The sequence below is a fragment of the Acinetobacter sp. 102 genome (genome assembly GCF_037028485.1).
GTDB classification, from domain to species: Bacteria; Pseudomonadota; Gammaproteobacteria; order Pseudomonadales; family Moraxellaceae; genus Acinetobacter; species Acinetobacter higginsii.
Genome location: NZ_JAZEZK010000020.1, coordinates 1 through 57,456 on the forward strand (window position 1 = coordinate 1; position 57,456 = coordinate 57,456).

Sequence of the window (57,456 nt, forward strand, 5' to 3'; positions counted from 1 at the left end):
TTCTTAGAGAAGCAATCTCTGATCAAATTATAAATCAATCTACTGAATCTAAGATTGAGCAAGAAATAGTTAGTTTTAAGACGACAATTATTGAGTTCGAAGATAGTAAAGAAATAGAAAAGGAACAAAATTTAATACAGGAGGTTGATAGTCACTTAGTAGATTTTGATTTTGAATTAGATGAAGATTTATCTTTTGATGCGGGATGGGCTTTAGATACGTCTGATCACTGGTGTAGTGATGAAGAAATCGAGGTTCCTGAGAATGACTTAGCTTGCTTGGTGGAAGCTGAAACAATTTATAATAAAATAGTTAATCATCAAATTCTTGATATAGATACGATTGATTGGTCAGATATTGAAATTGATCTACCTGTTAGTCAACAAAGAATAATAAATATAAAAGACGAATTTTCTCATTTATATTATTTGTTAATTCAAAGTACCATTAAAGGAATGGTTTCATATAGCCAAGTATTACAAGCTATTAAGATTGATATTGGTGAGACATATATAGATACAGTACTGCCTGTCATTCTAAATTTGTTTGGTGATTTGGGTGTTTTGATAGAAGACTTTAAGCCGTTCGAAGCTAATTATGAAGATGATGGTATTAATCCATCAGAAAGCCTTATTGAAGATAGTTTAATTAACTTGAATTATGAACTGGAAGGCGATCTTTTCTCATTAAATATTTATTTTTCACAAATCCAAAAATTTGAATTAATTGATCGAGATGAGGAGGAAAGAATTGGCTTGCAAATGAATATTGCTTTGTTGGTCCTTGCCAAAAATATTGCTAATTTACCTACTCATTATTGGTCAATAGTAGTTGATATATTTGAGAATTACTCTACTAAAGGAGAAAATCAACTGTTTGTTGAAGAAAGTGAAGTTGATGAGGAAACAAGTGTTAGTGATGAAATTAAAAATAATGAAATATGTGAAATTGATAACGGAAATAGTTTAGAAATAAGAGAAAATAATGAGAATTTAAACTTCTGGGATATTGTAATTCAGCTAAGAATTAATAATAAATTTTATGAAAGTAATCAATATATTCCACGTCCTAAAATTAAAGATTTAGACAAATTATTAAAAATTGCAGAAAAAGATTTTATTGATATCGATGCTAAAGAAATTATTCATCCTATTACCAAGTATAAAAAAGCTCGTGAAAAACTAATTAAGGCAAATTTCAGGTTAGTAAACTATTTTGCAAAAAAATATGTGTTATCAGGTGTGCCATTAGAGGACCTTATTCAGGAAGGTAATATAGGGCTATTAACAGCAGTTGATCGTTATGATTATCAATTTGGTTATAAATTTTCAACTTATGCAACTTGGTGGATAAAACAATCAATTACTAGAGCGATAGCTAATACTAATCGCTTGATTCGATTACCTGTACATATGTATGAATTAGTTAGTTCTATTGAAATCGCAAGGAAGTCTCTGGAAGACGAAGGTATACCAGTTACTATTTCATCACTGGCACATAAAGCCGGATGCTCAGAGCTGAATGTTAGAAAGGCAATAAGTGCTAATAATTCAGTAGTATTTTTTGATGATGTCTCATATTTAGAGAATGAAATAATTAGCCCATTTTCGGGTCCTGAAGAGGTGATCTTGGCAGCTGACTTAAGAAGAGCAATTTATAGACAGTTGGCTGAATTAGATGAGCGGCCAGCAAAAATTTTGGAACTCAGATTTGGTCTTAAAGATGATAATGATCTTACTCTCGAAGAGGTGGGTAGCCAATTTAATGTTACCCGAGAGCGTATCAGACAAATTGAAGCAAAAGCTTTAAAAAAATTAAGACATATTTCACGTTCTGAATATTTGGAACCTTTTATTACGTTTATAAAAGAAGACTTGAAAGAAGAAGAGAGTACGAAGGAAGGAAGTAATGCATAGCCATATTAAATCTCGTAATGCCCCCCCACAAGCAAGTGCAATGATCGAAGCTTTAAGAGGGTTGGGCTATAACACAGCGACTGCATTGGCTGACATTATTGATAACAGTATTAGTGCTGATGCAAATCATATTGATTTACTTTTTAACTGGGATGGTCAAAAGAGTCGAGTCATTGTTTGGGACAATGGTAATGGCATGAGTGCTGAAGAAATTGATAAAGCAATGAGATTAGGGGGGAGAAGTCCATTAGAACAAAGGGATGCCAAGGATCTGGGTCGTTTTGGTTTGGGGCTTAAGACTGCTTCATTTTCTCAATGTAGAAAATTGACTGTAATATCTTGTGGCAAGGATGGAACCCATAGTCTCAGATGGGATTTAGATGTCTTAGCCCGTCAACAGGATGGGGTGTGGCATTTATTGGAAGGCCCGTTTCCAGAGCTTGAGGATTTAACTAAAGATCTAAATCATGCTGGTCACGGAACAATGGTAATTTGGGAGGAGCTAGATAGAATTGTATCTTCAAAATTTACCGTTGATGACTGGTTGAATCTTATAGATCAGATCGAATCTCATTTATCTATGGTCTTTCACCGCTATCTGGAAATAAAAGAAAAACTTACTATCCGGATAAATGGAAAAGCAATTAAACCTTGGGACCCTTTTTTTTCAGGACATCCATCAAAACCATGGAATTCACCAGTTCAGCCTTTTAAAAATACGCAGATTGAAATTGAATGTCATGTATTACCCCATAAGGATCGTCTAACTGCACAAGAGTTGAAAATAGCTGAAGGACCAAATGGGTGGATAGCTCAACAGGGTTTCTATGTTTATCGTAATGAACGATTAATAGTGGCAGGTAGCTGGTTAGGTCTTAAATCTTCTGATTCCCAAAGAAAAGCATGGGTCAAGGATGAAATCCATAAACTTGCAAGAATAAGGCTTGATATCCCAAATACAATGGATAAAGAGTGGGAAATTGATATTCGAAAAGCTGTTGCACGACCACCAGTATATTTACGGAAATGGTTGGCCAGTCATGCTGAAAATACAAGAAATAGGGCGCGCAAGGTTTTTATTAACCGTGGACAAATTACTCAAACTACGATTGATAAGACCGAAGTCAAGCAAGCATGGAAGGCCGAACATTCAAAAAATGGGATGAGATATAAAATAGATTTGGATCATCCGGTTATTAATTCCGTATTAAATAAATCTGAGAATTTACTTCCAGAATTAAAACTTATGTTAAGAGTTATCGAGGAGACTGTACCAGTTCAAAGAATTTGGTTAGATACTGCAGAAAATAAAGAAGCACCATTAACAGGATTTTCTGGAGAATCATCAGAAGCAATTTTAGATATTCTAAAAACCTTATACCAAAACATGGTGGAAATTAAAGGAATATCCCCGGAAGAAGCAAAAATTAGCCTCCGAACAACCGAACCATTTAATAAATATCCAAATCTAATTTCAACTTTATAAGAGTAATATTTTTAGAGAAATATTTTATGTCAAAAATATCTAAAGAAAATGAACAGCAGGTTATTCAGATTGTTCAAACTCTTTTACTTAATGTACAAGACAAATCTTTGATTACCACACAAATTTTAAATGAAAAAATAAATTTAGCTGTTTCATTAGATACTAAATACAAAGAAAATCTGGATAGAGATTACATTATAGAAGAGCTTATAAGGCGTTATAGTGTATGGATTGGGAAAAATAATATATTAGTTAATGATAATGGGCATATTCCTTGGTTGACGAATGAAAGAAAGAAAGAATGGAAATATTGGCAACGGTATAAAGAATGGCAAGATAAGAAATTGCCATGGATCGCGTTAAAAGCTCTGGATGATTCTACAGATACTATTTTAGGTTTACTTGAGGACCCTGAAAGAACTGATCCTTGGGATAGACGAGGATTAGTGGTTGGTCATGTGCAATCAGGTAAGACGGGGAATTTTACTGGATTAATATGTAAAGCAGCTGATGCAGGTTATAAGATTATTATTGTCTTAGCTGGAATGCATAATAACCTGCGGGCTCAAACCCAAATGCGTTTAGATGAAGGTTTCTTGGGTTATGAAACACATCCTGATCCAGATAAAATTAGAATTATTGGAGTTGGAAATATTGATTCTGGAGTTGCAAGACCTAATTATGTGACGAATAGAACTGAAAAAGGGGATTTTAATAATAAACTGGCAAATGGTACTGGTATTAGCCCAGAGCAACGCCCATGGTTATTTGTTGTTAAAAAAAATAAAACAGTCTTAAAGCGACTGCATAAATGGATTCATGATCATGTCGCAAATACAACTGATCAAGAAACAAAACGAAAAATTGTCACAAATCTTCCCCTTCTTATCATTGATGACGAAGCTGACCATGCTTCGGTTGATACAGGCGAACAGATATTTAATGATTCTGGTATTCCTGATGAAGATTATCAGCCAAAAGCGATTAATAGTCTCATAAGACAAATACTTCATTTATTCACACGAAAAGCATATGTGGGATATACAGCTACACCATTTGCTAATATCTATATTCATGAACACGCGGAAACAAAGCTTGAAGGAAAAGATCTCTTTCCAGAATCATTTATTTTGAATCTGGCTGCCCCCTCAAACTATATTGGCCCTTCTAGAGTATTTGGGATTAATGAAGGCACCGATATAAGAAAAGATCAGCTACCAATAATTCATGAGGTAGATGATCATAATTCTGATGATGGATTAACTGGATGGATGCCAATAAAGCATAAAAGTGATCATAAACCTTATCATGAATCAGAATTTGGTATTCCTTTATCTCTTGTAAAAGCAATAGATACATTTGTCATTGCTTGCGTAGTTCGGCAAGTACGTAAACAAGGCGATGAGCATACATCAATGCTAATTCATGTAACTCGTTTTAATGCCGTTCAAAAAGAAGTATTTGAGAAAGTAGATGAATATGTAAAAAAAATAAGTCAGAGACTAATTAGAAAAATTGAGAATCAGGAGATATTATCTAGGTTTAAAGAACTTTGGGAAAGTGATTTCATTCCTACCAATATAACAATGAATGAAGAAGTACCTGATTTGTGTTCTGAATCTTTGCCCACTTGGGAGACAATAGAACAGATTCTGCCAGAGGTGATCGAACAAATAAATGTACGGATGATCAATGGAACAGCAAAAGATGCTCTTGATTATGCAGATAGTGCAGAGGGATTAAAAGTCATTGCTATTGGTGGTGATAAGTTAGCACGTGGTCTAACTCTGGAGGGATTATGTGTTAGTTATTTTTTACGTGCATCTAGAATGTATGACACATTAATGCAAATGGGAAGATGGTTTGGGTATCGTGGAGGATATCTTGATCTCTGTCGACTTTATACTCCTTCTGAATTAGTTGAATGGTTTGAACATATTGCAGATGCCTCTTTAGAATTGAGAGAAGAATTCAATCTTATGGTAGATAGTGGAGGTACACCACGAGATTATGGACTAAAAGTGCAGTCACATCCTGTATTAATGGTTACGTCCCCCCTAAAAATGAGAACTGCAAAGTCTTTATATTTATCATTTAGTGGAACTGTAAGTGAAACAGTAAGCTTTATGAAAGATGAGAAAATTCTAAAAAATAATTTTGAAGCTTTAAGTTACCTGATCAGCACCTTGGGGAAACCATCTAAAACTCCTATGCGGCTCCGTAATAATCCTCCAGATAATAAATCGACTTCTAATAATTATTATTGGGAAAACGTTGAGCATATACATATTCTCGATTTCCTTGATCATTATAAAACTCATCCAGAATCTCTCAAAGCTAACAGTAAAATGTTAAAAAAATTTATTGAAAGCATGGCTGAACAGGGAGAGTTAAAATCATGGAATATTGCATTAATGGGAGGAAGTATTACACGTTCACCTATACAATTATCGGATTCAATTATAGTAAAAAAAGCTGAACGTAAAAGTAACGGGAAGCATGAGGATAGATATGCAATCCGTAGGTTATTATCACCTAGTGATGAAGCATTGGATTTGAACCCAGATGAATGGGCTGAAGCATTGGAAATTGCTTCCCAACACAAAGAAGAGGGAGCTGAAAAAAATAATAATTATCCTAGTGGAATTAGTTGTCGTCTTGTTCGTGGTAAAAATAGACCAGAAACAGGTTTATTAATTATATATTTGCCAGAAGACTCTAAACTTTCTGAGGTGAAAGAAATACCTTATGTAGGTTTTGCATGCAGTTTTCCTTACAGTAATTTAGATAAAAAAGTTGAATATAAAGTAAACAATATTGAATGGGAGAACCTCTATGGGGCTGCAAATTGATCAACAACAGATATTAGTAGCTTGGAAAGCTTTATCTTCAACAGATAATCAGGAGGGATGGGTTACTTTTCCTCTATATAAACATAATAATTGGTCTTTGTTGGCAAGTTACAATCTTTTAAAACGTGAGGAAGCAATTTTTCTGGATATCAATTACTCCCAGATTCTCGAATCAAGGATTACCTTACCTATAGCTCAAGGTTTTAGGGTACAAAGGTTTAATGAGGCGGCAAGAAAAGGTTTTGCTCTTGTACGGCAAGTAGATGGTGATCTGGACTTATTCACAAAGATGATTGTGGATGTATGTAACACAATAATCCAATATCAGGACTTGAATGAAAATAAACTAGTTTCTGTATTTATTAATAGAATTTATGCTTGGCTTTCTTTTATGTCGAAAGGGGAGCGAGAGCTCTCTCAGGAGGCGGAATTAGGTTTAATAGGGGAGTTAGAGGTAATATTGAGTTTAATTTCCTTAAATCTACCTATCTCAGAAGTATTAAATGCTTGGAAAGGGCCTCTGGATGGCCTAAAAGACTTTGAAATGGGTTCTGGTGCTATAGAAACTAAAAGTACATTATCAAATCAAGGTTTTGTTGCAAAAATTAATTCACTCGAACAATTAGATGATAGTGAGAAATCACCACTATTTTTAAATGGCTATCGTTTTTCTCTAAATTCAGTAGGTAAAACATTAACTGAACGAATTAATTTAATTCGTGAGCAGTTAAATGATTATCCAGCTGAACTTTCTAGGTTTAATAACCTTTTGTTGAGAATTGGATATCTGGAAAGTGAGAAAGAAAACTATATCCGTAAATTTAAAACTGAAAACTCGTTTTTTTGGTTGGTTGATGAAAATTTTCCACGATTAGTACCTGGGAATATCGCTGTAAATATAAGACATGCTAAATATGAAATAGATTTAACACCCTTTATAAACCAGTCTATTGATTTAAGTTTAGTTCTTCAGAAATTAGGAATTGGAAATTGTGGAATTAATTGATTTTTTAAAAAATATTCAGAGTGATGTACAAACTGAAATATCTACACGAACTGAAGAATCAGATCAACAAGGTTTATATGCAGAAGTTATATTTACTGAAATTGTTACTCAGCACATGTCAGAGATTGGTATGACATTCGAGCCTGAGATGTGTCGTTATTATGCAAATATACAAGGTATACTCCGTTTAAGTGGCTTTGCAATATCTGAAGAAGCCGATCAATTAGATCTATATGTTACTGAATATAGTGGCAATAACGAATTAGAAAATATTCCTGACTCAGAAATTAAAGCAGCAGCAGAACGCTGTTTGAGATTTCTCAAATACTGTGTTGAAAAAAAGCTATCTTCAAAAATGGATGAGTCTCATGAAGCATACCCATTAGTTCGTACGATAGAAGATGGTTATTCTCAATTTGAACAGATACGGATTTATGTATTAACAGACAGAGTGGCAAAAACTCGTCAATTTCAAAGTAGAGAAATACAAGGTAAAACAATAAAACTTGAAGTTATTGATATATCAAGGCTATTTAATCACCTACAAGAAGGTAAACCTAGGGATGAACTCATTGTGAATTTTGAACATGTTTCTGGTAGCCCACTTCCATGTGTGTGGGTTCCAAATGAGCATGGAGAGTATGATTATGCAATGACTGTAATTCCTGGAGAGGCTTTAAGATATGTATATGAAAAATATGGTCCACGTATTCTAGAGGCAAACGTTAGATCTTTTTTAAGTCAGACAGGAAAAGTAAATAAAGGTATCCGTGATACTTTAATTGATCAGCCAGAACGTTTCATGGCTTACAACAATGGCGTGGTAATTATCGCAGATGAAGCACATTTAGGCAGATTAGAAAACGGTGGAATTGGTATCTCTTGGTTAAAGGGAATGCAAATCGTAAATGGAGGACAAACAACAGCTTCCATGTTCTTTACCAAGAAAAAAAATCCAGCAGTTAACCTGAAAGCTGTGCATGTACCTGCGAAAATCATTGTTTTAAGAAAAACAGACCCTCTGGAAGAAGAGCAACTGATTTCAGATATTTCACGCTATGCGAATAGCCAAAATGCAGTCAAGCAATCGGATCTTTCAGCGAATAAACCTTATCATATTAATCTTGAAAAGTTAGCACTATCAACTTATTGCCCTGATGGTGTAAGCCGATGGTTCTATGAAAGAGCTGGGGGAAGCTATAAAGTAATGCTTGAGCGTGAGGGCAAAACTCCTGCTGGCATTAAACGTATACAGGAACTTATACCTACCAGCAGAAAAATTACTAAAACTGAATTAGCCAAATATGTTTGTGCATGGGAGCAAAAGCCTGATCTGGTGAGTTTAGGAGGGCAAAAGAACTTTACTGCATTTATGAATATGATTCAGTCGACCGATGAGGATAAGCAGTTACAATTTGATGTCATCTATTATAAAAATATTATTGCACAAACCATCATATTCAAAACTGCACAGAAAGTTATCAGGTCAAAATTTCCTGCTTTCCAAGCTAATATAACTGCATATACAGTGGCAATTTTATCTCAAAAAATCGGAAGTCGTGTTAACCTTCAAAAAATCTGGTTAAATCAAAAACTTTCTGAAGGACTTGTTAAACAGATTCTGATTTGGTCAGAGGAAGTTAATAAATACCTGCATGAAAGTGCCAAAGGGAAAATGATTTCTGAATGGGCAAAAAAAAATGAATGTTGGGAATTATTATCGCAATATGAATATTTAGAAAATGATCCTGACATTGAGGAGCTAAAGTAACCTAATTTTAATAGTTAAAATTAAATTCTTTAGGTCTCTTTTTGACTATCTTTGTGAGATGAATGTAGAAAATTATGGAATATTGATTTTAAAGAGTCGGAAATTAAATACTATTTCATCTCATTAATTCCTTGTAGTTGCCTTCATAAATATTGTCTCTAATTCGAGAATTATATTAATGCCCTAGAAAATTAATAAAAACAGCTTCTAAAATCTTAGAAGCTGTAATCAACTTTTCTGCTAGATTGAAATAAATGGGTTTATGAAATTTATTTGTATGCTTAAGGTTAACAGTTCAAGGGCTTTGTTGTACAAAGCTACCCCTATATTTTATTGAGATAATTGGCTTAAGCAAACAGTTTAGCTATCCATTTATTCTTCGGTCATCCCAATAACACGGCACTACAGTCAAATTATTTTCATGCAACCGTGACCATAATCGGACACCTAAATCCCGCTGTATATTTTGTAATGTGAAATTGGAAATTAGCAGCGTCGACTTCATGTTGTCGTAACGGCTATATAAGATCTTATGCACCATCTCCAAACGTTTCTCATGCCGGTCATGCAGGCCATATTCATCAATCACCAATAAATCAAAACTGGAGAAATGTTCGATAACTTCCTTTTCAGAGAGTGAAGCATCTGACCATGTGTCCATCATTTTTTGAGCAATTTCTGCACTGGTATAGTAGCGTGCAGATTTTGTACTGTTATGCAGAATGTTGCGAATAATTGATGCACTCAGATGGGTTTTACCTGTACCCGGTGTACCAATCATCAACATGTTCGGGTTTTGGTCAGAAATAATCTGTTGTGCAAAGGCCTGACATAGCTTGATGGTATTGTCTTGAGCAGGGCATGCAACTACAAAATTCTTGAAGCCACGGTCCAGATAGCGTTTATTGAGCCCTGAGTTTTTGATTTTCTGTTGTAGCAATCGCTGTTGCAGTTCATCCTCATAGGCTGCATTTGAGTGATGGACGGTTTCTTTGGCACACAATTTACAGAGCCTGTGACCTGCAATTTCCATCAAGGGTATATGATGGGTAGCGCAAAGTGTTTCCGTTGTTTCTGCGCGAAACTGGAGTGTTTTAAGCATGGTATTCATGACTGATCTCCTAAATCCACTTTGAATTTTCTAAAAAATTCTCATTTTTTTCTTCAAAATTTGAAGATGAAGATGAAGATGAAGATGAAGATGAAGGGCATGATTCAAGCATGACTTGAGTAATACTCGGGCTCTTCTCAAGAGCTGCTTGAGCATTTACTTTTCGTTGCTTGGTTGATGCTTGAGCATTACTTGCGGATTTACCCCAACGTGCTTGAGCTGCATTTTTAGCTTTATCAGATTTCATTTGCTGATTTTGCAATGCTTGGCTTTTTAAACTGGTTAAAAAATTTGAATGAATCTGCTCAGATTCGACTTCAAACAATTCCAGGGCTATCAGCGTATTTAACAAAGTTTTAGCCTTGGTGTGCTGCGGTAATTTCGTGATGCTGCATACCGTTGCTAAATCATGAGGAATGGCACCATTTTTCCAGAAATCCATCATTAACAGCAGTGCCGCACCAATTTGTTCTGCTGTCATTCGTGCAAATTTCGCCTGTAGGTCGCCAATATAGAGTGGCATCCAAATTGAAATATCTTTATTCATATGTTGACCTTTTTATAGGTATAAAGGGGCTAAGGTCATCGATTTGATGACCTTTTATGTTTGTTTTATGAGTGAGCGAGACTCATTAAGCGGAGACGGGCCTGTTGAGCCAAGTCATCGTAATGAGCTTGCCCTTCATCTAGCATTCGCTGTAGCCAGAGTCTTAATGCTTGGTGATCATCGAAGCATTTATTGATTTCCAGCAAAAAGGCCAGATTGTGCAGTTTCGGAATGTGTAGCTCATGGATTAATTCACGAGCGACCATATCTGCTTCAGGGCTGACGACCACACCACCAAAGAAAGCTTTACTATTCATGTGCAAGCTCCTCTGTATTTAGTTTTTCCAACATGGCTTCAAATGCACTGCCATCGCGGCGCGTAACATTGGGAATGTAACGGCTATAGACTCGGAATAGCATTTCAGTCGTTGAATGTCCCAATTGACGTGCGATCCATTCCGGATTTTCTCCTGCCGACAACCAAAGAGTTGCTGCTGTATGACGTGTTTGGTAGGCTCTTCTAGACTTCAATCCTAGAAAGCGCAAGATCGGATGCCAGACACGTTTATTCACCAGACGGTAATCGAGAGGTCCACCATCACGATTGCAGAAAACAAACTCTGATTTACCATTATTTAAGCTTTTCTGTTGCAGAAAGGCTTGGTAAACGCGGTCATTCATCTGGATCGTGCGGTCAGAACCATAAGTTTTGGTTGCACCAAGCACACCATTCACTAACGCTTCTCTGATATGGATTTCACGACGCTGTAAGTCGATATTTTTCCATTGCAGACCATCGATTTCACTGGTACGCATACCCGTAAAAAAGCGAATGGTGTAATAGGGGCGGAAGTCTTCACGCACTGTGGTAAGAATTTTATGCACCTCTTCCAAAGAAAAAGGTGTGACTTCAATCTTGCTTTCCTTCAGATTGTTAATATTTTTATAAGGCGACTCAAACTCGTATCGTTCAGCCGCATCATTGAGTATCATACGTAAAGGCGTCATGATTTGATTGATCCTCGATGCTTTCAGACTTGTTTGATCTTTTCCGTGTGTCACTTTGGCGAGAGAGGCACGGAAGTTCAGCAAGTCTGACTTCTTGATTTTCGAGAGAACCTGATTACCAAAAGCAGGAATCAAATAGTTTTTGATCACAATTGAAACCTTTTGCTGGTATGAGGTTCTCCACTCAACTTGTTTCTGCTTAAACCACAATTCAGTAAACTCTTTAAAAAGAGGAACTTTGGTCTGTACAGCAATTTGCTGACTTCTTTTTTCCTTAAACTCCTCAACACGGTTACTTTTTGGAAAGTACTTTTCGTATTCAAAAGTTCCCAAAGTAATTTCAGCTTCAAGCTGTTCGAGACGTTTTTTCAAAATGCGTCGGTTATAAGCATTGTCTTCAAGATTGGTTGTTTCTCTGCAACGAATGCCCATGTAGCGAAAGTCGGCAATCAGTTTGCCACTTCGTTCCCGGATGGTAGCCATCAGTTAAACCTCCTAAGCCTTATTGCAGGGCATCCATGCTTAAACCAGTGAATTTAAGCATTTCAGTTTCAATGCGTTCCCAAACAAAAAGAATTTTGCGGCCACCAAAAGGACGGATGTAGTGAACACCTTCGATAAAGACACTGTCCTTTAGCTGGTTGCGAATAGTACGAGCGTCGTACTGGATTTTTTCAGCCAGTTGCTGGGCTGTGAGATAGGTATATGACATAATAGAGCCTCATATTTTTTACTAGGTAACTAGGAAAAATTATTCCTAAGACATAAATTATCATATTTTTATGTTGTTGCAAGTACTTTTTATGATTTAAGTAGGAAATTTTATGATTATTTCAAACTTGGCAGTTTTATTAGCAGAAAGGAAACTTAAGGTTGCTGATTTGGTAAGAAGTACTGGAATTAATAAATCTACTTTGCACAAACTTTATAATGATGAATCTGTACGGATTGATTTTGAAACCATTGATAAAATTTGTATTGCATTAGATGTGGGAGTGGGTGATTTATTGATTTTTAAGAAAATTGATAATAATCAAAATGATAATGACTAGTTTGGTCACAAATGGTCACATCAAAAAGTGAAATGGTCACAAATTATTGAACGATTGGTAAAAAAATACTGTACTTTGAAAAGAGTTTGGTGTTTTTTACAGCCAAAAAAGCTCTGAGGGGGCTAAAAAGTAGTGATGAAATGAGAGCATTTGAGATCAATTAAGAGCATTTTTATAGTTATGGGCACGCTATGGTCACATCTTGGTCACAAAATACAAATTACATTAAGAATATTTTTTATTGACTCGAATAACAAAGGAACGGGGAATTTTAAAAAATATAATAAAATCAACAAGAAAAAAGCCCTAATCTTTCGACTAGGGCCTTTTAAATTTGGAGCGGGAAACGAGACTCGAACTCGCGACCCCAACCTTGGCAAGGTTATGCTCTACCAACTGAGCTATTCCCGCTAATTGAGCAGTTTTTACGAAAACTTACACTAAAAAATTTGAGCGGGAAAGGAGACTCGAACTCCCGACCCCAACCTTGGCAAGGTTATGCTCTACCAACTGAGCTATTCCCGCATGCCGTGTATAATACATTATGCAAAAATAGGGTCAATAATTTTATGCAAAGAAATTGATTATTTGCATAAAATTAAAGCATTTTCATGCAAAAAAAGCATGGGGAAGCAAATTTTTGTACAAAAGTTTCCCTCAGATTGCGCTCATGTATACTAATAAGCTATCTCAATCTGACCTTACAGAGTGACTGATGAACTTAGAACAACAGTTGATTGAACATTTAAACACGCTTGCACCTACCCATCTTGAAGTGATCAATGAGTCGGCAGGGCATGGCGGATATTTCCCAGGTAAAGAATCACACTTTAAAGTCATCGTGGTAAGTGATGAATTTCAAGGATTACGTTTAGTACAACGTCATCAAAAAATTTATGCTGTTGCAGCAGAGTTGATGAGTCCCGGTCGAATCCATGCACTTGCGATTCATGCTTATGTACCGAGTGAATGGCAAGGTCAAGCACCTGCCAGCCCTGAATGTGCACATGCACCAAAAGGCTAAGGATCAATGATGGATATTCATTTACTCACTAAAATTGTGCATATGTCCGCAGTGAGCTTATTGATCATTGCTTTTGTATTACGTGGTTCAACACTCTTTGTTGGTGTACAAGATCAACAACCCAATCCAAAAGCACGTAAAGGCTTGGTGGGATTACAACATCTATCTTTGACCTTAATTATTGTGACGGGTGCGGTTTTACTGTTCATGAATAATTTTGAGGTGCAGCCTTGGTTCTATGCCAAAGTGATTTTATTTTTTGTGTTGTGGTCGTCTTTGATCAAAACCTATAAAAAGGGCAGCAGCATTTTATTGGAACAACGCCGTGCAGGATTACTCATCGGGACGGTGGCGATGGTGGGGATTCTTGGTTTGGTGATGATTAAGCCTGTTTTTGCCTGATTGTTCGACACATTGTTTGAGTAATTGTTTTGTCACTAGGTTAAACTGCGTGCAGTTTACAAAAATATTATAGAGGGAAATCATGTTAACGCGTGTGGTGTTTAACCAAAAAGGTGGTGTGGGGAAATCAAGTATTACGGTCAATCTCGCTGCGATTAGTGCGAAACAGGGATTTAGAACCTTGGTGATTGACCTTGATCCACAAGCGAATTCAAGCCAATACCTTTTAGGTGAAGATGCAACCTATTCTGCGGATAAAGCAGCTTTAGAGCCAAACATTGAAAACTTCTTTGATGATATTTTAGGTAGTACGCAGCAAAAGGGCTTGATCGGCAATGCGATTGGTTCAATCCTGAAAGCACCACGTGGCAAAGGTTTGGACAGCTATGTCCACCGTTCTTCTTTTGACAATCTGGATGTGATTCCAGCAAGCCCAAGCCTAGGCGCATTGGAGCATGCACTGGAAAGTAAGCACAAAATTTATAAATTACGTGATTCGATCCAGTCTCTCAGTGCGCGCTATGACCGCATCTTTATTGATACGCCACCCGCGTTTAACTTCTTCACTTTATCTGCATTAATTTCAGCAGATCGCGTGCTGATTCCATTTGATTGTGACGTGTTTTCAAAACGTGCGTTACAAACTTTGATTGAAAATGTGCTCGAAACCCAAGATGATCATAATGATCGCTTGGAGATTGAGGGAATTGTGGTCAATCAGTTCCAATCTCAGGCAAAATTACCTCGTGAAGTGGTTCAACAGTTAAAAGATGAAGGTTTGCCTGTGCTGGATAGCATGTTGCCGCCATCGATCTTGATGAAAGAATCACATCAAAAGAATTTACCCTTGATTCATTTGGCATCTGACCATAAATTGACCGTCGCTTATGTGACCCTGTTCAATGAGATTGAATCAAAGAAATAAGAGAATCTTATGAAACGCTTATATTGGATGCCTGTTTTGGCTGCAAGCATGTTATTGGGTGCATGTGCATCAACGGTTAAGCCAGCTTATGTATCGCCGACACAATATCAAGCACTGAATTGCCAGCAGTTGCAAGCCGAGTACAACCGTATTCAGCTCTATATCGAAAATGGTGTGCAAACGCCAAAACGTACAGGTGTGGGTGTCGGTCTTGGCCTTGGTGGTGGCTGGGGCAGAGGCGGTTGGGGCTTTGGTCCATCGATCTCGGTCAATATGGGACAGTCGATGAATACCAAAAATACCGAACTTGCTAATGTATTAGGCCAACAAGATGCGATTGTACAGGCAGCAAAATTTAAAGGTTGCCCAATCATTGTAAAACAACGCCCAAAATCGTAAATTTTGAGAACTGATCGTCATCGCACAAGATGGCGTTCAGCAACTAAATTATAGCAAAATGTTTCAAAATAAAATGATAAAAATCAAATAATTGAATTGGTAATGCCTCGTAACTTACTGATTTATCTCGTCCAGTCACACTGCTAAAATTTGTGTTTTTGCCCTAAATTCGTTTAAGGTGGCGCCCATGTATAGTCGTTCGGTATGTATATGATTGAGAGTTGGTTTTTTGTTTTGGCGATGTTGGCGGTATTGTTAATACCAGGTCCGACCAATGCTTTGCTTGCCAGTGCAACACATCAACACGGTGTACCAAAAACGATGACTTTTATCCCAATTGAATGGTTGGGTTATCTGTATGGCATTAGTTTATGGGCGCTTTTCATTCATTTATTTGATCCGATTTGGCCCGCAATTGGCGCGATTCTACATACGCTCAGTTTGCTCTACGTGCTGTGGATGGCATTCCATCTGTGGAAAGGCTCACACCTACAAAAATTAGATCAGCATCACCAACATATTCGTAAAAGACAGTTATTTCTCTCAACCCTCAAAAATCCGAAAACGGTATTGTTGGCTTCTGGGATTTTTCCAGCTGAAACATGGAACTCGATTGAGCAAGCCGTGCTGGTTTTTGCGATTTTTAGTCTTATTCTGATTCCAGTCAGTATTTTTTGGATGCTATTTGGACGTGCTTTACTGGCGGGAAGTTTGGTTGGAATCAAAGCCGATCATCTATATAAAGGATCGGCCATGTTATTACTGATTTGTATGCTGCCCATGATCTTTCGTTTGTTTTAGACCAAGCTTCAATTTATTAGGCTTTGGCGCCCTTCATTTTCTGGCGAATAAATCCAATCACACCCGGTAATACACTGATAATAATGATACCGAAAATTAAATGGGTAAAATTATCTTTTACGATTGGCATATTCCCGAATAAATAGCCAAGGGTAATGAAAGATGCGATCCAGCAGAATGCACCTACTACGTTATAAGTCAGGAAGTACTTATAGTTCATGCTACCCGCACCCGCCACAAAGGGAGCGAAGGTCCGTGCAAAAGGAATGAATCGAGCGAAAATAATGGTTTTACCACCGTGACGCTGAAAGAACGCTTGGGTTTTAATCAAATGTTGTTTATTGATAAAACGTGAATTGGTTTCAAATACGCGTGGACCAATATAGCGACCAATATGATAGTTTAAGGTGTCACCTAAAACGGCAGCGATAAATAATAGAATGCCAAGCACCCATGGATCCATTGCGCCTGTAGATGCTGCTAATGCACCAGCAGCAAATAACAAGCTATCTCCTGGTAAAAATGGCATCACCACTAAACCAGTTTCAACAAAAATAATTAAGAATAAAATGGCATAAATCCAAACGCCATAATTGGTAATAAATTCTAAAAGGTGTTCGTCAACGTGCAGAATAAAATCAATGAGTTCCATGAAGGTGTTAACACTATGAATGTGGACTAAATCCTAGCAGTGCCTCTGTAGAAAGTCAGTATAAAAAGCAAATTAATTGGTAACTTTTCAGCATGGATGAGGAGAGGTAGGAGACCCGAAAAATATTTTTATTGTTGCAAATAAGGAACGATATGTTAACTAAATTAGTGTTTATTGCAAAATTAAAGACGCATAAACTGCTAGCATGTTAAAAAACAAACAGTGTGGAATTGATTATGTTTAATCCGAATGTTGTTGTAAAAAATATCGTAACACAGTCTGGCGTGGCTAATGTTGTCACTTTGATTGCTCGTTTGTTATTGGCTTATATTTTTCTTGTTGCAGGGTGGGGCAAGATTGTAGGCTATGCGGGTACAGTGGGTTATATGGAATCCATGGGTGTTCCGGGTGCTTTATTACCTTTGGTGATCTTGGTTGAGTTTGGTGGTGGCTTGGCTCTACTATTTGGTTTCCAAACACGTTTTGCATCTTTGGGTTTAGGGCTTTTTAGTATTATTACGGCCTTTATCTTCCATAGCGGTGCAGAAGATGCCATTAACTTTATGAAAAACTTTGCGATGGCGGGCGGCTTCTTTATGCTGATGCTCTATGGCGCAGGTCGTATCAGCCTCGATCATCTGATTGAAAAATAATAAGCTCATGAGAGATTGCCCCGCGCTCAGTCGCGGGGAATTCGTATGTCTCTACTCGCTTACTTACAAACTGAAGCCGACAGCCGTGCTTATTTCTGTTTAGATCATAAATGGTTAAAACAAATAGGACATGAAAATGAAAAAAATGTTGATCGGTTGTGGGTTGGTGGTCGTTACAGGTTTATCGAGCCTAGCATGGGCCGGTAAGGATGATCATGTATTGGTACAGGAAGCGACAAAGAATGTGGTGACGGTAAGCCAAGTCGCGAAATTGGCCGATGAAACCGGTGTCACTCTGACGGGCCAGATTAGCAAACACTTGAAAAGCGACCATTATGAGTTTAAAGATTCGAGCGGTACGATTAGCGTCGAAATTGATGGTGATATTTGGCGTCAAGCAGGGCTAAAAGTGGGTGATCATGTACGTTTAGTGGGTGAAGTGGATACCCATCGCTATAAACCAACCGATATCGAAGTGATTAAAGTTGAAAAATACACGCATCGATAAGCGCATAAAAAAGGAAGCATGAGCTTCCTTTTTTTCTTTTTAGATGAAAGTGTTAGAGCATGAAATGAATCTGCATTTCCCCGACGAGGAAACCCAGCACAGCACCGACAATAATCAATGACCATTCATCTTCTTTGAAGGCAGGACGTAGCATGCCTTCGAACTCTTCTGGACTCAGTTTCTGCATACGCTCAACCAAGGTATTCCGCACATTCATCGCATCTTCAGCATAAGACTCCACATAGCGCATGGTGTCTGGAAGTTGCTTGAGAATACGCTCTGCCACTTCGGCTTTCAGGTTTTGGTATTTTTCACCGCCAATCGCATAGACCACTAATGGACGCACAATACCGGCTTGTAAATCAATTTCCTGTTTGACTTGGCGGCTGACTAATTCAATCACTTTGTCTGAATGTGTGCCTGAGAATAGTTCTTCCATCATATTACGTGAAGTCAGCAACTGTTTGGAAATGAGTGCGGCATAATCCGCAGCCACTTCATTTTGGCGTTTAATGAATAAACCTTGCCATGTGTAACCCATAATCTTTTTCGGATACAACGGTCGGAACATCATTTGCAAGGCCATCCAGTCGCTAAAGAAGCCGACAAAGCCACCAAACATCGGCAGCATCCATGGGTATTTACCTTGGGTCACGATCCAGCACAGCATTTGTACCACACCAATCGCAAAACCAAACACGAAACCGACATTACTAAAGAATTTGAATTCCTGTTTGCCGACTTTCTTAAAGATTTCGTTGAGCAGGCGTTTGTCTTTGAGTAGGTTGTTGACCACCATATGTTTGATGTCGAAGTACTTGGCAACATCTTTCTGTACTTCACTCATAATATGTTCAACAATTTCTGGCGCTTTGGCTTGAACACGTTTAATCAGTTTTTGTCGTGCAAACTCAGGCATGCCTTCCCATAGGCCAGGTTGGTATTGTTGTGCCACTTCTCGGGTAATGTCCTCAGCGGCTGCCATCAATGGTTTTTCAATTTCTTGGGCAATCCGTTTGGGATCGAGTCGGGCAAAAATTTCTTCGGGTTTAATCAGCTTGGAGGTCATCAACTCCACTGCTGTGGTGGCCATCTTCTCTGCTTTACGGGGAACAATCCCTTGCCATCCGAGTGGAAGACCAAATAATCGCAATCCTTTAAATTCAAGTGGCGAAAACATCATTTGAATAGCAATGACTTTGGTCACATAGCCAATAAAGCCACTGATAAAGGGGATTGAAATATATAACCAGAAATTCTGTTGAAAATCCGCAATCATTTCTTGAAACATTATTTTATTGGTCCTTCAAGTCCTAATTGTTGCTCGTGGTCGGGCAAGCGCTAGATGATAGTGAAATATTTTCGGCCATTGGTGAAACACCACGACCCTTAATTTTTTGAGTTACCCTTTTATTTTTCCTTTGAATCAGGACATCACAATCGTATAAAAAGGCAACGATGCTGTCGATTGAATACCTTTCCGTGGTAGTACATATCTTGACTCGTCATCTTAGCACCAATTTTTGCTTTATGTTGAGCAGAATGGGCAAGAATTGTTGATTAAACTCTCCTTATTTTAGCTTTTGCGGTTTAATTTTAGTTTAAATATCAGTGTCGATTGCTCAATCCAATGAAAAAACAAGATAGATGATGAATTGCGATGCGTCAAAGCGTGAAAAATGTTAGAATGTGGCGCTTAATTCATTTGCCTTTAAGATGAACCATGACGACCAATACTCAAATTACTGAAGATCGTATCCTTATTCTGGATTTCGGCTCTCAATATAGCCAGCTCATTGCACGTCGTGTGCGTGAAGCGGGTGTCTATTCTGAAATGTATGCATTCGATATGTCTGAAGAAGACATTCGTGCGTTTAATCCGAACGGGATTATTTTGTCAGGTGGCCCTGAGAGCGTACATGAAGAAGGCAGCCCACGCGCGCCGCAAGTTGTATTTGAATTAGGCGTACCAGTGTTGGGTATTTGCTATGGTTTACAAACCATGTCTGAACAACTTGGCGGTAAAGTAGAGCCTGGTACAGTGCATGAGTTTGGTTATGCAGAAGTAGACATTCTAGTACGTGATCATTTGATTGGTAACTTGCAAGATCGCGAGAACCAACTTCATGTATGGATGAGTCATGGCGATAAAGTAAGTGCGATTCCGGAAGGTTTCCAAGTCACTGCAAGCACACCTAGCTGTCCATTTGCTGCGGTGAGTGATGAAACACGTCGTTTCTATGGCGTTCAGTTCCACCCAGAAGTGACTCACACGGCAAAAGGTGCTGAATTACTGTCGAATTTCGTACATCAGATTTGTGGTTGCCGCGGTCTTTGGACACCTGAACACATTATCGACTTACGCGTAGAACAGTTACGTGCACAAATTGGCGATGAAAAAGTTCTATTAGGTTTGTCTGGTGGTGTGGATTCATCTGTGGTTGCTGCGTTATTGCATAAAGCTATTGGCGATCAGTTGACCTGCGTATTTGTAGATAATGGTTTACTTCGTTTAAACGAAGGCGATCAAGTGATGCAAATGTTTGCAGAAAACATGGGGATCCGTGTGATCCGTGCTGATGCTGAACAGCGCTTCTTAACTGCGTTGGCAGGTGAAGTTGATCCTGAGAAAAAGCGTAAAATCATTGGTCGTGAGTTCATCGCAGTTTTTGCCGAAGAAGCGCGTAAACTTGATGGCGTGAAATTCTTGGCACAAGGTACGATTTATCCTGACGTAATTGAATCTGCTGCAAGCAAACAAGGTAAAGCACACGTGATTAAATCACACCACAACGTGGGTGGTTTACCTGATGACCTAGAGTTTGAATTGGTTGAGCCATTACGTGACTTGTTTAAAGACGAAGTACGTAAATTAGGTACAACAATTGGTTTACCGCATAGCATGATTTACCGTCATCCGTTCCCAGGTCCAGGTTTGGGCGTGCGTATCTTGGGTGAAGTGAAAAAAGAATATGCTGATATTCTTCGTCTTGCTGACGACATCTTTATGCAAGAACTGCGTGACAGCGGTTGGTACGATAAAACTGCACAAGCATTTGCAGTATTCCAACCTGTAAAATCAGTGGGTGTTGTTGGTGATGGTCGCCGCTATGCATGGGTGATTGCACTTCGTGCCGTAGAAACCGTTGACTTTATGACAGCACGCTTTGCACATCTTCCATATGAATTGGTTGATAAAATCTCAACCCGTATCATGAACGAAATTAAAGATGTTTCACGCGTCGTCTACGACGTGTCATCTAAACCACCAGCAACGATTGAGTGGGAATAAGACCAAGGGCAGGATGAGAATCCTGCCTTTTTTATGTGATTGACAAAGAGGTCAAGCATGTCCGAAACCTTGCAACTCGAACAGTTAACAGGATCTTTACAGCAGCTTTTGGGTGAGTCCCTGTTTGCCATTTATCTGTATGGATCAGCCGTTGATGGCGGGCTAGGTCCAGAAAGTGATCTGGATGTTTTGGTTGTGGTGAGTCAAGCCCTGAAACTCCAGCAACGACAACAACTGGCAGAAACCTTATTACACATTTCGCATCCGATTGGTGCTGCACAACGTGCACTTGAAGTCACCATCGTACGCAAAGATCATATTGTTTCAGGAAGTTATCCACTCAGTTACGAACTACAGTTCGGGGAGTGGTTGCGGGATGAGTTAAGCCAAGGTGCTATACTTAGCGAACATGCAGACCCAGATCTGAGTATTTTGCTGAAGAAAGCACAAATGCATCATCGTACTTTGTTCGGACCAAGCTTGACACAGTGGTCAGCTGAGATTCCTGTACAGCAACTCTGGCAGGCGATGGCAGACACCTATCCATCGATTGTGGCGCATTGGGATGAGGATGCCGATGAACGTAATCAGATTTTGGCCTTATGCCGTATTTATTTTAGTTTGGTGACGAATGAGATTGCACCTAAAGATCAGGCTGCACAATGGGTGGTTGCTCAGTTACTACCGCAACATCAGCCTGTTTTGCAGCGCATGATCCAAGAATATAAAGGTAAGATTGGCAAGCAAAATTGGCAACAACAGCATCAGGCTTTAGGCCCTGTTGTTGATTTTCTCAGTATGAAAATAAAAGTGCTTTTAGAACAAAAAATACATAAATAATAAACAGTAAAGGACATTGCTTGGGTTGTTGCATGGATAAGACTTAGTATTGCAAGAACAGACTATTCAAGTAGGCGTGATTAGACCTAACATCAGTCTATGACTAAACCCTGATGGGGAGTGCCTTTTGAATCAGATTGTTGAAATGCAAACTTATATCGCAGTGGTTGAAGCAGGCAGTATTACCCATGCAGCGAAACGTTTGGGCATTACCAAATCGGTGGTGAGTCAACGGATTCAACAATTGGAACAGCGTTTATCTGCCGCACTGATTCATCGTGGTCGGAGTATGTTACTCACCGAGGCTGGGCAGGAATTTTATCGGCAGTCGACCAAGATTCTGGCGGAGTTAAGTGATTTGGAAGCGTCCATTAGTGCTCGGCATGAGCATTTAAGTGGCAGTTTTCGTTTATCGGTACCACAAGCATTTAACATTCAATTTCTCGCGCCTTATTTGGCGGAATTCATGCAGTTGTACCCTGAGCTCAAGCTGGATATTGAGTCGAGTGATCAATTCGTCAATTTGAATAATGGTCATTATGATGCAGCGATTCGGATGGGGGAGCTACCTGACTCCAACCTGATCAGCCAGAGCATTGCACCGAATCATCATTATATTTGTGCAAGTCCAGACTACTTAAAAGTACATGGAAGACCAACACATCCGAATGAGCTGTTGCGCCATCGTGGTCTGTTGTACCTGCCTCGGGAACCGCACGGCATGTGGCAACTCCCTGTCGCCGGTATGAAGGCATTCTTCCGAATTTCACCTTATCTACGTACAGATAGTGGTCATCAATTATTGGAAGCTGCCAAGCTGGGCTTGGGGATTGCGATTTTACCAAGCTTTCTTGCCGCAGACGCCATTTGCCAGCAGCAACTCAAGGTGATTTTGCCTGAGTTCTCACCTTCGGGAGGCAATATTTCTGTGGTTTACCGCTTGTCGAATCGAGCTTCACCTAAAATTCAAGCTTTGGTTGATTTTCTATCCACAAAAATTGGTCATCCTGCACCTTGGGATAGCCAGATTCAGAACATTTTGCGGCAGTCGTCCTAAGGGAATGTTCGGAAAAAGCGAATCATAGTTTTGTTTTTTGTGGTCTAGCGAACAAAAATCATCATTTGGTAGGGTGTTTGCCTCGCTTTAACCCTTGTTGATATCGGGTGATCTCAGAAGATCGAGAATTCAATCCGCATTTACGCTAGCGATGAATTGCCATTACAAGTCGAACCCATGAATCCAAAGTAACTTGCAAGTGTGGTTTAGAAATAGCATGGGTTGCAGTCTGGCACTTACTTAGATTGTTGATTGTGTGAGTGAAATATGATGGTGAACACGCTAGCAAACCGATATTTGATTGAGGACTCAGCCGATCTTCTCTTATTTTCATTTTAGGATGTGCAGATGAATAGACTAGCTAAAAACTGGATTAATGGTGAGTGGGTGGACTCTCATCAGCATATACAGTCGATTAATCCAGCAACATATGAAGTGATTGGTCAATATGCCAATGCGACGGTAGAGCAGGCGCAGAGTGCCATATTGGCCGCAAAGACTGCATTTAAAGAAAACGATTGGAAGCGTGACCGTCGGTTACGCGCAAAAGTACTCAATGAAATGGCTGATGCTTTTGAACGCCATGCAGATGAGTTGATTGAGATCCTTGCCACTGAAAATGGAAAAATTAAAGCAGAAGCCAGCTTTGAAGTGACGATGGTTCCTGCCAAATTACGTTATTACGCGGCATTAACCCTGACCGAGTACGGTCGAGCATTAGAACCAAAGCCAGGCAGCTATTCCATGGTTTTGCGTGAACCAATGGGTGTATCTGGCATTATCGTACCGTGGAATTCTCCAGTGGTTTTAATGATTCGTTCACTGGCACCTGCATTGGCCGCGGGCACCACAACAGTCATTAAGATGCCCGGTCAAACTGCACAAACCAATGCTGTGATCTCCCGAATTTTTTCTGAGCTTCCTTCATTACCACAGGGTGTGATCAATCTTTTTAGTGAGTCGACTGGAGGTGGAGCACGCCTATTGGTTGAATCTGCAGATGTTCCTGTGATTAGCTTTACCGGCAGCACGGCAACTGGTAAGGCCATTTCGGCAACAGGTGCACAACATCTGAAACGATTTGGCTTAGAGCTGGGGGGTAAAACGCCGATGATCGTGTTTAAAGATGCTGATCTCGATCTGGTCTTGCCGAAGTTAGAAAAAGCGCTCACCATCTTCGCTGGGCAGTTCTGTATGACCGGTTCACGTTTATTGGTGCAGCGTGAGCTCGCTGATGAACTAAAACAGAAACTGGCTCAGCGCTTGGAAGCGGTTAAAGTTGGCCCTGCTGCTGATCCAAGCAGTGATATGGGACCATTGATCGACAAAAATAATGTAGCACGAGTCGATGCGGTGGTTGAAAAAGCGATTGCCGAAGGAGCGACGGTCATTGTTCGTGGTGGGCCGATCACTGAGGGTGAGTTGGCGAAAGGGGCTTTCTACCGCCCAACCTTGCTTGAAGTGAATGATAATTCGATGGACATCATTCAGGAAGAAACCTTTGGGCCAGTGCTGACTTTACAGGTGTTTGATACGGAAGCGGAAGCGATTGCGCTCGCCAATGACAATCAATATGGTTTAGCGGCTTCAATCTGGAGTCGTGATGTGGAGTTACCATTGCGGGTGGCGACGGAAATGGAAGCGGGTACGGTTTGGATCAATGATTGGGCTGTGGTTTATGATGAGTTTGAGGAAGGCGGTTTCAAAAATTCTGGACTTGGCCGAATGAATGGTATGGCGGCGATGGATGACTTTATTGAATATAAGCACATTACCATTTCAACCGGTATTTCTAGAGCGGAATAGGTGTTCTGTTCGTCATTGAATCAGATATCAAATAGCGCATCGATTTCGATGCGCTATTTTATTTTAACCCTGCTCTAAGCATTAGGCCGAGAACAGTTTAAAGCAAATTTGCCTTAACCACTGATTACTTGGGGTCTGATGGACACGTGAATGCCAGTGTTGTTTGACACTGAATTGAGGGAAATTATAAGGCGGTTCAAAAGTTTTGAGTCCACCTTGGGTCATAAACACCTGCGCCAGATAGTGAGGGATTGTCGCAATGGTATCCGTATCTCGGACAATCAGACCAACTCCCAAATAGCTCGGTAAACGTACCAGAATATTTCGATTGACGCCGTGTTTTTGCAGCTCATGTTCCACCACATAATGTCCCCCAGTCGCCAAGATATCGACATGTAATTCCTGAGCGAACTCCAACGCAGACAGGCTGGTTCCTGTCAGTCTCGGATGCTGTTGACTGGCGATACAGGTGTAATGTTGCTGAAACAGGGTTTGTTGGTAAAAACCAGCTTCCAACTGAGGCAGAAATCCAATGGCAAGATCAATATCCCCATTCGACATCATTGGTGCGGTTTGGCTATCAATCGGTAAAATTTCCAGACGAATTGAGGGGGCATGCTGGCGCATGTAATTCATTAGACGTGGTAAAAATACCAAATGACTGATGTCGGTCATGCTGATACGGAATTGATAAGTCGAAGTCTGTGGATCAAAGTCAATATTGTAATTCTGGACTAACTTCAAGCGGTTTAAGATTTCTACCACCATCGGATAGATCTGTTGAGCAAGCTCAGTGGGCTGCATTTTATTTTCAATACGCACAAACAGTGGATCACGAAAATGTGCTCTGAGTTTATTCAGTGCAATACTCAAGGTGGGTTGACCAATACCAAGCTGTTCCGCTGCTTTAGAAATACTTTTGTGCTGATAAATTTCAAAGAAAATTTTCAGCAGTCTTGTATCCAGATCAAACATGTCGATGAACTACCGTATTGATTTTATCAATACAGCCTATTGTTTTTTGTGCATAGATTCAACACATCCTGATTGCTACATTGAGCCAACACCGAATATTGATGAAATTATCGTCATTAGTATTGTGCTCCATGGGCAGAAAAAGGAATGACATATGGAACAGTTAGGCACGCTCGAAGAGCTACCAGAACGTTATCGTGAAGAACTGAATGCATCCAATCTGGTGCCATTGTGGCCCAATCTAAGAAGTTTTATTCCACCTCATAAACCAAGACCGCAAACGGTTGCAACGGCTTGGTATTTTCAGCAAATCAAACCACTGTTGTTAGAAGCAGGTGAGTTAACACCGATTGAAAAGGCAGAGCGTCGTGTCTTGGCACTCGCCAACCCTGGTCATGGTTTGGAGAATATGAAAGTCAGCCCAGCCATGTATTTAGGTATGCAATTGTTGCTTCCGCAAGAGTGGGCGCCTGCACATCGACATGCACCGAATGCGGTGCGCCTCATTGTTGAAGGAGAGGGTGCCTATACCACGGTCGAAGGGCAAAAATGCATTATGGAACATGGCGACATGATCCTGACGCCTTCTGGTTTGTGGCATGAGCATGGGCATGATGGTGATCAACCTGTGATCTGGATGGATATCCTAGATTTACCGCTGGTTTACTACATGGAAGCCTCTTTTGTTGAAGAGGGTCGCCGTCAGGAAGTGGATCGGATTAATCAAGGTTCTACGCCTCAATATGCAGCGGGTATCGTGCCTACACCACATTTTAATCGTGAAGATGCGCCTTATCCGATGATGCGTTATGCCTGGAAAGACACCAAAAAAGTATTGGATACCTTGGCTGAAAAAGCTGGCTATCAGGACCCGTTACAAGTGGCTTATGTCAATCCTGAAACAGGTAAAGACTGTCAGAACATTCTGGGTTATTCAGCTTTACTTCTGCGTCCGAATGAAACGCTGTCTTTGCCTTTGCGTTCCACTGCACAGGTCTTTCATGTCATTGAAGGTGGACTGACCATTCAGATTGATCAACAGGACTTCCATTTAACCCAAGCGGATACCGCATGTGCACCATGTTTTGCTGCTATTGATTTAATCAATACATCTGCGCAGCCATGCTATGTGTTTATTGCCGATGAGGCACCTTTGCAACGTAAATTAGGCTTGTATTCGGTACGTGAACGCCATGCTGAAGGAGTGAGCCCATGAAACTGTATGGATTTTTCCGTAGTGGCACCTCGCACCGTACCCGCATTGTACTGAATCTCAAGGGTTTGGATTATGAGGCGAGCTATGTATCGCTGGCGAAAAATGAGCATCATCAAGCTGCTTTTCAAAGGCTAAATCCACAGGGTTTTGTTCCCGTCTTGGAAACGGAGGCGGGGATGCTGTTACAAAGCCCTGCCATTATCGAATGGTTAGAACAGCAATACTCTGAGCCTGCTTTGCTGCCAGCAGATGCGTTGGGTAAAGAGAAAGTACGTGCCATTGCAGCCTTGATCGGATGCGATATTCATCCCTTAAACAATAAGCGTGTACTGGAGTATTTACGCCAGCTTGGACTGGATCAGCATCAGATCAATGCTTGGTGTGCCAAGTGGATTCAGGATGGTTTTTCAGCCTTAGAGCAGATATTGGCTGAAGATCCAACTCGGGAAAAGTTCTGCTATGGCAAGCAAGTCAGCATTGCCGATGCGTATTTGATTCCACAAGTGGTATCGGCACAACGCTTTCAGGTCGACCTGTCGGCTTATCCTCAAATTAATGAAATTTATCAGCATTGTATGACCCTTGACGCATTCCAGAAAGCTGCGCCTGAACAGCAGGCCGATGCGTTTTAAGGCTCTGATTTAACTTATATCAACAAGGAATATGCCATGACTTTTATTTTCCAGCCAATGACACCCGCGGGCCTGTTTATTCATGGCTCAGATCAGCAATTTCCAGTACGTCGTGTCTATTGTGTCGGGCGTAACTACGCTGCCCACGCACGTGAAATGGGCTTTGATCCAGATCGTGAACCGCCATTTTTCTTTTGTAAGCCGAACGATCTAGAGTCGATCGTACCCGTTAATCAGGATGCAGTAGATCTTCCTTATCCAACCGAAACCTCAAATTATCACTATGAAATTGAGTTGGTGGTGGCGATAGGACGCGATGCTAAAAATGTTTCGGTCGAAGATGCCGTAAATTACATTTATGGTTATGCAGTTGGTTTGGACATGACTCGCCGTGACTTGCAAATGAGTATGCGTGAAAAGGGGCGTCCATGGGAAATTGGCAAAGCATTCGATTTTTCTGCGCCGATTGGCCCCATTCACCCGATGACGGAAACTGGTGAAATCAATCAGGCTGATATTCATTTGACCGTGAATGGTGAAACGGTACAACGCAGTGATATCACCCATCTGATCTGGTCAGTTGCTGAAACCATTGCCAATCTGTCGACCTTATTTGAACTGAAAGCGGGTGACTTGATCTTTACAGGTACGCCTGAAGGGGTCGGTGCTGTGGTGCGAGGTGATGTGATGCGTGCGGAGATTACAGGTCTAACAGGTATCACCGTGAATGTGAAATAACTCACTTGATCTGAGTGGTTTAAACAGGTGCTCAAACTGAACAATAAATAGAGTTGAGCACCTTTGCTAAGGATTGCACTGGCCAAGGTATTGGCAAAAGGAGTCGTTATGTCTCAGAAAACCATAGATGTACAAAATTTCATTGATGAAATACCACTGTCAGCTTTGCAAAAGCTAATCATGTGGTTGTGCTTTTTGATTGTTGCAATTGATGGCTTTGATACCGCAGCAGTCGGTTTTATTGCGCCTGCATTGAAAGCCGAGTGGGGCTTGCAACCCACTGATCTAGCACCGTTATTTGGCGCAGGCTTATTTGGCTTAATGGCAGGCGCACTTATTTTTGGCCCTTTGTCCGATAAACTTGGGCGTAAGCCGATTCTGATCGGCTCGGTGATCATGTTTGGCTGTGCCAGCCTATTTGCCGCCTTTTCATCGGACTTGCAAACGCTGATTATTTGGCGCTTTCTCACTGGGCTGGGTTTAGGTGGTGCTTTACCGAATGCCATTACCTTAACGTCAGAATATGCACCGACGTCCCGCCGTTCCAATTTGGTCACCATGATGTTTTGTGGTTTTACCATTGGCTCTGCGCTGGGTGGGATTCTATCGGCACAACTGCTACCACATATCGGTTGGCATGGCATTTTATTGATCGGGGGAATTGCACCTTTATGCACAGTGCCTTTCCTATATTATCTCTTGCCTGAATCGCTGCGGTTTCTGGTTTTGAAACAAAAAAGTGTCAAACACATTGAAAGCATCATTCGTCGTATGGCACCGCATATCACGCAGATTCCAAGTTTGGTCCCGCCTGCAAATGAAGTGGCAAAATCTAGTCTTAAAGACCTATTTAGCAAAGGTCTTGCTTTAGGTACTTTTCTAATTTGGTTTACATTTTTCATGAGTCTGCTGATTATTTATATGATCTCAAGCTGGATGCCGACTTTACTTACCAATGCAGGTTTTAACTTATCCAATGCCTCATGGCTCACCTCGATCTTTCAGATTGGCGGAACAATCGGTGCCATCGTTTTAGGTGTGCTGATGGATAAAATGGATGCGACTAAAATTTTAAGTGCAGCTTATGCTTTTGGTGGTTTGTTCTTGATCTGTTTAGGTCTCGGGATTGAACAGTCCAATACCATATTGCTGATGTTTGCCATGTTTGGTGTGGGTGTGGGGATCAGTGGCTCACAAGTTGGCGCAAATGCCTTTTCATCCAGTTTTTATCCAACACATTGTCGTGCAACTGGCGTGAGTTGGGCCAATGCGATTGGACGTGTAGGGTCTGTTGTCGGCTCTATCATGGGCGGCTGGCTGATGTCATTGAACCTTTCTAGTTTTGCCATTCTTAGCATTCTTGCTATTCCTGCCTTCTGTGCGGCCATTTCATTGTTGCTGATTAAACGCCTTAAAAAAGAACAGCCTGTCGTTGTGACAACGCTAGGCTGAAATTAAAGATATTCCGCATAAAAATAGATTGCTGTGCCAATGGATGGCACAGCACCCAGCGATGGATGATTCCTTCTATGAACCATTTAAATACACAAACTTTAACGCTGAGCCTACTGTTGGTGATGTCAGGAAGCAGTTCGGTGCTATGGGCAGCAGATCCAACCCAAGCTATTCAAGATGAATGGAAATTTAACCTAAAGAATGCCTATCTATATCGGGATTATGACAATCCGAATGCCAAAAATTTTGGTAGTTGGTCGCAAGGGGTTTCTTTATTTTATACTTCAAATTTACACGACACACCTTTAGCGATTGCAGACAAGCCGATTCGTATTGGCGCGGACGCTTCGGTGCAATATGCCGTACGTTTAAGTGCAGATCGGCATGTCAGTGATATGGTGCTGCCCTTTGACTCCAAAACACAATCTCAAGCTGCTGATTATTCAAAATATGGGGCAACCTTAAAATTGGGTTATGACAAAACCTTGCTGAGTATCGGGGAGTTATGGTTGGATTTACCTGTCACCACTTCAGATGCGAGTCGGCAGCTCATTACCTCGTATTGGGGGACGAATTTAAAGTCACAGATTTCGGATCAGCTGTATGTTGAACTGGGTAGAGTGGAAAAAGTATCTCCACGCAATGAGGAGGATTTTCATCGCTTTTCCTTTACCTCCAAAGGCAAAACGGCTTATTCCGATGGCTTAAATTATCTAGATCTACGTTATCAACTGACACCTGCACTGAAAGCTGAATACTATTTTGGCAATTTAGAGGATTTATATAACAAACACTATCTAGGCTTGGAGCATACGTGGAAACAGCCGACTTTTTCACTCAATTCCAAGTTGAAATATTTTAATGCTAAAAATGATGGCAATAATTTTGAGATTGATGCGCAAAATATCGGGCTGTTGGAAATGTTGAAAGTGAACAATCAGAGCTTTGGTTTGGGCTATCAACAGATTGTTGGTAAATCGGCCTATCCTTTACCTGATGGTTTTTTGCCTGAGTTGTATTTTATTAACTGGAATGCCACAGGCTTTTTTAAGCAGAATGAAAAGTCCTATCATTTGATGTATGGCTATGATTTTAAAGACTACGTACCGGGGCTAAATGCCATGGTTAAGTATGTTTATGGTCATGATTTTAGAACCGCCAATGGTGAGAAAAATCATGAAACTGAATCCAATGTCTTGGTCAATTATGCCTTTCAGCAGCCTTATTTAAAGGGTTTTGCCATTCAATATCTGCGTGTTGATTACAAGGTCAAACATGGCAATGACTTTGGTGAAGACCGTTTGTTTGTGAACTATACGAAGCGGTTTTAATCATATTCAAGGTCGTAAAAAAGAGTGTTTGAGCACTCTTTTTTATTGTTTATAAAAGTTATTATGCTGATCTTAGAAATTTTAAACACCTCAATTATCCTTTATTTGACCCTCTTTTTCCAAAAGCAGGTTTTAAATTAAAAGATAAGTTATCTTCAATAAGCTGAAGCACTTCGTTGGTTTCTTTATAAACTCTAATCTCTATTTCATAGACACCCTCAAACCACTTATTTAATCTTAGTGCATAAGTATCATTAGGAGATTGGGTAGTATGTTGACGTAAACGTCCTATTAAATTTGTTGTTGAAGATCCTACATATAAAATTTCTGATGGGCTATTTAATTGAGGACATGCTAAAACTATCTCCTTCTCTTCATTCTCTTTTTTATTTTTATTTCTTTTTCGTTTCTCTGTTTGCTCCTCTTTAAATTTTTTAAACTGATTGAACGTACTGTTGGCATCGCCATTCTTTTCTTTAATGATATAAATTGCTGATGAAATGGTTGATAGATCACTATCATTTTTAAAAATAAATTTTTTAACACAAACTGCTTTTTTAGCAGCCTCACAATTAGCGATCAACTGCTCTAAATAACCTACTTGTTCCATCTCTGTATTTGATCACTAAAAATAATATTTAAATTATAAGCACCTAATGTAAATAAATTAAGCGGTATCCATATCTTTAACATCATTTTGTATAAAACAATATTTTTTCAAATATTTATTTGGTTTATCAATAGTCTAGAACGGAGCAGACTCAAAGACTGCATTTGAAATAAGTCAGATTTTTTGCAACTTGATTCGATACTTGTTACCAAAAAAAGAGTGCCTACGCACTCTTTTTTATTACTTACTCTTCCAAAAGTTCTTTTGAGAAAATAAATAACCCCATAAATATCAAACTATTAAAAATTAAGTTGTATCTTAACTTGATAAAAGATATATTAAGATATATCTTAGAAGTCGTAAATTAAGCAAATATAGAGAAAAATAACAGATGAAACATCAATCCGAGCATTCCCATGATGAAGCCGAAGCGGCTTTATTACATCGAGAACATCACCGAGCCGGTCGCCGTGGTCGCTTATTTGAATCAGGTCGTATGAAACTGTTAGTGCTGCATTTGATTCAGCAAAGCCCTAAACATGGCTATGAAATTATTAAAGAAATTAGTGATCTGGTAGGCGATGGTTATACCCCAAGTGCCGGAACGATTTATCCAACGCTAACCGCATTGGAAGAAATGAATTTGATTCGCGTGCTGGATGCCGAACGTAAGCAATATCAGATTACCGACTATGGCGACAGCTATTTAAAGGAGCAGCAAGACATGCTGTTGGCACTTCTACAAAAGCTGCGACTAAGACGTGAAATCCATAATAATGATCAGCTGATTGATATCCACCGCGCGATGGAAAATCTGAAAACCGCATTGCGTTTAAAGCTGAATATCACAGATTTGCAACAAGAACAGATCCATCAAATTGCGGAAAAAATTGATCAGGCCGCCATCGCAATTGGACGTTTATAAGTTGGGAGCGAAATATGTTAGAGCTACAACAGAAAATCAAACAGGCGGGTCTAAGGGTGACTCATCCACGTATGGCGGTATTGTCTGTGCTGGCACAACAATCAGAAGAGCTTACGGTGAAGCAGATTTATCAACGGTTGAATGAACAGAAACAGCAACTGAGTTTGGCTACAGTGTATCGGGTGGTCAGTGATCTGGTGCAGGCCGGCTTGATTGCCAGTTATCAGTTTCATCGTGCTGAGACCAAGTTTAATTTACCTTCAATCTCTAACGGTCAAGTGCTGCAAATTCGTTGTGCTGATTTAACCACAGCCAAACAGACCGCATTTTTACAGTCGTTGGCTGCAGTATTTCATCAATTTCAAGTCGACCTGATGCAGGTTGAAATTAAAGAGAGTGCTTAAAAGCATCTTGGAGCAGAAGCATGAAACAACATCAATATCATGTCACAGTACAACATCTAAAGGATGCGAAAGGGCAGGTTTCAACTTATAGCGAGCGTTTAGAGTTTTATACAGGCAACCATGACGATATCTTCGAGATTGTCGAACGTTTGAAGAAAGCCGATTTTTTTGATGATCAAACCACCAAATCATTTGCAGTGGGCTTAAAGCTGTTTAGTGAAGTGATGTTGGAAAACAAAGATCATCCTTTATTTGAGACTTTTCTACCTCAGTTTGGTCAGTTTATGAAAAATTTAAAACAGCAAGTGAAGAAAGACAATCCTGAGTAAGGTTGTTTTAGAACAAAGTTCATGATGCGTTCAGTAATAGATTGTTGCATAGATAGTACCCTGTGTATCGTTTATGGATCGTGCTGATGACGTTATAAATTATTAAAATTAACTAAAGATTGTTTTTATTAAAACGAGCTAAAAATGCAAGAATTGAAAGCAAGCCCACGACTGATTGCGAAATTACCCGCGAAGTATGCAGCGTGGATCTTACCGCTGATTTTATCTTTTTTTATGAGTGGGACTTTATCACTCGTTAATCTATGGATGAGAACGGGCTTTATTTCAGGGTTTACCATGATCTGGTTGGAAACATGGATGTTTTCTTGGTTGATCGCTTATCCATTGGTCTTGGTTTTATTGCCTGTGGTACGGCGTTTAACAGGCTTGATTGTCGATATGCAAGCTAAGCCATAAACCTAATGAAGTGGTATTTTATTGAAGGATATTAAGCCTATATCAAGATTGTCTCATGAATAACACTCTGTGTATTACTAAAAGACTATATTGCTGAATGATTGTATTGATAAGATCAAGCTATCAACTCATTGCAATAGCATAGGTAAAAGAGAGCAATATCATGAGCAATAATAACGACTACGATATTTCTGATTCAAAAGACTGCGAAACATATATTAATCAATTCATTCAAGAATTTACCATTCGTTCTGCCGAAATTGGTAAGGGAACCGTGATTAAGCGTGCTCTGCCGAGTCGACAAAAACGCTTGGTCGGAGCATGGTGTTTTCTAGATCATGCTGGGCCTGTGAGTTTTCCAGCGGGTGATGGTTTAGATGTGGGACCGCATCCACACATTGGTTTGCAGACGTTCACATGGATGATTGAAGGCACCATGATGCATACCGATAGTCTGGGCTCAAAACAATTAATTCGCCCGAAGCAAGTCAATTTGATGACGGCAGGTCACGGAATTTCACATACCGAAGTTGCACCTGATACCGAAACCAAAATGCATGCTGCACAGCTTTGGATTGCATTACCAGATGACAAACTGAATATGTCGCCTAAGTTTGAGCACTATCCAGAATTACCGATTGTGAATAAAGATCAGGTTGAATTTACGGTACTGGTCGGAGATTTCCTCGATACAACCTCACCTGTACACGTGCATACCCCTTTGGTGGGTGTGGATCTGACTGCACAAGCTGATACCAAAACCCGTATTCCACTCAATCCAAAGTTTGAATATGCCTTTATGGCTTTAGAAGGCACGGCTCGCGTCAATGGGCATGAGCTGACTGCCGATAATATGGTGGTTTTAGAAACCGGACTCACTGAAATTGAAGTCGAGTTAACTCAAGGTCATCGTCTGTTATTGATTGGTGGTGAACCGTTTGAATCGCCGATTTTACTGTGGTGGAATTTTGTAGGGCGTACCATGGAAGAGTTAAAGCAAGCGCGTGAAGACTGGATTAATCACGATGCTCGTTTTGGGGAAATTCCAGATTACCAAGGTAAACGCCTAGAAGCGCCAGTGTTACCTGATCAAATGAGGGCATCAAAATGAGTATTATTGCCAGTGCAGCAGTCCAGACTTTGCCAGAACCTTGGAAGGGGGCAGTGAAGAGTGGTACGCATCAATTTCTTACCGATAAGCCAGAACAGTTTGGTGGACATGATACAGGTCCTGCACCTTATGATTTCCTCACCACAAGTCTGGCCTCCTGCACCATGATTACCTTGCGAATGTACGCGCAGCATAAGGAAATGGATTTAGGTGAATTTACCGTTGAAGTCGATTTTCATACCAATCGTGAACAGCAGGAACGGATCGAACGCCGTGTAATATTTAAACAACCTGTTTCACAAGATTTAAAAGAAAAGCTTCTCAATGTCTGTAGCAAAACGCCTGTTACTAAAACTTTGTTACGTAGTTTAGACATTCAGACCATGATTCTTTAAGACTAAAGTGCTATTGTGCTTGGGCAAAACATAATTCTAAGCGTAGCTATGAGAGGGACTAAAACCATAGTTACGCAGCTAAAAAGCAGGCACAAAAATGATTACCTTACATTACCTACAATGCTCACGTTCGTTCCGCATATTGTGGGCGTTAGAAGAACTTGGTGTGGATTGCCAAGTTGAGTATTACCAAAGGTCAGCCAGTTACGCAGCGCCAGAAAGCCTTAAACAAATTCATCCTCTCGGTAAAGCACCTATTTTGGTCGATGGGGATGATGTCATTGTTGAATCTGCTGTGATCCTCGATTATTTACAACAGCAGTATGATCTTCAAAGCAAATTTAAACCTCAACAGGCATCTGATCAACGTCAATATTCATACTGGATGCATTATGCAGAAGGTTCATTGATGCCTTTATTGGTCATGACCCTTGTGATGAATAATGTCAGCAAACACGTTCCTTGGGTGATTCGTCCGATTGCGGAAAAAATTACCGATGGTGTTAAAGCCGGCTTTGTCCGCCCACGAGTGAAAGAACATATTTTGTATCTTGAGGATTATTTGTCAAAACATGATTATTTTTCGGGTGATTTTTCTTTTGCTGACATTCAAATGGCTTTTCCACTGATTGCGATTCAGAACCGCTTACATGGTAAGTATCCAAACATTCAGGCTTTTGTACAACGTGTTCAGCAGCGTCCGGCTTTTCAACGTGCTGAACAAGGAACACTGCATTCTCAATGCGCATAAATTTTTAAGCATAAAAAAGGGAACTGATTGTTCCCTTTTTTATTGTGACTCTATTTTTAGCGTTTAATTACAATTGAATCAATGCCGCTATGTTGTAAGGTCTGTTGAGCAGCAAGCGCAGATTCTTGGCTGTCATAAGGTCCAGAGAACACTCGATACCAAGTTTGACCATTTTCAACGCTTTTCACCACATCTGCAGATAAACCATTCAGGATGATTTCTGCACGACGTGCGTCGGCACTGTCTGGGTCAGGGTAGCTACGTACTTGTAAAATATAAGTCGCATGTGCAGGAGCTTGTTCACTTGGGGTGATGCCACTTGGATCTTCTGTTGTTGTGGTTTCAGGTTTTGGTGACTCGATAATCACAACATTACCCTGAGGTTTAGATTCTGGCACGGCTTGCTCAGGAATTGGGGTTACTTGCTGTTGCGGAAGTAAGTCATAAAAGCGGTAGTCTTTATTGGTATTTTCTTCTTCATAGTGTTCAGACGTTACCTGATTTTTTGCAGGAACAGGCTGCCATGGTTGCCAAAGCATGAGCATCACGGCAGCGCACAGGATCGCGAGAACTGCGACAAGCATTCCTAACCACTTTGGAATGAGTGGTTTTTTGGGCTTGTTTGGTCGTTCAGATACACCACGTTGCGTTTTTCCAAACACCAGAAATTCCTCTTGATCCTATTAGGTTATTTGTAACTTGAATCTGCTTAAAAACAAAGCATTATGTTTGAAAATAATGCTTTGTTTACCATATTGTTTAACAATCATGGTTTAAGTTTACATCTGTTTAAGCTTTGATTTACGGGTTGCCGTTTTACCTCAGGCATCGCCTTTGGTCTTGCGACGATGTGCAAAGCGTTGCTTTGCTGTTTTACAGCCCACCTCAAGCATAGCTTTTGGTTTTACAGCCATGTGTGAAGCGTTGCTTTGCTGTTTACATGGTTACTTCGGGCACAGCCCTCCGTCTTGCGACCATGTGTGAAGCTTTCGCTTCACTTTTTACATGGTCTCAGGAGCGGAGACACCGAGTAATTCTAAGCCATTGTGTAAAACTTGCTGTACATTGATTGAAAGCAATAAACGTGCTTGAGTCAGTGCCACATCATCACCCAAAACCTTATGCTCATTATACCAAGCATGGAATAGGGCAGCTAACTCTTTAAGATAGTTACCAATTTGGTGTGGTTCATAGACATTTGCCGCACGGACTAAAATATCAGGATAAGCAGCAAGCTTAGACAGAATTTCTGTTTCAGCATCAAGTTCTAAACGATTGGCTTGCTCGCGCGCTGCAACAGCATCAAAACTGATCCCTGTAGTGGCTGCTTTTTCTAACATACGACAAATACGTGCATGGGCATATTGAATGTAATACACCGCATTGTCCTTGCTTTGTGAAACCGCAAGATCAAGGTCAAAGTCGATGTGTTGTTCAGACTTACGCATCACATAGTAGAAACGTGCGGCATCATTACCCACTTCTTTACGTAGATCACGTAAAGTCACGAACTGACCCGAACGCGATGACATTTGTACCATCTCACCGCCACGCCACAAGCTTACGAACTGAACCAAAAGCACAGTCAATTTCTTCGAGTCATAGCCCATTGCATCAATGGCAGCTTTGACACGTGAAATATAACCGTGGTGGTCTGAACCCCAAATATCAATCAGGTCAGTATAGCCGCGTTGTAATTTATTTAAGTGATAAGCAATGTCAGAGGCGAAGTAAGTGGTTTGACCATTACGACGTTTCACCACACGGTCTTTTTCATCACCAAATTCAGTTGATTTAAACCAGATGTTACCCTCTTTTTCATAGAGGTAACCACGCTGGTCTAATGTCTCAAGCGCTTCGTCAATTTTGTCAGTTAAAGAGTCTTCACTGAACCATTTGTCAAAGGTCACGCCAAAGTCAGCCAAGTCATCTTTGATGTCATCTAAGATGGCATGTAACGCTGCTTGATGGAAAACACGGTAGTCCGCACCCAAGTGTTGTTGTGAGTTTGCGATCAAACCATCAATGTGTTTTTCTTTATCGCCAGAAAGCACAACTTTGTTGCCTTCTGCATCGAGTTCTTCAGCGTATTGAACATCTTCTGGTACATCTTTATAGATGTCAGCAACGGCACGAACGTGTGCATTGCCATCTTTATCAATAATTTCTTGTGCGATTTCTTTGACGTAGTCGCCTTGGTAGGCATTTTTAGGGAAAACTAAAGTTTGTCCCGTCAATTCTAAATAACGTAAATAAGTTGAAGTCGCCAAAATGTCCATTTGACGACCTGCGTCATTGACATAGTATTCACGATCAACGGTTGCACCTGTCGCTTCTAATAGATTCGCAACGGTCATACCATAAGCTGCACCACGACCATGGCCGACATGCAGGCTAGAGGTTGGGTTTGCTGAGACAAACTCGACTTGGATCTTTTTAGCTGCGTTGGCTTGGCTACGACCATAATCATTTTTTTGTGCTTGAATTTGGTCGAGTACCGCGTAGCGTTGGTCAGCATTCAAAAAGAAGTTGATAAAACCCGGACCTGCAATTTCTGCTTTGGTAATGTCAGCGACTTCAGGCAGGGCTGCCAAGATTTTTTCAGCGAGAGCGCGAGGTTTCATACCTGCAACTTTTGAGCCGATCATGGCGATATTTGAAGCAAAGTCTCCGTGACTTCGGTCTTTGGTACGGGTTAAATGGCTCGTGTTGGTCCAATCTGAAGGAAGTACACCTTGTTGTTGCAGGGTTTGTACCGCATGATCGAGAGCTGCTTGTATTGCCGTATTCATAGTTACCGAAAATAAATGTCGCGGAAAAACGACCAATATAGCAAATTTTATCGGCTTAAGGGGAGTGGGATTTGTGCGGAATTAACATATTCACATAAATCTTTTTGGCGTGAGTAGAAATTTGGTGGTCATACAGATGCTATGTCATTGATAAACATAGCATCTGCTGGTTCTAATCTTCTAAAATCTGTTCTAATAATTCATCGCTTGGCGCGAAGTAATAAGCACCATCAATTGCGGTAGTAAAATGCAGCAAGCGATCATGAATGCCATCACCTGTGGTCCCAAACATACGTTTCAGCATCTCGTCAATAATGCTTAAATTGTTGGTGTAAGCGACAAAGAATAAGCCTTGCTCACCTTTGCCATCACCATAAGGCAAGCTGTGACGCAAGATTTCCATTTCCTCACCTTCACCGTCTTCAACGACTGTACGTGCCACATGTGAGTTTTCTGGTTTTACATCATCATCAAGCTCAATTGACTCAAGTTTGGTACGGCCAAACACATGCTCTTGCGCATCAACTTTCAGTTGTTGCCATTTTGCTAGGTCATGGATATAGCGTTGTGCAAAGATAAAGCTACCATCAGCAAAGGCCCCTGCTGTTTCTGGTAGTAATGCTGCTTCGGCACGGTCATCTGGAAATTGCGGATTTTCTGTTCCATCAATAAAGCCTGTCATATCACGGCCATCAAAGAAACGGAAACAAGCACGTTCATCTAGGACTTCGACTTTGTCTTGAATGCCGTTAAAAAAAGCTTGGCTCATGGCAAAACAAATATCTGCACGGGCACTGGCAAGATGAATAAATACATCCGCTGGCACCACTGGCATATTAAACGCACCTTGTTGCGGATCGAGCTGTTTAAAACCTTCAGGTGTTTGCGAATAGAGTTGTGCCCAAAGTTCGGGACCAAAAGCGATGGCTGTTTTAATCTGGTCATTCGGGTGTTGTGTGATCAAACGGTCACGTGTCGAAAGGAGAGCTTCAATCTGTTGTTTTAATTCGGCAATGCTTAGATCTTTTAAACGTAAAACAATAAAGCGGGCGTGGTCAGAAGGTAATGGAAGAATGACAGATTGCGCAGTCATTAAAAAACTCCTTAGTTATTTTTAAGGGGAAAACGATAATTGTGCCTGATGTTGGTTGGGCTGAGTAGTTTATTTAAGAAATTTTATTGCCTAAAAAATCATCGTAACTATTCAATAAAACAGTATAATTCACCTTTTATTGTTCGACGCTGTTGTTATGTCTTTGCAGATTTGGTTTGCTTTTATGTTGGCGTGCTGGGTGATTAGCATCTCTCCAGGCGCGGGCGCAATTGCGTCAATGTCGAGTGGCCTCAACTACGGCTTTCGACATGGCTATTGGAATGTCATTGGTTTACAAGTGGCATTGTTGCTACAAATCCTGATTGTGGCAGCAGGTGTTGGTGTGCTGTTTGCGACTACACCTTTGGCTTTTCAGGTGGTGAAATGGTTTGGCGTCGCTTATTTGGTCTATTTGGCGTATAAGCAGTGGACTGCACCGATTCAGGCGATTGAGATTCGACAGGAACAACCTCAATCAGCGATCGCCTTAATATTGAAAGGCTTTGTGGTGAATATGAGTAATCCTAAAGCCATTGTATTCTTGCTGGCTGTTTTACCGCAATTTCTAGATTTGAGTCGACCGCAATGGCTGCAATACTTAATTATGGCGGTCACGATGGTGACGATCGATCTGATTATCATGGCGGGCTATACCGGACTGGCTTCGAAAGTATTGAGATTGCTTCGCTCACCGACACAGCAAAAATATTTAAACCGTGGTTTTGCGGTGATGTTTAGTGGTGCAGCACTTTTATTAAGTGCGATCCAACAGTCAAGCTGACTGCCTGATTTAGGCAGATTGAGCTTGGCTTTTGAGTTTTTGCGTGATGAAAATAGCGGCAAAGCAAAGTGCCATACACAGAACAATACTTAAGCCTGTAGAAATATTCAGTGCAGCACTCGACCATAGGCCAACCGTAACCCCGAGCTGTGCCAACACAAATGCCCAAACCACCATTTGTTTTGGTGAGTGCGCCAATAAGCGTGCACTCAGGGCTGGAATCACCAGTAAAGCACCCATCAATAATGAACCGACCGCACGTAATGCCAATACGGTAAACAGTGCCAATAACAACATGAAGATCAAACGTTGCCAATTGGCACTGACCCCTTCACTCATGGCGATATCTGGATCAATCGCAATTTGAATCTGCGCTGACCACGAACGATAAAGTACGATTAATGCACCTGCAATCACCACGGCAAACATGGGTAAATCAGCCCACTCGATACTGAGTAAATCACCGAATAAATAGCTAAGCAATTCAGGGCGCAAACTTGGTACTTGTTGAATCAGTAGCAGACCAGAGCAGAGGAGGGTGGCAGAGCTTAAAGCGAGTAATGCATCATTGGGTAGACGCGAATCGTGCAAAACCCACAGCAGAGCAACCAGCAACAGCGCAAGGCAAGCGACACCCAGCCAAAAAGGTAAATTCAGAATCCCTGCAACCGCGACACCCAGTAAGGTGCCGTGTGCCATGGTGTCGGCAAAAAAAGACATTCTGCGCCAAAGCATCAAGCAGCCGAGAGGCGCCGTTAGAAAAACCAGCAGTGACCCCATGATCCAAGCAGGGAGGAGGAGTTGTAACCATTCCATCATGGCTTAGACCTTTGGCTCAGGGTGAATATGTGGGCGTGGATCGTGTGAACACGGTTCGGCATGATCACTATGCCCACAGTGATTGTGATGATGCTGATAGAACATACGTTGGGTGCCAAAAATCGCTTGGTATTCTGGATGCTGTTGAATACTTTCAGGTAAACCACTACAGCAGATATGTTTGTTAAGGCAGACTACGCGATGTGTACCTTGCATCACCCATTGTAGATCATGTGACACCATCAACACAGCACAGCCATAGCGTTCAGGCAAACTGCGGACATATTCATAAAGCTCAGCTTCGGACTGAATATCCAAGCCTTGCATTGGTTCATCTAGTACTAAAATATCGGGTTGACGCAATAAAGCACGAGCCAATAACACCCGTTGCCGTTCACCACCTGAAAGTTGCTGTACTTTGGATGACTGTAATTTTTGAATGCCTGTGTCGCGAATAATCTCTTCGCGTAACGCTTGTTCGCAGACTTCTAGATCAAGTAAATCTTGTACACGTAAAGGTAGGCTCGCGGAAGGGTTAAACTTCTGCGGAACATAGGCCATTTTTAATTTTTTAGAAAAGTGAACTTTGCCTGTATTCGGCGGCATGATACCTAGTAGCACTTTGATCAATGTAGATTTACCTGCGCCATTGGGACCAATCAACGTCACAATTTCTTTTGCCTGCAAGGCAAAATCTACATTTCTTAAAATATCCAGCTCATCACGACGAACTGAGATTTTCTCCAGTTGAATAAGTGGAGTGCTTACTGGCGTGTGCTGCACTGATGACATTTTCCAGAGATTTCAATAATGCTATGTTGCGCTAAAAACTGGTCTGATGACGCAAGTTGATCGAGTTGCTGGATCAAACCTTGTGCTGAGGCTTCTTTCACAGAATGACATTCCGTACAGATCAGAAAAGCCGCTTGATGGCCTTCACGTGGATGACAGCAAGGAATATAGGCATTAATAGATGTAAGTCTATGAATTAAGCCTTTTTCTAATAAAAAGTCTAAAGTACGGTAAACCGTAGGAGGCGCAGCAGGGCGGTCTGCTTGGCCTTTAATTTTAGCCAATAAGTCATAAGCACCCATCGGTGCAGATGCATTTAAAATGAGTTCAAGTACTTCTTTACGTAAAGGTGTCAGACGAGCGCCAGTCGCAGTACATAAAATTTCTGCTTCGGCAAGGCGCGCTTTAATATCGTGATGACCGTGAACACCATGTAAAGCATTGTCATGTTCATGTGAACAAGAACTCATAGATTGACCTCATTGTTTTTGTAGAGCCTATTGAATTTTCACTGACATGAAGTGTCTGAATAGTGTCGCAATAGCCCCGCTATCATAACATGCAATTTATGATAACTATCTATATAAGTTAAATGCACGACGGATAGTGCAGCGAATCTAAAAATAGACATAGGCATTTTTTAACTTTTGTTATATTATAACATGCTTCGCTAAATTGAGTAATGTTGTGATGTCTCGCCTATTTGTCTTGGTCTTGTTTTCGATGTTAAGCACATGGGGCTGGACACAAAGCTTGGTGGTTTCAACACACCCAATTTATCTGATTGCCAAAGAGGTAACAGACGGAGTAGAAGAACCGATTCTGTTATTAAAAGATCAAAGTGGCCATGACGTACAACTCACACCCGCTCACCGTAAAGCGATTCAAGATGCCTCATTGGTGATTTGGCTTGGCAAAGCGCATGAGGCACCGCTTGAAAAGATGCTAAATCAGAACCGTAAAGCGATTGCGCTATTGGATTCAGGCATTTTAACGACTTTACCGCTGCGTAATTTGCGTGGTGCGTCTATGGCGAACACAGTAGATAGTCATGTGTGGTTAGATCCGAATAATGCAGTTCGTATCGCTTTCTTTATTGCAACTTTACGTTCGCAGCAATATCCAGAAAATAAAGCCAAATATATGGCCAATGCCAAAGAATTCTCTCAGCAGATGCTGCAAGCCTCACAACAATATGAAAGCTCTAATAAAGCCAAAAACTATTGGTCTTATCATGATGCCTATCAGTATCTAGAACGTGCCTTGAACTTAAAATTTGCGGGTGCACTAACAGATGATCCACATATTGCCCCAACGGCAGCTCAGATTAAGTACTTAAGAGATAATCGTCCGCAAAATAAAATGTGCTTATTGGCCGAAACGACAGCAAGTGCCAGTCAGTACCAAAAAATGAACCCAGTAGTTTTCCAATCGGTCGATGAAAGCATGCGTGGTGAAGACAATTTTGTAACAGCATGGCAAAAATTGGCTTTAAAAACCGATAAATGCGTAATAAGTGCACAAAATTGATCAAAAAAATAAAAATCAATTGACTCTAACGTCAAAAAATATGGTAACGAAAAAAGCAGACTTAAGTCGAGAAAAGATTGCATGTTCAGGGGTGTAACTCTATAATGCCTGCGATTCGAAACGATCATGATTAAAACTTGTCAAGCAGTTCTGCTGTAAGTGGGTAAAAAATGAGCCAAACTAGTCGCATGATTGACCGACGATTAGCAAAAGCTTTGGTCTTCTTACAAGCATGTATGATTCCTGTTGCCGCTTTACTGGCATGGGCAATGAAAGATACAACTGCTGCTTTGAGTGCTGCGCTTGGGGCTTTGGTATGTTGGTTGGCACATTGTTATTTTGCTTGGCAGTCGTTTAGAACGGCAGGCGCAAGAGCATCAAAACAAGTCATGCTGAATATGTACCGAGGAATGCTCGGTAAGTTTGCGATTGTGATCGTGGGTTTTATATTAATTTTGAGCAATGTTAAACCGCTGTCACCGGTTGCATTGTTTTGTGGATTTATTCTCGTACAAGCGATGTCGTGGGTCGCGCCATTTTGGGTGGCACGTCTACAAAAACGAGGGTAAAACACATTTTGAGATTTTTGGAAGTAGAGGCGGGATCTTTGCCATCCGCTTGATTCGTTTCTACTTCTTTTTAATGATTGACATTGACCAGGTGTGATTTATGGCTGCTGAAGAACATGCCCTGACTTCGACCGAGTATATCAAGCATCACTTGACCAATATGACCTATGGCAAAATGCCTGATGGTACATGGAAATTGGCTGAGACTGCTGAAGAAGCTCATTCGATGGGGTTCACTGCAATTCACTTGGATTCAATGGGTTGGTCTATCGGACTTGGTGTGATTTTCTGTTTGTTGTTTTGGACAGTTGCGAGAGCTGCGAATGCAGGTGTTCCAACTAAATTCCAATCAGCGATTGAAATGATTATCGAGTTTGTTGACTCAAGTGTTCGTGATACTTTCCACGGCAAATCACGTTTAATTGCACCATTGGCATTAACCATTTTCGTGTGGATTTTCCTCATGAACGCAATGGACTTAATCCCTGTTGACTGGATTCCGTATACAGCTCAATTGATTGGTGCAAACGTATTTGGTATGGACCCTCACCACGTTTACTTCAAAGTTGTTCCATCTACTGACCCGAACATTACCCTTGGTATGTCGTTGTCTGTATTTGTTTTAATTTTGTTCTATAGTATTCGTGAAAAAGGGATCGGCGGTTTCGTCGGTGAATTGGCACTTAACCCATTCAACCCAAGTAACAAATTTGCAAAAGCGTTATTGATTCCAGTGAACTTAATTTTGGAATTAGTAACTTTCCTTGCTCGTCCAGTTTCGTTAGCTCTACGACTGTTCGGTAACATGTATGCGGGTGAGTTGATCTTCATCTTGATCGCATTATTGCCGTTCTGGATCCAGTGGGCGTTATCTGTGCCTTGGGCTATTTTCCACATTCTTGTAATCACGCTGCAAGCATTTATCTTTATGATGCTGACCATCGTTTACTTGAGCATGGCAAGCGAAAAGCATTAATGGTATTGCCTAACTATCACCTGATCGTTGGGCTTAAATTTTAGTTTAATTTGGTAATAACCTAACCTCTGAGGAATTTTTCATGGAACTCACTTTAGGTCTAGTTGCAATTGCATCTGCTATCTTGATCGCTTTCGGTGCTTTAGGTACTGCGATTGGTTTTGGTCTTTTAGGCGGTCGCTTCTTAGAAGCTGTTGCTCGTCAACCAGAATTGGCTCCACAACTTCAAACTCGTATGTTCTTAATTGCGGGTCTTCTTGATGCTGTGCCTATGATCGGTGTTGGTATTGGCTTGTTCTTCATCTTCGCTAATCCATTTGTAGGTTAATAGCTTAATTCCTAAATCCACATATTGAGGAATAGCGAAATGAATATCAACCTCACATTGATTGGCCAAGCAATTGCATTTGCGATCTTTGTCGCATTCTGCATGAAGTTTGTTTGGCCTCCACTAATCAATGCGATTAGTGAGCGTCAGCGTAAAATCGCTGATGGCTTAAACGCTGCTGAAAAAGCAAAAGCTGACCTTGCTGATGCGCAAGCACAAGTAAAGGCAGAATTAGACGCAGCAAAAGCACAAGCGGCTCAATTGATCGAACAAGCGAACCGTCGTTCAGCACAATTGATCGAAGAAGCGCGTACCCAAGCATCTGCTGAAGGTGAGCGTATTCGTCAACAGGCGAAAGAAACTGTTGATCAAGACATCAATTCTGCTCGCGAAGAATTACGTCAACAAGTTGCTGCTTTGGCAGTTGCTGGTGCAGAAAAAATTCTGAACCAACAAGTTGACGCAGAAGCTCATAATGCCATGCTGAATCAGCTGGCTGCTAAACTTTAAGCGAGGCGAATATGGCTGAACTCTTGACGTTAGCACGCCCGTACGGCAAAGCAGCATTTGCTTATGCATCTGAGCAGAATGCAACTGACGCTTGGTCAAATGCGTTACAACTGCTCAGTGCTGCGGTGCAAGATGAAGCATTTTCCGCTTATTTAAATCGCCCTGAGCTGACTCCTGCGGAACAAGTAGGTCTTTTTGCCAAGGTTTTAGGTGAAGATCAAACTCAATCAGTGTCTAACTTTTTGACATTGCTTGCAGATAATGATCGTTTAGTTTTATTGCCTGAAATCGCAACAGAATACGAACTACTTAAATCGCAGAACAACAACACATTGGAAGTAGAAATTGAATCTGCTTTTCCAATGGATGCGACACAAGAGCATATTTTAGCTCATGCGCTTGAAAAACGTTTTAACAGAACAGTTCATGTCACTGTTAACGTTAATCCAGCGTTGATCGCAGGTGTTGTGATTCGTGCAGGCGACCAAGTGATAGATGACTCTGCGCTTAACAAGCTTGAAAAAATGCGGACTCGTCTTCTTGCGTAATAGCAAAAAGACTGAACTTAAAAAAGATTGAGGAATAGCGCAATGCAACAACTGAATCCATCCGAGATCAGTGCGCTCATTAAACAGCGTATCGGCGATCTGGACACCAGCGCGACCGCGAAGAATGAAGGTACCATCGTCATGGTATCTGACGGTATCGTGCGCATTCATGGTCTTGCAGATGCAATGTACGGTGAAATGATCGAATTCGACGGCGGCTTATTTGGTATGGCACTGAACCTAGAACAGGATTCAGTGGGTGCCGTTGTTTTAGGTAACTACCTAAGCCTTCAAGAAGGTCAAAAAGCTCGTTGCACAGGTCGTGTATTAGAAGTTCCGGTTGGTCCTGAACTTCTTGGCCGTGTCGTAGACGCTTTGGGTAATCCAATTGATGGTAAAGGCCCAATTGATGCAAAATTAACTGATGCTGTTGAAAAAGTAGCACCAGGTGTAATTTGGCGTCAGTCTGTCGACGAACCTGTTCAAACTGGTTATAAATCAGTTGATACCATGATCCCTGTAGGTCGTGGTCAGCGTGAGTTGATTATTGGTGACCGTCAAACTGGTAAAACAGCAATGGCGATCGATGCGATCATCGCTCAGAAAAATTCTGGCATTAAATGTGTATACGTTGCGATTGGTCAAAAACAATCAACAATTGCAAACGTGGTACGTAAGCTAGAAGAAACTGGCGCTATGGCGTATACAACTGTTGTCGCAGCTGCGGCCGCTGATCCTGCAGCAATGCAGTATTTAGCTCCGTACTCAGGTTGTACAATGGGCGAATACTTCCGTGATCGTGGTGAAGACGCGTTAATTATTTATGATGATTTGTCTAAGCAAGCTGTTGCTTACCGTCAAATTTCATTACTTTTACGTCGTCCACCAGGTCGTGAAGCGTATCCAGGTGACGTATTCTATCTTCACTCGCGTCTTCTTGAACGTGCTTCGCGCGTTTCAGCTGATTATGTTGAGAAGTTCACGAACGGTGCAGTAACTGGTCAAACTGGTTCTTTAACTGCGTTACCGATCATTGAAACTCAAGCTGGTGACGTATCTGCATTCGTACCAACCAACGTAATTTCGATTACTGACGGTCAGATCTTCTTAGAAACATCATTATTCAACGCAGGTATTCGTCCTGCTGTGAACGCGGGTATCTCTGTATCTCGTGTTGGTGGTTCTGCTCAAACGAAGATCATCAAAAAATTGTCTGGTGGTATCCGTACTGCTTTAGCGCAATACCGTGAATTGGCTGCGTTTGCTCAGTTCGCTTCTGATCTTGATGAAGCAACTCGTAAGCAACTTGAGCATGGTCAACGTGTAACTGAGTTAATGAAGCAAAAACAATATGCTCCTTACTCAATTGCTGACCAAGCTGTTTCTGTTTATGCATCTAACGAAGGCTATATGGCTGACGTAGAAGTGAAGAAAATCGTAGACTTTGATGCTGCGTTAATTTCTTACTTCCGCTCTGAACAAGCTGCGTTAATGCAACAGATCGATGAAACTGGTGATTATAACAAAGACATCGAAGCAGCAATCAAATCAGGTATTGAAAGCTTCAAAGCGACTCAAACTTACTAATTTTAGCAATAGCTAAAACTTTAGTTAAGTTTGGTTCACGGATCAACCTTCGGAAGCTCGCAAGAGCTTTCGAATACTAGGTTAAGCGTATGGCAAATTTAAAAGAAATTCGCGCCAAAGTAGCTAGTATCAAGAGCACGCAAAAGATTACTCGCGCGATGCAAATGGTAGCTGCTTCTAAAATGCGTCGTGCGCAAGAGCGCATGGCTCAGGGCCGTCCGTATGCCGATAATATGCGCCGTGTAATTGCTCACTTAGTCCAAGCAAACCCTGAATACAAACACCGTTATATGGTTGAGCGCCCAGTTAAGCGCGTTGGCTATATTGTGGTGTCTTCAGATCGTGGTTTGGCAGGCGGCTTAAACATTAACTTGTTTAAGAAAGTTGTGCAGCATGTCAAAGCACAACAAGAGCAGTCAATTGAAGTTGAATTTGCTTTGATTGGTCAAAAAGCGGTTTCGTTTTTTAAGAGCTACGGCGGTAAAGTGCTCGGTGTGACCACTCAGTTGGGTGATACACCAAGTTTGGAACAGTTAACGGGCTCAGTGCAAATTATGCTTGATGCATTTGATAAGGGCGAATTAGATCGTATCTACCTCGTATCAAATGGCTTCATCAATGCAATGACACAACAGCCTAAAGTAGAACAACTCGTTCCTTTAGCACCAGCAGAAGAGAGTGATGACCTTAACCGTACTTATGGTTGGGATTACCTCTATGAACCAGAAGCAGAAGAATTGTTAAATGGTTTGTTGGTCCGCTATATCGAGTCTATGGTTTATCAAGGTGTGATTGAAAACATCGCCTGTGAGCAATCTGCACGTATGGTCGCTATGAAAGCAGCGACTGACAATGCAGGCGATCTCATCAAGAGCCTACAACTCATTTATAACAAGCTGCGTCAAGCCGCGATTACTCAGGAAATTTCCGAGATCGTTGGTGGTGCCGCTGCCGTTTAACATTATTTTTGAATTGAGGAGACAGCAATGAGTAGCGGTCGTATCATTCAGATCATCGGCGCGGTTATCGACGTCGAGTTTGAACGTAATAGCGTTCCTAAGATCTATGAAGCTCTCCAAGTTGATGGTACTGAAACGACTTTGGAAGTTCAGCAACAGCTTGGTGATGGTGTAGTTCGTACTATCGCAATGGGTTCTACTGAAGGCCTTAAACGCGGTCTTAACGTGACTAGCACTGGCGCACCGATTTCTGTTCCAGTTGGCCCAGCTACGCTTGGTCGTATTATGGACGTTTTGGGTCGCCCGATTGATGAAGCGGGTCCTGTAGCGACTGAAGAGCGTTTGCCGATTCACCGTCAAGCCCCTTCTTATGCTGAACAAGCAGCTTCTACTGATCTTTTAGAAACTGGTATCAAAGTCATCGACTTACTTTGCCCGTTTGCGAAAGGTGGTAAAGTTGGTTTATTCGGTGGTGCGGGTGTTGGTAAAACCGTTAACATGATGGAGTTGATCAACAACATCGCGAAAGCTCACTCAGGTTTATCTGTGTTTGCTGGTGTTGGTGAGCGTACTCGTGAGGGTAACGACTTCTATCACGAAATGAAAGATTCTAACGTTCTTGACAAAGTAGCAATGGTCTACGGTCAGATGAATGAGCCGCCAGGTAACCGTTTACGCGTAGCGTTAACTGGTTTGACCATGGCTGAATATTTCCGTGATCAAAAAGACGAAAATGGTAAAGGTCGTGACGTATTATTATTCGTCGACAACATCTACCGTTATACACTTGCGGGTACTGAAGTATCAGCATTGTTAGGTCGTATGCCATCTGCAGTAGGTTACCAACCGACACTTGCAGAAGAAATGGGTGTTCTTCAAGAGCGTATTACGTCTACTAAGTCTGGTTCGATCACTTCGATCCAAGCTGTATACGTACCTGCCGATGACTTAACAGATCCATCGCCTGCGACAACATTTGCTCACTTAGACGCAACAGTTGTATTGAGCCGTGACATCGCATCTTCTGGTATTTATCCAGCGATCGATCCACTTGACTCAACTTCACGTCAGTTAGATCCATTGGTTGTTGGTGCTGAGCATTATGAAATTGCACGTTCTGTACAGAACGTATTGCAACGTTATAAAGAGCTTAAAGACATCATCGCAATCTTGGGTATGGACGAGTTAGCAGAAGAAGATAAATTGGTTGTTTACCGTGCGCGTAAAATCCAACGTTTCTTCTCTCAACCATTCCACGTAGCTGAAGTGTTTACTGGTGCGCCTGGTAAATTAGTACCGCTTAAAGAAACGATTCGTGGCTTTAAAGGTCTATTAGCTGGTGAATACGATCACATCCCAGAACAAGCGTTCTATATGGTTGGTGGTATTGACGAAGTGATTGCTAAAGCTGAGAAACTCTAATTTAAGGAGATCATCTCATGGCGACTATGCAATGTGATGTCGTAAGTGTTAAAGAGTCAATTTACTCTGGACAAGTTACGATGTTAATCGCAAAAGGTGCGGGCGGTGAGCTTGGTATTTTACCAGGGCATGCACCACTCGTAACTTTACTCCAACCGGGCCCGATTCGTGTTCAGTTGGAAAATGGTACAGAAGAAATCGTTTATGTATCTGGCGGTGTGTTAGAAGTTCAACCTCATGTTGTTACCGTACTTGCAGATACTGCAGTTCGTGCTGACAATTTAGATGAAGCTGCAATTTTGGATGCTCGTAAACAAGCTGAAGCATTGCTAGCAAATCAAAAGAGTGACTTGGACTCTGCTGCTGCACTTGCATCTCTATCTGAGATTGCAGGTCAGCTCGAAACGATTCGTAAGATGAAAAACCGCGCATTGTAATTTGCAGGTTTGACATAAAAAAGCCACCGTAAGGTGGCTTTTTTATGTCTCATCTATTTTGAAATCTGAATTTGAAGTTAAACAATCGATGCTTTTAAGTATTTGATTCGTCTTTATTTCCTAGCACTAAAGTCGCCAGTTTTACCATATCCATTTGAATCGTATTAAATTGCTTTTCTATCTTGGCAAAATCGATTTTTGAAAGATCGGTTTGACCATGCAATAGCGGCATATTCAGCAACTGTTGATTTGCACTCAATAAGCTTTGGCGAATTTGATCCACTTCCGTACTTTTTAAATTGAGTGCCAGCAAGGCATCATGTAAACCATTCAACTCTTGGCTGAGTGTAGCCGTGGTACTTTGTAAAGTTTGGACATTTTTATCTTGAATCGCTTGTTCAAGATTGCTTTTTGATTGCTTAAGCAGCGTGACGTAGTCATCAGTCTCGATTTGCAACTTGGCAATATCACGGGCGATGTTCAACATATTGCCACGACTTAAGGGTTGGGTGTCTTGGGTGACTGTTGTTGCGCTTTCTTCATTTTCAGAAGCTGTGTCTGCCTGTTCAAACGTAGTTGTTTGTTCAGCTTGCTCATTATCTTGGGGAGCTTGGTCACAGCCAGTGAGCGTTAATGCCGCCGCAAGTGTAGATATAGAGAGAATGGCTTTGAGAGATAGATTTTCCATCATGGCTGAACGACACCAGATTATAAGAAGATGGTCACTATAATGAGAAAGTGTGGAGAAAGAAGTGATTTTTGCAATTCAACAACAGTTTGATGAAAACAGAGGGATGAAGGGGTTTCTAAGTATTGAATAGAAAAGAGCAGATCAACTGCTCTTTTCTATTTGTTTCTCAAAATTATTTCGCTAATTCTGCTTCAATTGCGCTGATAATACGCTCGTCATCCGCAGTAATATCTGGTGCAAAACGGGCAACAATTTCACCGTTCTTATTTACTAAGAATTTTTCAAAATTCCATAACACTTCTGGTGGGTTGTTTGGCGTTAAACCATAATCGACCAAGTCTTTCCACCATGGACCTTCGCCTTGACGCTCTGGAATCGCTTGGGTCAGGGTTTGATATAAAGCGTGTTTATCCTCCCCCGCAACAGAGATTTTTGCGAACAGAGGGAAGTGTACGTCATAGTTCAGTGAGCAGAACTGCTGGATTTCATCATTTGATCCTGGCTCTTGTTCTAAGAAGTTATTCGCAGGAAAACCAAGAATTTCTAAACCTTGATCTTTTTTGGCTTGATACAGTTTTTCCAAACCTTCATATTGCGGTGTTAAACCGCACTTTGATGCTACGTTAACGATCAACAGGACTTTGCCTTGATATTGATCTAGATCGACTTCTTGGCCTTTAATGTCTTTAACTGGAATGTGATAAACCGATTGGCTCATGGAATACGTCCTAATTTGTTGTTGTGACAATACCCGTTTGTTTTAACTGCTATTGCCGCAGAGTGCAATGCTCTTGATATGAATCCATACAAATAATCAGAAAAACCAAGCCTTTATTTCAGAGAGAAGCATTTTTAAGTTGAATCGGTGTTTGCCCTGTATAGCGCTTAAAGAACTCAATAAAGCTGGAGCTGTGATGATAGCCCAAAGCAAAGGACAACTGTTTAATGGTCATCCCTTGGCGAATTTGATTGATGGCAAAAATAATCTTGGCGCGATTGCGCCATTCTGATAGCGATAGTTGTAACTCTTGTTGACTCAGACGAAGCACATGCCGCTCGCTCACTGTAAAGTTATTTAATACCTGCTGTAAACTGCTATTAAATAACTCAGGATCAGACAGCTTCTCTAAGATTGGTGACAAAATGGGATGGCTACTTTGGGGTAAGTAATGTGAATAAGCAGGCGCTTGTTTGAGCTGATCGAACAGCACTTGCAGCAGGTGTTCGAGATATTCAGGGGGAGCAGCTTGTTTTTGTTGCTCTAAGATTTGCAGTACCAATGCTCGAAAGAAAGGCTCGATACTAAAACAACGGCAAGTATTCCCTAAGAAATCGCCAAACTTCGGATGTAGCCGGATACAGATATAATGAATTTCATGCTCAACGGGGAGTGATTGATGTTCGGTTCGTGAGGGTAACCACAATCCATAACTCGGTGGTGATAGGTAGTATTTACCTTCAATATCAAACTCTAAAGTTCCATTCAAACTGAAATTGAAATCACCCCAAAGTGAAGAATGAGGTGTGACAATATCGTCTTTTTGATATAGAAATTCATGGACTTCTATACCGTGTAAAAAGGGAAATTGTTCAGCAACATCATGCTTCATTTGAGGGGCTCATTTTAGTTTTCGTAGGTCACTTTAGGATTGTTTAGACCTTTGGCTAAAGTAAAAATACTAATCAAAGCTAAGGCAACAAAACTAATTACACCATAAATTAAGATATTTTCATTGAAATGATCAACCACATAACCACCGAGTAGTGAACCTGTGGCAATCATGACTTGGAACATGCCCACAAACAGAGGCATACCTTTCTCCACAGCATGAGGGGCATGCACAAACATCCAGATATTGGCTGAGGTCGGGAACGCACCGAAAGCAAAACCCCATAAGGCGGTCAGTACAATGGCACCAAACTCATGAATTGCAAAGATTGGGAAGCCAAAGAAGACGATGGCAAAACAGATCCCGACAAAGGCAAGGGTATAGCGCACATTTAAATTGCCACTATAGCCTGCAAAGGCATTACCAAAAATACCTGCAATGCCATAAAGCAGAAGCAATGAGCTAATGGTGGTTCCATTAAAACCTGCAATATTTTTAAAGAAGGGGGCCAAGTAACTATAGGCACAGAAGTGAGCAAGACCAATCAGTAACACGATCAACATACCGCTACGTGCTTTGGGGGTACGCAATAATGCAGGTAGGTCGCGTAAATGAATGGCAGACTCAGGTTTCAGTTTAGGCAAGAAAATCACTTGTAGAACCAAAACCAGCAGTCCAATCACCGCAGTAATGCCGAATGCACTGCGCCAACCATAGAATTCACTCAGCCATGTCCCGATTGGAACGCCTAGGACGGTTGCAAAAGTAACACCCGCCATCACAATCGCAGTGGCTTTGGCGATGGGTAAATGGGGTGGTGCAAGCTTGCCACTGAGCGCGATTGCGGTTGCCCAGAAGCCACCAATTGAAATTCCGAGTACCAACCGGCTGAGCAATAGCACATTGAAGTTATCGGCAAATGCCGTAATGGTATTGGCAATGACCATAATTGCAGTCAGTAAGATCAATACATAACGACGATCTAGCTGTTTGACCCAAATGGGTAATAGCGGTGCAGCAATTGCTGCCATTACACCAGGTAAGGTAATGATTAAACCTGCAGTCCCGACGGAAATATTTAAGTCCGCCGCGACACTATTCAGTACGCCTACGGGCAAGAATTCACTGGTCACTAATGCAAAAGCACCAATGGCAACAGCTAAAATTGCATACCAACTGCCTTGTGTGGTTTCGATGGGTCGTGCATCTGAGGAAGTGGATTGTTCCATGTGAATGTCCTTATTTGTCATTAAGATGACAAAAGGGTTAAGAATAAATTAAGTTTTTATAACGATCGCTATAAAATAAAATAGTAGATAAATTCAAGGTCGTCAATTAATTTAATAGTGATCATTATAAAAATATTTGTAAGGCTTATGAGAAATATGCATAGCTTGAGAAAGTCACGTGGAAATGAATCAATAGGTCGCCTTAACAGGTTGTGTCGAGGCGACCAGTCATGATGCGGATAGAAGAAATACCTAAGCAGGGGGCAATTCAGTATTATCTCTGCATATATTATTGCTTTTGATAATGGACTTTAGGATTGTTCAGACCTCGTGCCAGCGTAAAGATCAATACTAGAGAACAGAGGACCAGTGGCAGCATGGCGAAAAATAAGACCGTACCATTAAAATAATCCACGATAATGCCACCAAACATACTGCCCAGCGCAATCAAGATTAAAAAGGTCAATGTCACCATTGGCATGCCTTTTTCAACGGCTTCAGGCGCATGGGTAAACATCCAGATGTTGACTGCGGTTGGGATAATGCCATAAGCAAAGCCCCATAAAGCAGTCAATATAATTGCTGAGATGACATGTGCGCCAGACAGTGGTAAGCACAGAAAGGCAAAGAAGAAAGTGATACCACTGACTGCAAAGGTATAACGGATATTCTTCTGCCCCAGATAGCCAGCAAAAATATTACCAAAAATCCCTGCAATCCCATACACCAGCAGTAAACGGCTAATCAGACCATCAGAGAAGTCTAGTTGATGCTTAAAAAAGGCAGAAAAATAACTATAAGCCGCAAAATGTGCAAAGCCCATAAAAATAAAGATGATCAGACCTTTACGCGCTGCAGGATGTTGCAACAGGATCGGAAGTTCTTTCCAACGCAATGAAGAGGCGGGTTTGAGTTGAGGCAGATATAGATACTGGAAGATAAACAGCAATACCCCCATCAATGAAATTGCCGTGAAAGAGGTCTGCCAACCATTATATTGAGCCAACCACGTGCCCATCGGCACCCCCAATACACTGGCCAAGGTCACTCCGAAGGCTACCCAAGCCGTTGCCTTGGCAATCGGTAAATGAGGCGGTGCAAGGCGACCGCTTAAAGCAACCGCAGTGGCCCAGAATCCGCCAACGGCAACGCCCAGAATGATACGTCCGACTAACAGCAGGATAAAGTTAGGTGCAAAAGCTGTGAGAAGATTGGCAACAATCATTAACAGAGTGAGCATCAGTAATAGAGTACGCCGATCTAGTGTCTTCGCCGAAATGGGAATCAGCACAGCAGCAAACATGCCGACGATTGCGGTCAATGAAACGGTTAGACCTGCTGTTCCTACAGAGACTTGAAAGTCCCGTGCGATGTCATTGAGTACACCAATCGCAAGAAACTCACCTGTGACCAAGGCAAAAGCACTGAAGGTAACGGAGAGCAATGCGAGCCAGTTCCCTTGCGAGGGGTTTGACTCCAGTGAGCTGAGGTCAGTTGCAGATGGGTTTTCCATAAAAATTCCCTTTATTGTTAATTAGATAACAATAAAATTGAAAAGTATTAATTTTTTATAACGATCGATATAAAATAAAATAGTTGATTAATGTTGCTGCGTCAATTAATTTGATAGTGATCGTTATGAAAATACCTGTGACTGTTATGACAAATGCACCTGATCCTCTGCCAACACCCTGTGATGACAGCTTGAAAAAAAAGCGTGGCCGTCCAAAGTGTTTTGACGAGCAGCAGGCTCTGGAAAAAGCCATGTTGCTATTTTGGGAGCATGGTTATGAAGCCACGTCGATCAGCGATTTAACACAAGCGCTAGAGCTGACTGCACCGAGCTTATATAGTAGCTTTGGTGATAAAGCTGGGCTGTTTTATAAATGCATCGACTATTATTTGGCCCATGAAGCTTGTCCGATTGTTCCTATTTTTTTAGAAGCCAAAACTGCCAAAGTTGCATTTGAGCTTTATTTATATGACAACGTCAAACGTTTGGCTCAACCCAATAAACCGACAGGTTGTATGTTGGTTGTCGCGACCATGAACTGCTCGGACAATGCACAGGCGGTGCAACACAATATTTTGGAAAAACGTTTGCAGACCAAGCAAAAACTGTTTGAGCGTTTAGAACAGGGAGTTGCCAACGGGGATTTGCCAGCAACAGCGCCTTTACAGGAAATGACAGACTTCTATGCAACGGTTGTGCAGGGTCTGACGATTCAAGCACGAGATGGGGCGACGGTTGAACAACTGCATAAGGTGGTTGAACACGCGATGCGCGCATGGGAGCTGTTCTAAGCCACGATGTCGTGACTGCGATATAAATGTCTGAAATACGATATTTCAATTATTTTGGACATCTTCCACAATACTCTCATTG

The 57,456-nt window shown here is 41.1% G+C and carries 61 protein-coding genes and 2 tRNA genes; 41 read left to right on the plus strand and 22 right to left on the minus strand.

Annotated elements, in window-relative coordinates:
• The 5 genes from WA352_RS17350 to mzaE all read left to right on the plus strand — a co-directional run.
• Positions 1-1,916 (plus strand): sigma-70 family RNA polymerase sigma factor (locus WA352_RS17350; RefSeq protein WP_336143447.1); only part of this gene is annotated, 1,916 nt, incomplete at its 5' end.
• Positions 1,909-3,402 (plus strand): ATP-binding protein, encoded by a 1,494-nt coding sequence (locus WA352_RS17355; protein WP_000555597.1) that lies wholly within the window; start codon positions 1,909-1,911, stop codon positions 3,400-3,402. The genes WA352_RS17350 and WA352_RS17355, both read left to right, overlap by 8 nt.
• Positions 3,403-3,428: 26 nt before the next feature.
• Complete coding sequence (locus WA352_RS17360; RefSeq protein WP_016164858.1) at positions 3,429-6,254, plus strand: Z1 domain-containing protein; 2,826 nt, start codon at positions 3,429-3,431, stop codon at positions 6,252-6,254.
• Positions 6,238-7,260 carry a PD-(D/E)XK motif protein gene (locus tag WA352_RS17365; protein WP_000524156.1) on the plus strand — a complete coding sequence of 341 codons (1,023 nt, stop codon included), beginning with the start codon at positions 6,238-6,240 and terminating at the stop codon, positions 7,258-7,260. Before WA352_RS17360 ends, WA352_RS17365 begins: the two co-directional genes overlap by 17 nt.
• Entirely contained in the window at positions 7,247-9,031 is a 1,785-nt protein-coding gene (gene mzaE, locus WA352_RS17370; RefSeq protein WP_000419013.1) for an MZA anti-phage system associated AIPR family protein MzaE, read from the plus strand. The genes WA352_RS17365 and mzaE overlap by 14 nt, the downstream gene beginning before the upstream one ends.
• 364 nt (positions 9,032-9,395) lie before the next feature.
• On the opposite strand, the gene WA352_RS17375 is transcribed toward mzaE, so the two are convergent.
• From WA352_RS17375 to WA352_RS17395, 5 genes are all read right to left on the minus strand, one after another.
• The gene (locus WA352_RS17375) at positions 9,396-10,142 is read right to left on the minus strand and encodes an ATP-binding protein (RefSeq protein WP_001095014.1); all 747 of its coding nucleotides are present in this window, start codon (positions 10,140-10,142) and stop codon (positions 9,396-9,398) included.
• A 10-nt stretch (positions 10,143-10,152) separates the two neighbouring features.
• Positions 10,153-10,689, minus strand: coding sequence for a DUF1376 domain-containing protein (locus WA352_RS17380; protein ID WP_001030640.1), 537 nt, complete (start codon positions 10,687-10,689; stop codon positions 10,153-10,155).
• Positions 10,690-10,754: 65 nt separating this feature from the next.
• Positions 10,755-11,006 carry a hypothetical protein gene (locus tag WA352_RS17385; protein WP_001084945.1) on the minus strand — a complete coding sequence of 84 codons (252 nt, stop codon included), beginning with the start codon at positions 11,004-11,006 and terminating at the stop codon, positions 10,755-10,757.
• Positions 10,999-12,180, minus strand: coding sequence for a site-specific integrase (locus tag WA352_RS17390; protein WP_000201379.1), 1,182 nt, complete (start codon positions 12,178-12,180; stop codon positions 10,999-11,001). The genes WA352_RS17385 and WA352_RS17390 overlap by 8 nt, the downstream gene beginning before the upstream one ends.
• Positions 12,181-12,199: 19 nt before the next feature.
• Positions 12,200-12,409, minus strand: coding sequence for a hypothetical protein (locus tag WA352_RS17395; protein ID WP_000122748.1), 210 nt, complete (start codon positions 12,407-12,409; stop codon positions 12,200-12,202).
• A gap of 112 nt (positions 12,410-12,521) precedes the next feature.
• On the opposite strand from WA352_RS17395, the gene WA352_RS17400 reads away from it, so the two are divergent.
• Complete coding sequence (locus WA352_RS17400; RefSeq protein ID WP_000587224.1) at positions 12,522-12,749, plus strand: helix-turn-helix domain-containing protein; 228 nt, start codon at positions 12,522-12,524, stop codon at positions 12,747-12,749.
• A gap of 335 nt (positions 12,750-13,084) precedes the next feature.
• On the opposite strand, the gene WA352_RS17405 is transcribed toward WA352_RS17400, so the two are convergent.
• Positions 13,085-13,160 (minus strand) — tRNA-Gly (locus tag WA352_RS17405).
• A 41-nt stretch (positions 13,161-13,201) separates the two neighbouring features.
• A tRNA-Gly gene (locus tag WA352_RS17410) sits at positions 13,202-13,274 on the minus strand.
• Positions 13,275-13,464: 190 nt separating this feature from the next.
• On the opposite strand from WA352_RS17410, the gene WA352_RS17415 reads away from it, so the two are divergent.
• From WA352_RS17415 to WA352_RS17435, 5 genes are all read left to right on the plus strand, one after another.
• Entirely contained in the window at positions 13,465-13,773 is a 309-nt protein-coding gene (locus WA352_RS17415) for a BolA family protein (RefSeq protein WP_005319777.1), read from the plus strand.
• A gap of 9 nt (positions 13,774-13,782) precedes the next feature.
• Positions 13,783-14,175 carry a SirB2 family protein gene (locus WA352_RS17420; RefSeq protein ID WP_005186574.1) on the plus strand — a complete coding sequence of 131 codons (393 nt, stop codon included), beginning with the start codon at positions 13,783-13,785 and terminating at the stop codon, positions 14,173-14,175.
• An 82-nt stretch (positions 14,176-14,257) separates the two neighbouring features.
• Entirely contained in the window at positions 14,258-15,100 is an 843-nt protein-coding gene (locus WA352_RS17425; RefSeq protein ID WP_004801912.1) for a ParA family protein, read from the plus strand.
• Positions 15,101-15,109: 9 nt separating this feature from the next.
• Positions 15,110-15,499, plus strand: coding sequence for a hypothetical protein (locus WA352_RS17430; protein WP_004801913.1), 390 nt, complete (start codon positions 15,110-15,112; stop codon positions 15,497-15,499).
• 210 nt (positions 15,500-15,709) lie between these two features.
• Positions 15,710-16,300: a LysE family translocator gene (locus WA352_RS17435; RefSeq protein WP_005319775.1), complete on the plus strand. Its 591-nt coding sequence runs from the start codon at positions 15,710-15,712 to the stop codon at positions 16,298-16,300.
• Positions 16,301-16,316: 16 nt separating this feature from the next.
• Here WA352_RS17435 and WA352_RS17440 read toward each other — a convergent pair whose 3' ends face one another.
• Complete coding sequence (locus tag WA352_RS17440; RefSeq protein ID WP_005319773.1) at positions 16,317-16,952, minus strand: DedA family protein; 636 nt, start codon at positions 16,950-16,952, stop codon at positions 16,317-16,319.
• Positions 16,953-17,188: 236 nt separating this feature from the next.
• On the opposite strand from WA352_RS17440, the gene WA352_RS17445 reads away from it, so the two are divergent.
• Both WA352_RS17445 and WA352_RS17450 read left to right on the plus strand, forming a co-directional pair.
• Complete coding sequence (locus WA352_RS17445; RefSeq protein ID WP_004801921.1) at positions 17,189-17,605, plus strand: DoxX family protein; 417 nt, start codon at positions 17,189-17,191, stop codon at positions 17,603-17,605.
• 136 nt (positions 17,606-17,741) lie between these two features.
• Positions 17,742-18,113 carry a NirD/YgiW/YdeI family stress tolerance protein gene (locus tag WA352_RS17450; protein ID WP_005319771.1) on the plus strand — a complete coding sequence of 124 codons (372 nt, stop codon included), beginning with the start codon at positions 17,742-17,744 and terminating at the stop codon, positions 18,111-18,113.
• Positions 18,114-18,165: 52 nt separating this feature from the next.
• Here WA352_RS17450 and WA352_RS17455 read toward each other — a convergent pair whose 3' ends face one another.
• Positions 18,166-19,392 carry a DUF445 family protein gene (locus tag WA352_RS17455; protein WP_171061146.1) on the minus strand — a complete coding sequence of 409 codons (1,227 nt, stop codon included), beginning with the start codon at positions 19,390-19,392 and terminating at the stop codon, positions 18,166-18,168.
• A gap of 444 nt (positions 19,393-19,836) precedes the next feature.
• On the opposite strand from WA352_RS17455, the gene guaA reads away from it, so the two are divergent.
• From guaA to WA352_RS17475, 4 genes are all read left to right on the plus strand, one after another.
• Entirely contained in the window at positions 19,837-21,405 is a 1,569-nt protein-coding gene (gene guaA / locus WA352_RS17460; protein ID WP_005200744.1) for a glutamine-hydrolyzing GMP synthase, read from the plus strand.
• A 57-nt stretch (positions 21,406-21,462) separates the two neighbouring features.
• Complete coding sequence (locus WA352_RS17465) at positions 21,463-22,245, plus strand: ANT(3'')-II family aminoglycoside nucleotidyltransferase (protein WP_005319767.1); 783 nt, start codon at positions 21,463-21,465, stop codon at positions 22,243-22,245.
• A 127-nt stretch (positions 22,246-22,372) separates the two neighbouring features.
• Positions 22,373-23,302: a LysR family transcriptional regulator gene (locus WA352_RS17470; protein ID WP_005319765.1), complete on the plus strand. Its 930-nt coding sequence runs from the start codon at positions 22,373-22,375 to the stop codon at positions 23,300-23,302.
• A 348-nt stretch (positions 23,303-23,650) separates the two neighbouring features.
• Positions 23,651-25,108, plus strand: a complete 1,458-nt coding sequence (locus WA352_RS17475) for an aldehyde dehydrogenase family protein (RefSeq protein ID WP_005319763.1) — start codon at positions 23,651-23,653, stop codon at positions 25,106-25,108.
• Between the two features lie 81 nt (positions 25,109-25,189).
• Here the strand turns inward: WA352_RS17475 and WA352_RS17480 are convergent, their stop codons facing one another.
• Positions 25,190-26,083: a LysR family transcriptional regulator gene (locus WA352_RS17480; protein WP_005319759.1), complete on the minus strand. Its 894-nt coding sequence runs from the start codon at positions 26,081-26,083 to the stop codon at positions 25,190-25,192.
• Between the two features lie 154 nt (positions 26,084-26,237).
• Here WA352_RS17480 and WA352_RS17485 point away from each other — a divergent pair, with 154 nt between their 5' ends.
• The 5 genes from WA352_RS17485 to WA352_RS17505 all read left to right on the plus strand — a co-directional run bounded on the left by WA352_RS17485 (position 26,238) and on the right by WA352_RS17505 (position 31,455).
• On the plus strand, positions 26,238-27,299 hold the full coding sequence (locus tag WA352_RS17485) for a cupin domain-containing protein (RefSeq protein ID WP_005319756.1): 1,062 nt from the start codon (positions 26,238-26,240) through the stop codon (positions 27,297-27,299).
• Complete coding sequence (gene maiA, locus WA352_RS17490; RefSeq protein WP_005319754.1) at positions 27,296-27,931, plus strand: maleylacetoacetate isomerase; 636 nt, start codon at positions 27,296-27,298, stop codon at positions 27,929-27,931. The genes WA352_RS17485 and maiA overlap by 4 nt, the downstream gene beginning before the upstream one ends.
• A gap of 36 nt (positions 27,932-27,967) precedes the next feature.
• The gene (locus WA352_RS17495; protein ID WP_004801930.1) at positions 27,968-28,669 is read left to right on the plus strand and encodes a fumarylacetoacetate hydrolase family protein; all 702 of its coding nucleotides are present in this window, start codon (positions 27,968-27,970) and stop codon (positions 28,667-28,669) included.
• 108 nt (positions 28,670-28,777) lie between these two features.
• Positions 28,778-30,121 (plus strand): MFS transporter, encoded by a 1,344-nt coding sequence (locus tag WA352_RS17500; protein WP_005319752.1) that lies wholly within the window; start codon positions 28,778-28,780, stop codon positions 30,119-30,121.
• Between the two features lie 125 nt (positions 30,122-30,246).
• Positions 30,247-31,455 carry an OprD family outer membrane porin gene (locus WA352_RS17505; protein WP_407636632.1) on the plus strand — a complete coding sequence of 403 codons (1,209 nt, stop codon included), beginning with the start codon at positions 30,247-30,249 and terminating at the stop codon, positions 31,453-31,455.
• A 94-nt stretch (positions 31,456-31,549) separates the two neighbouring features.
• Here WA352_RS17505 and WA352_RS17510 read toward each other — a convergent pair whose 3' ends face one another.
• Positions 31,550-32,065: a hypothetical protein gene (locus WA352_RS17510; RefSeq protein WP_005319746.1), complete on the minus strand. Its 516-nt coding sequence runs from the start codon at positions 32,063-32,065 to the stop codon at positions 31,550-31,552.
• Between the two features lie 391 nt (positions 32,066-32,456).
• Here WA352_RS17510 and WA352_RS17515 point away from each other — a divergent pair, with 391 nt between their 5' ends.
• The 7 genes from WA352_RS17515 to WA352_RS17545 all read left to right on the plus strand — a co-directional run bounded on the left by WA352_RS17515 (position 32,457) and on the right by WA352_RS17545 (position 36,397).
• Positions 32,457-32,990, plus strand: coding sequence for a PadR family transcriptional regulator (locus WA352_RS17515; RefSeq protein ID WP_005319744.1), 534 nt, complete (start codon positions 32,457-32,459; stop codon positions 32,988-32,990).
• A 14-nt stretch (positions 32,991-33,004) separates the two neighbouring features.
• Positions 33,005-33,394, plus strand: a complete 390-nt coding sequence (locus WA352_RS17520) for a Fur family transcriptional regulator (RefSeq protein ID WP_004801940.1) — start codon at positions 33,005-33,007, stop codon at positions 33,392-33,394.
• Positions 33,395-33,414: 20 nt separating this feature from the next.
• On the plus strand, positions 33,415-33,723 hold the full coding sequence (locus WA352_RS17525) for a DUF3861 domain-containing protein (protein ID WP_004801943.1): 309 nt from the start codon (positions 33,415-33,417) through the stop codon (positions 33,721-33,723).
• Between the two features lie 144 nt (positions 33,724-33,867).
• Positions 33,868-34,140, plus strand: coding sequence for a DUF2798 domain-containing protein (locus WA352_RS17530; protein ID WP_004801944.1), 273 nt, complete (start codon positions 33,868-33,870; stop codon positions 34,138-34,140).
• 163 nt (positions 34,141-34,303) lie between these two features.
• A complete protein-coding gene (locus WA352_RS17535; RefSeq protein ID WP_004801952.1) occupies positions 34,304-35,251 on the plus strand; it encodes a pirin family protein in 948 nt (315 codons plus the stop codon).
• On the plus strand, positions 35,248-35,646 hold the full coding sequence (locus WA352_RS17540; RefSeq protein WP_004801954.1) for an OsmC family protein: 399 nt from the start codon (positions 35,248-35,250) through the stop codon (positions 35,644-35,646). The genes WA352_RS17535 and WA352_RS17540 overlap by 4 nt, the downstream gene beginning before the upstream one ends.
• Positions 35,647-35,743: 97 nt before the next feature.
• Positions 35,744-36,397, plus strand: a complete 654-nt coding sequence (locus WA352_RS17545; protein WP_005319738.1) for a glutathione S-transferase family protein — start codon at positions 35,744-35,746, stop codon at positions 36,395-36,397.
• 56 nt (positions 36,398-36,453) lie between these two features.
• On the opposite strand, the gene WA352_RS17550 is transcribed toward WA352_RS17545, so the two are convergent.
• The 3 genes from WA352_RS17550 to WA352_RS17560 form a co-directional block, all read right to left on the minus strand.
• Complete coding sequence (locus tag WA352_RS17550) at positions 36,454-37,059, minus strand: SPOR domain-containing protein (RefSeq protein ID WP_005319736.1); 606 nt, start codon at positions 37,057-37,059, stop codon at positions 36,454-36,456.
• A 339-nt stretch (positions 37,060-37,398) separates the two neighbouring features.
• Entirely contained in the window at positions 37,399-39,189 is a 1,791-nt protein-coding gene (gene argS / locus WA352_RS17555; protein ID WP_005319734.1) for an arginine--tRNA ligase, read from the minus strand.
• Between the two features lie 172 nt (positions 39,190-39,361).
• Complete coding sequence (locus tag WA352_RS17560; RefSeq protein WP_005319731.1) at positions 39,362-40,282, minus strand: Dyp-type peroxidase; 921 nt, start codon at positions 40,280-40,282, stop codon at positions 39,362-39,364.
• A gap of 157 nt (positions 40,283-40,439) precedes the next feature.
• On the opposite strand from WA352_RS17560, the gene WA352_RS17565 reads away from it, so the two are divergent.
• Positions 40,440-41,063: a LysE family transporter gene (locus WA352_RS17565; RefSeq protein ID WP_005319728.1), complete on the plus strand. Its 624-nt coding sequence runs from the start codon at positions 40,440-40,442 to the stop codon at positions 41,061-41,063.
• Between the two features lie 9 nt (positions 41,064-41,072).
• On the opposite strand, the gene znuB is transcribed toward WA352_RS17565, so the two are convergent.
• The 3 genes from znuB to WA352_RS17580 are packed head-to-tail and all read right to left on the minus strand — an operon-like array spanning position 41,073 to position 43,144.
• Positions 41,073-41,882, minus strand: a complete 810-nt coding sequence (gene znuB / locus WA352_RS17570) for a zinc ABC transporter permease subunit ZnuB (RefSeq protein WP_004801966.1) — start codon at positions 41,880-41,882, stop codon at positions 41,073-41,075.
• 3 nt (positions 41,883-41,885) lie between these two features.
• Positions 41,886-42,674, minus strand: a complete 789-nt coding sequence (znuC, locus tag WA352_RS17575; protein ID WP_005319724.1) for a zinc ABC transporter ATP-binding protein ZnuC — start codon at positions 42,672-42,674, stop codon at positions 41,886-41,888.
• Positions 42,647-43,144 (minus strand): transcriptional repressor, encoded by a 498-nt coding sequence (locus tag WA352_RS17580; protein ID WP_004801969.1) that lies wholly within the window; start codon positions 43,142-43,144, stop codon positions 42,647-42,649. Before WA352_RS17580 ends, znuC begins: the two co-directional genes overlap by 28 nt.
• 220 nt (positions 43,145-43,364) lie before the next feature.
• Between WA352_RS17580 and WA352_RS17585 the strand changes: the two genes are divergently transcribed.
• From WA352_RS17585 to WA352_RS17630, 10 genes are all read left to right on the plus strand, one after another.
• Positions 43,365-44,204 carry a metal ABC transporter substrate-binding protein gene (locus WA352_RS17585; protein WP_005200703.1) on the plus strand — a complete coding sequence of 280 codons (840 nt, stop codon included), beginning with the start codon at positions 43,365-43,367 and terminating at the stop codon, positions 44,202-44,204.
• A 170-nt stretch (positions 44,205-44,374) separates the two neighbouring features.
• Complete coding sequence (locus WA352_RS17590) at positions 44,375-44,773, plus strand: ATP synthase subunit I (protein WP_004801974.1); 399 nt, start codon at positions 44,375-44,377, stop codon at positions 44,771-44,773.
• Between the two features lie 100 nt (positions 44,774-44,873).
• Entirely contained in the window at positions 44,874-45,749 is an 876-nt protein-coding gene (gene atpB / locus WA352_RS17595) for a F0F1 ATP synthase subunit A (RefSeq protein WP_004801976.1), read from the plus strand.
• An 82-nt stretch (positions 45,750-45,831) separates the two neighbouring features.
• Entirely contained in the window at positions 45,832-46,077 is a 246-nt protein-coding gene (gene atpE / locus WA352_RS17600) for a F0F1 ATP synthase subunit C (protein WP_000424060.1), read from the plus strand.
• A gap of 39 nt (positions 46,078-46,116) precedes the next feature.
• Entirely contained in the window at positions 46,117-46,587 is a 471-nt protein-coding gene (locus WA352_RS17605; protein ID WP_004801977.1) for a F0F1 ATP synthase subunit B, read from the plus strand.
• 11 nt (positions 46,588-46,598) lie between these two features.
• Entirely contained in the window at positions 46,599-47,135 is a 537-nt protein-coding gene (locus WA352_RS17610) for a F0F1 ATP synthase subunit delta (protein WP_004801979.1), read from the plus strand.
• A 42-nt stretch (positions 47,136-47,177) separates the two neighbouring features.
• The gene (gene atpA, locus WA352_RS17615; RefSeq protein ID WP_004801981.1) at positions 47,178-48,722 is read left to right on the plus strand and encodes a F0F1 ATP synthase subunit alpha; all 1,545 of its coding nucleotides are present in this window, start codon (positions 47,178-47,180) and stop codon (positions 48,720-48,722) included.
• An 89-nt stretch (positions 48,723-48,811) separates the two neighbouring features.
• The gene (gene atpG, locus WA352_RS17620) at positions 48,812-49,681 is read left to right on the plus strand and encodes a F0F1 ATP synthase subunit gamma (RefSeq protein ID WP_004801983.1); all 870 of its coding nucleotides are present in this window, start codon (positions 48,812-48,814) and stop codon (positions 49,679-49,681) included.
• Positions 49,682-49,708: 27 nt separating this feature from the next.
• A complete protein-coding gene (gene atpD / locus WA352_RS17625; RefSeq protein WP_004801985.1) occupies positions 49,709-51,103 on the plus strand; it encodes a F0F1 ATP synthase subunit beta in 1,395 nt (464 codons plus the stop codon).
• Between the two features lie 17 nt (positions 51,104-51,120).
• Positions 51,121-51,540 (plus strand): F0F1 ATP synthase subunit epsilon, encoded by a 420-nt coding sequence (locus WA352_RS17630; RefSeq protein WP_004801986.1) that lies wholly within the window; start codon positions 51,121-51,123, stop codon positions 51,538-51,540.
• Between the two features lie 94 nt (positions 51,541-51,634).
• On the opposite strand, the gene WA352_RS17635 is transcribed toward WA352_RS17630, so the two are convergent.
• The 5 genes from WA352_RS17635 to WA352_RS17655 all read right to left on the minus strand — a co-directional run bounded on the left by WA352_RS17635 (position 51,635) and on the right by WA352_RS17655 (position 56,583).
• Positions 51,635-52,231 carry a hypothetical protein gene (locus WA352_RS17635; RefSeq protein WP_005319718.1) on the minus strand — a complete coding sequence of 199 codons (597 nt, stop codon included), beginning with the start codon at positions 52,229-52,231 and terminating at the stop codon, positions 51,635-51,637.
• Positions 52,232-52,403: 172 nt separating this feature from the next.
• The gene (locus tag WA352_RS17640) at positions 52,404-52,949 is read right to left on the minus strand and encodes a glutathione peroxidase (RefSeq protein WP_005319715.1); all 546 of its coding nucleotides are present in this window, start codon (positions 52,947-52,949) and stop codon (positions 52,404-52,406) included.
• A gap of 118 nt (positions 52,950-53,067) precedes the next feature.
• Positions 53,068-53,841 carry an AraC family transcriptional regulator gene (locus WA352_RS17645; protein WP_005319712.1) on the minus strand — a complete coding sequence of 258 codons (774 nt, stop codon included), beginning with the start codon at positions 53,839-53,841 and terminating at the stop codon, positions 53,068-53,070.
• 14 nt (positions 53,842-53,855) lie between these two features.
• Positions 53,856-55,070 carry an MFS transporter gene (locus WA352_RS17650; protein WP_005319710.1) on the minus strand — a complete coding sequence of 405 codons (1,215 nt, stop codon included), beginning with the start codon at positions 55,068-55,070 and terminating at the stop codon, positions 53,856-53,858.
• Positions 55,071-55,359: 289 nt separating this feature from the next.
• Complete coding sequence (locus WA352_RS17655; RefSeq protein WP_005319707.1) at positions 55,360-56,583, minus strand: MFS transporter; 1,224 nt, start codon at positions 56,581-56,583, stop codon at positions 55,360-55,362.
• A 137-nt stretch (positions 56,584-56,720) separates the two neighbouring features.
• Between WA352_RS17655 and WA352_RS17660 the strand changes: the two genes are divergently transcribed.
• Positions 56,721-57,374, plus strand: coding sequence for a TetR/AcrR family transcriptional regulator (locus WA352_RS17660; protein ID WP_407636631.1), 654 nt, complete (start codon positions 56,721-56,723; stop codon positions 57,372-57,374).
• The last annotated feature ends 82 nt before the right edge of the window (positions 57,375-57,456 follow it).

Coding starts and splice junctions, on each gene's coding strand:
- WA352_RS17355 (WP_000555597.1), top strand. CDS start 1,909: ATGCATAGCCATATTAAATCTCGTAATGCCCCCCCACAAGCAAGTGCA.
- WA352_RS17360 (WP_016164858.1), top strand. CDS start 3,429: ATGTCAAAAATATCTAAAGAAAATGAACAGCAGGTTATTCAGATTGTT.
- WA352_RS17365 (WP_000524156.1), top strand. CDS start 6,238: ATGGGGCTGCAAATTGATCAACAACAGATATTAGTAGCTTGGAAAGCT.
- WA352_RS17375 (WP_001095014.1), bottom strand. CDS start 10,142: ATGAATACCATGCTTAAAACACTCCAGTTTCGCGCAGAAACAACGGAA.
- WA352_RS17380 (WP_001030640.1), bottom strand. CDS start 10,689: ATGAATAAAGATATTTCAATTTGGATGCCACTCTATATTGGCGACCTA.
- WA352_RS17385 (WP_001084945.1), bottom strand. CDS start 11,006: ATGAATAGTAAAGCTTTCTTTGGTGGTGTGGTCGTCAGCCCTGAAGCA.
- WA352_RS17390 (WP_000201379.1), bottom strand. CDS start 12,180: ATGGCTACCATCCGGGAACGAAGTGGCAAACTGATTGCCGACTTTCGC.
- WA352_RS17395 (WP_000122748.1), bottom strand. CDS start 12,409: ATGTCATATACCTATCTCACAGCCCAGCAACTGGCTGAAAAAATCCAG.
- WA352_RS17400 (WP_000587224.1), top strand. CDS start 12,522: ATGATTATTTCAAACTTGGCAGTTTTATTAGCAGAAAGGAAACTTAAG.
- WA352_RS17415 (WP_005319777.1), top strand. CDS start 13,465: ATGAACTTAGAACAACAGTTGATTGAACATTTAAACACGCTTGCACCT.
- WA352_RS17420 (WP_005186574.1), top strand. CDS start 13,783: ATGGATATTCATTTACTCACTAAAATTGTGCATATGTCCGCAGTGAGC.
- WA352_RS17425 (WP_004801912.1), top strand. CDS start 14,258: ATGTTAACGCGTGTGGTGTTTAACCAAAAAGGTGGTGTGGGGAAATCA.
- WA352_RS17430 (WP_004801913.1), top strand. CDS start 15,110: ATGAAACGCTTATATTGGATGCCTGTTTTGGCTGCAAGCATGTTATTG.
- WA352_RS17435 (WP_005319775.1), top strand. CDS start 15,710: ATGATTGAGAGTTGGTTTTTTGTTTTGGCGATGTTGGCGGTATTGTTA.
- WA352_RS17440 (WP_005319773.1), bottom strand. CDS start 16,952: ATGGAACTCATTGATTTTATTCTGCACGTTGACGAACACCTTTTAGAA.
- WA352_RS17445 (WP_004801921.1), top strand. CDS start 17,189: ATGTTTAATCCGAATGTTGTTGTAAAAAATATCGTAACACAGTCTGGC.
- WA352_RS17450 (WP_005319771.1), top strand. CDS start 17,742: ATGAAAAAAATGTTGATCGGTTGTGGGTTGGTGGTCGTTACAGGTTTA.
- WA352_RS17455 (WP_171061146.1), bottom strand. CDS start 19,392: ATGATTGCGGATTTTCAACAGAATTTCTGGTTATATATTTCAATCCCC.
- guaA (WP_005200744.1), top strand. CDS start 19,837: ATGACGACCAATACTCAAATTACTGAAGATCGTATCCTTATTCTGGAT.
- WA352_RS17465 (WP_005319767.1), top strand. CDS start 21,463: ATGTCCGAAACCTTGCAACTCGAACAGTTAACAGGATCTTTACAGCAG.
- WA352_RS17475 (WP_005319763.1), top strand. CDS start 23,651: ATGAATAGACTAGCTAAAAACTGGATTAATGGTGAGTGGGTGGACTCT.
- WA352_RS17480 (WP_005319759.1), bottom strand. CDS start 26,083: ATGTTTGATCTGGATACAAGACTGCTGAAAATTTTCTTTGAAATTTAT.
- WA352_RS17485 (WP_005319756.1), top strand. CDS start 26,238: ATGGAACAGTTAGGCACGCTCGAAGAGCTACCAGAACGTTATCGTGAA.
- maiA (WP_005319754.1), top strand. CDS start 27,296: ATGAAACTGTATGGATTTTTCCGTAGTGGCACCTCGCACCGTACCCGC.
- WA352_RS17495 (WP_004801930.1), top strand. CDS start 27,968: ATGACTTTTATTTTCCAGCCAATGACACCCGCGGGCCTGTTTATTCAT.
- WA352_RS17500 (WP_005319752.1), top strand. CDS start 28,778: ATGTCTCAGAAAACCATAGATGTACAAAATTTCATTGATGAAATACCA.
- WA352_RS17505 (WP_407636632.1), top strand. CDS start 30,247: ATGTCAGGAAGCAGTTCGGTGCTATGGGCAGCAGATCCAACCCAAGCT.
- WA352_RS17510 (WP_005319746.1), bottom strand. CDS start 32,065: ATGGAACAAGTAGGTTATTTAGAGCAGTTGATCGCTAATTGTGAGGCT.
- WA352_RS17515 (WP_005319744.1), top strand. CDS start 32,457: ATGAAACATCAATCCGAGCATTCCCATGATGAAGCCGAAGCGGCTTTA.
- WA352_RS17520 (WP_004801940.1), top strand. CDS start 33,005: ATGTTAGAGCTACAACAGAAAATCAAACAGGCGGGTCTAAGGGTGACT.
- WA352_RS17525 (WP_004801943.1), top strand. CDS start 33,415: ATGAAACAACATCAATATCATGTCACAGTACAACATCTAAAGGATGCG.
- WA352_RS17530 (WP_004801944.1), top strand. CDS start 33,868: ATGCAAGAATTGAAAGCAAGCCCACGACTGATTGCGAAATTACCCGCG.
- WA352_RS17535 (WP_004801952.1), top strand. CDS start 34,304: ATGAGCAATAATAACGACTACGATATTTCTGATTCAAAAGACTGCGAA.
- WA352_RS17540 (WP_004801954.1), top strand. CDS start 35,248: ATGAGTATTATTGCCAGTGCAGCAGTCCAGACTTTGCCAGAACCTTGG.
- WA352_RS17545 (WP_005319738.1), top strand. CDS start 35,744: ATGATTACCTTACATTACCTACAATGCTCACGTTCGTTCCGCATATTG.
- argS (WP_005319734.1), bottom strand. CDS start 39,189: ATGAATACGGCAATACAAGCAGCTCTCGATCATGCGGTACAAACCCTG.
- WA352_RS17560 (WP_005319731.1), bottom strand. CDS start 40,282: ATGACTGCGCAATCTGTCATTCTTCCATTACCTTCTGACCACGCCCGC.
- WA352_RS17565 (WP_005319728.1), top strand. CDS start 40,440: ATGTCTTTGCAGATTTGGTTTGCTTTTATGTTGGCGTGCTGGGTGATT.
- znuB (WP_004801966.1), bottom strand. CDS start 41,882: ATGATGGAATGGTTACAACTCCTCCTCCCTGCTTGGATCATGGGGTCA.
- znuC (WP_005319724.1), bottom strand. CDS start 42,674: ATGTCATCAGTGCAGCACACGCCAGTAAGCACTCCACTTATTCAACTG.
- WA352_RS17580 (WP_004801969.1), bottom strand. CDS start 43,144: ATGAGTTCTTGTTCACATGAACATGACAATGCTTTACATGGTGTTCAC.
- WA352_RS17585 (WP_005200703.1), top strand. CDS start 43,365: ATGTCTCGCCTATTTGTCTTGGTCTTGTTTTCGATGTTAAGCACATGG.
- WA352_RS17590 (WP_004801974.1), top strand. CDS start 44,375: ATGAGCCAAACTAGTCGCATGATTGACCGACGATTAGCAAAAGCTTTG.
- atpB (WP_004801976.1), top strand. CDS start 44,874: ATGGCTGCTGAAGAACATGCCCTGACTTCGACCGAGTATATCAAGCAT.
- atpE (WP_000424060.1), top strand. CDS start 45,832: ATGGAACTCACTTTAGGTCTAGTTGCAATTGCATCTGCTATCTTGATC.
- WA352_RS17605 (WP_004801977.1), top strand. CDS start 46,117: ATGAATATCAACCTCACATTGATTGGCCAAGCAATTGCATTTGCGATC.
- WA352_RS17610 (WP_004801979.1), top strand. CDS start 46,599: ATGGCTGAACTCTTGACGTTAGCACGCCCGTACGGCAAAGCAGCATTT.
- atpA (WP_004801981.1), top strand. CDS start 47,178: ATGCAACAACTGAATCCATCCGAGATCAGTGCGCTCATTAAACAGCGT.
- atpG (WP_004801983.1), top strand. CDS start 48,812: ATGGCAAATTTAAAAGAAATTCGCGCCAAAGTAGCTAGTATCAAGAGC.
- atpD (WP_004801985.1), top strand. CDS start 49,709: ATGAGTAGCGGTCGTATCATTCAGATCATCGGCGCGGTTATCGACGTC.
- WA352_RS17630 (WP_004801986.1), top strand. CDS start 51,121: ATGGCGACTATGCAATGTGATGTCGTAAGTGTTAAAGAGTCAATTTAC.
- WA352_RS17635 (WP_005319718.1), bottom strand. CDS start 52,231: ATGATGGAAAATCTATCTCTCAAAGCCATTCTCTCTATATCTACACTT.
- WA352_RS17640 (WP_005319715.1), bottom strand. CDS start 52,949: ATGAGCCAATCGGTTTATCACATTCCAGTTAAAGACATTAAAGGCCAA.
- WA352_RS17645 (WP_005319712.1), bottom strand. CDS start 53,841: ATGAAGCATGATGTTGCTGAACAATTTCCCTTTTTACACGGTATAGAA.
- WA352_RS17650 (WP_005319710.1), bottom strand. CDS start 55,070: ATGGAACAATCCACTTCCTCAGATGCACGACCCATCGAAACCACACAA.
- WA352_RS17655 (WP_005319707.1), bottom strand. CDS start 56,583: ATGGAAAACCCATCTGCAACTGACCTCAGCTCACTGGAGTCAAACCCC.